This is a genomic window from Flavobacterium sp. GW821-FHT12A05 (assembly GCF_058807735.1).
The window spans coordinates 1-57671 of record NZ_JBXAQY010000010.1; the positions used below are offsets into that span (position 1 = coordinate 1).

General features: G+C 33.7%; 48 protein-coding genes and 1 other RNA gene (1 of these 49 running past the window's edge). 27 read left to right on the top strand and 22 right to left on the bottom strand.

Annotated elements, in window-relative coordinates:
* Both AC1RRQ_RS20940 and AC1RRQ_RS20945 read left to right on the top strand, forming a co-directional pair.
* Positions 1 to 311, top strand: a 311-nt coding sequence (locus tag AC1RRQ_RS20940) for a hypothetical protein (RefSeq protein ID WP_493024911.1), incomplete at its 5' end; no start/stop codon positions are given.
* A gap of 110 nt (positions 312 to 421) precedes the next feature.
* Positions 422 to 1243, top strand: coding sequence for a phospholipase A (locus AC1RRQ_RS20945; RefSeq protein WP_493024912.1), 822 nt, complete (start codon positions 422 to 424; stop codon positions 1241 to 1243).
* A gap of 4 nt (positions 1244 to 1247) precedes the next feature.
* On the opposite strand, the gene AC1RRQ_RS20950 is transcribed toward AC1RRQ_RS20945, so the two are convergent.
* Entirely contained in the window at positions 1248 to 2039 is a 792-nt protein-coding gene (locus tag AC1RRQ_RS20950) for a ThuA domain-containing protein (RefSeq protein WP_493024913.1), read from the bottom strand.
* Positions 2040 to 2055: 16 nt separating this feature from the next.
* Positions 2056 to 3831, bottom strand: coding sequence for a glycoside hydrolase family 9 protein (locus AC1RRQ_RS20955; protein WP_493024914.1), 1776 nt, complete (start codon positions 3829 to 3831; stop codon positions 2056 to 2058).
* 400 nt (positions 3832 to 4231) lie between these two features.
* On the opposite strand from AC1RRQ_RS20955, the gene AC1RRQ_RS20960 reads away from it, so the two are divergent.
* Both AC1RRQ_RS20960 and AC1RRQ_RS20965 read left to right on the top strand, forming a co-directional pair.
* The gene (locus AC1RRQ_RS20960) at positions 4232 to 5335 is read left to right on the top strand and encodes a fatty acid desaturase family protein (protein ID WP_493024915.1); all 1104 of its coding nucleotides are present in this window, start codon (positions 4232 to 4234) and stop codon (positions 5333 to 5335) included.
* A 58-nt stretch (positions 5336 to 5393) separates the two neighbouring features.
* Positions 5394 to 6059 carry a M15 family metallopeptidase gene (locus AC1RRQ_RS20965; RefSeq protein WP_493024916.1) on the top strand — a complete coding sequence of 222 codons (666 nt, stop codon included), beginning with the start codon at positions 5394 to 5396 and terminating at the stop codon, positions 6057 to 6059.
* Position 6060: 1 nt separating this feature from the next.
* On the opposite strand, the gene AC1RRQ_RS20970 is transcribed toward AC1RRQ_RS20965, so the two are convergent.
* From AC1RRQ_RS20970 to tsaD, 8 genes are all read right to left on the bottom strand, one after another.
* Entirely contained in the window at positions 6061 to 6627 is a 567-nt protein-coding gene (locus tag AC1RRQ_RS20970; protein ID WP_493024917.1) for a hypothetical protein, read from the bottom strand.
* A gap of 2 nt (positions 6628 to 6629) precedes the next feature.
* Positions 6630 to 7811, bottom strand: coding sequence for a THUMP-like domain-containing protein (locus AC1RRQ_RS20975; RefSeq protein ID WP_493024918.1), 1182 nt, complete (start codon positions 7809 to 7811; stop codon positions 6630 to 6632).
* 2 nt (positions 7812 to 7813) lie between these two features.
* Entirely contained in the window at positions 7814 to 8905 is a 1092-nt protein-coding gene (locus AC1RRQ_RS20980; RefSeq protein WP_493024919.1) for an AI-2E family transporter, read from the bottom strand.
* A gap of 123 nt (positions 8906 to 9028) precedes the next feature.
* Positions 9029 to 9982 carry a zinc metalloprotease gene (locus tag AC1RRQ_RS20985; protein WP_493024920.1) on the bottom strand — a complete coding sequence of 318 codons (954 nt, stop codon included), beginning with the start codon at positions 9980 to 9982 and terminating at the stop codon, positions 9029 to 9031.
* A 308-nt stretch (positions 9983 to 10290) separates the two neighbouring features.
* Positions 10291 to 10788, bottom strand: a complete 498-nt coding sequence (locus AC1RRQ_RS20990; protein WP_493024921.1) for a TrmH family RNA methyltransferase — start codon at positions 10786 to 10788, stop codon at positions 10291 to 10293.
* Between the two features lie 11 nt (positions 10789 to 10799).
* Entirely contained in the window at positions 10800 to 11438 is a 639-nt protein-coding gene (locus tag AC1RRQ_RS20995) for a DUF4159 domain-containing protein (protein WP_493024922.1), read from the bottom strand.
* 64 nt (positions 11439 to 11502) lie between these two features.
* The gene (locus AC1RRQ_RS21000) at positions 11503 to 12210 is read right to left on the bottom strand and encodes a 16S rRNA (uracil(1498)-N(3))-methyltransferase (RefSeq protein ID WP_493024923.1); all 708 of its coding nucleotides are present in this window, start codon (positions 12208 to 12210) and stop codon (positions 11503 to 11505) included.
* 2 nt (positions 12211 to 12212) lie between these two features.
* Positions 12213 to 13235, bottom strand: a complete 1023-nt coding sequence (gene tsaD, locus AC1RRQ_RS21005; protein ID WP_493024924.1) for a tRNA (adenosine(37)-N6)-threonylcarbamoyltransferase complex transferase subunit TsaD — start codon at positions 13233 to 13235, stop codon at positions 12213 to 12215.
* 204 nt (positions 13236 to 13439) lie between these two features.
* Here tsaD and AC1RRQ_RS21010 point away from each other — a divergent pair, with 204 nt between their 5' ends.
* From AC1RRQ_RS21010 to AC1RRQ_RS21035, 6 genes are all read left to right on the top strand, one after another.
* Positions 13440 to 17927: a translocation/assembly module TamB domain-containing protein gene (locus AC1RRQ_RS21010; protein WP_493024925.1), complete on the top strand. Its 4488-nt coding sequence runs from the start codon at positions 13440 to 13442 to the stop codon at positions 17925 to 17927.
* A 312-nt stretch (positions 17928 to 18239) separates the two neighbouring features.
* A complete protein-coding gene (pfkA, locus tag AC1RRQ_RS21015) occupies positions 18240 to 19226 on the top strand; it encodes a 6-phosphofructokinase (RefSeq protein WP_493024926.1) in 987 nt (328 codons plus the stop codon).
* A gap of 95 nt (positions 19227 to 19321) precedes the next feature.
* Complete coding sequence (gene gap / locus AC1RRQ_RS21020) at positions 19322 to 20326, top strand: type I glyceraldehyde-3-phosphate dehydrogenase (RefSeq protein WP_071638773.1); 1005 nt, start codon at positions 19322 to 19324, stop codon at positions 20324 to 20326.
* 125 nt (positions 20327 to 20451) lie between these two features.
* Positions 20452 to 21303 carry an N-acetylglucosamine kinase gene (locus AC1RRQ_RS21025; RefSeq protein WP_493024927.1) on the top strand — a complete coding sequence of 284 codons (852 nt, stop codon included), beginning with the start codon at positions 20452 to 20454 and terminating at the stop codon, positions 21301 to 21303.
* An 8-nt stretch (positions 21304 to 21311) separates the two neighbouring features.
* Positions 21312 to 21686, top strand: a complete 375-nt coding sequence (locus AC1RRQ_RS21030) for a methylglyoxal synthase (protein WP_493024928.1) — start codon at positions 21312 to 21314, stop codon at positions 21684 to 21686.
* Positions 21687 to 21890: 204 nt separating this feature from the next.
* Positions 21891 to 22265, top strand: coding sequence for a methylglyoxal synthase (locus AC1RRQ_RS21035; protein ID WP_493025060.1), 375 nt, complete (start codon positions 21891 to 21893; stop codon positions 22263 to 22265).
* Here the strand turns inward: AC1RRQ_RS21035 and AC1RRQ_RS21040 are convergent.
* Both AC1RRQ_RS21040 and AC1RRQ_RS21045 read right to left on the bottom strand, forming a co-directional pair.
* Complete coding sequence (locus AC1RRQ_RS21040) at positions 22246 to 22626, bottom strand: Rid family detoxifying hydrolase (protein ID WP_493024929.1); 381 nt, start codon at positions 22624 to 22626, stop codon at positions 22246 to 22248. The genes AC1RRQ_RS21035 and AC1RRQ_RS21040 overlap by 20 nt on opposite strands.
* Positions 22627 to 22649: 23 nt before the next feature.
* Positions 22650 to 25427, bottom strand: a complete 2778-nt coding sequence (locus AC1RRQ_RS21045) for a putative LPS assembly protein LptD (RefSeq protein WP_493024930.1) — start codon at positions 25425 to 25427, stop codon at positions 22650 to 22652.
* A gap of 49 nt (positions 25428 to 25476) precedes the next feature.
* On the opposite strand from AC1RRQ_RS21045, the gene AC1RRQ_RS21050 reads away from it, so the two are divergent.
* From AC1RRQ_RS21050 to AC1RRQ_RS21080, 7 genes are all read left to right on the top strand, one after another.
* The gene (locus tag AC1RRQ_RS21050; protein ID WP_493024931.1) at positions 25477 to 26592 is read left to right on the top strand and encodes an N-acetylmuramoyl-L-alanine amidase family protein; all 1116 of its coding nucleotides are present in this window, start codon (positions 25477 to 25479) and stop codon (positions 26590 to 26592) included.
* 50 nt (positions 26593 to 26642) lie between these two features.
* Positions 26643 to 27608 carry an MlaD family protein gene (locus tag AC1RRQ_RS21055; RefSeq protein ID WP_493024932.1) on the top strand — a complete coding sequence of 322 codons (966 nt, stop codon included), beginning with the start codon at positions 26643 to 26645 and terminating at the stop codon, positions 27606 to 27608.
* Between the two features lie 5 nt (positions 27609 to 27613).
* A complete protein-coding gene (locus AC1RRQ_RS21060) occupies positions 27614 to 28951 on the top strand; it encodes a 4Fe-4S dicluster domain-containing protein (RefSeq protein WP_493024933.1) in 1338 nt (445 codons plus the stop codon).
* Between the two features lie 129 nt (positions 28952 to 29080).
* A complete protein-coding gene (locus AC1RRQ_RS21065) occupies positions 29081 to 29872 on the top strand; it encodes a (Fe-S)-binding protein (protein ID WP_493024934.1) in 792 nt (263 codons plus the stop codon).
* 97 nt (positions 29873 to 29969) lie between these two features.
* Entirely contained in the window at positions 29970 to 30452 is a 483-nt protein-coding gene (locus AC1RRQ_RS21070; protein ID WP_253791233.1) for an ABC transporter ATPase, read from the top strand.
* Positions 30453 to 30890: 438 nt separating this feature from the next.
* The gene (gene bshA, locus AC1RRQ_RS21075; protein ID WP_493024935.1) at positions 30891 to 32027 is read left to right on the top strand and encodes an N-acetyl-alpha-D-glucosaminyl L-malate synthase BshA; all 1137 of its coding nucleotides are present in this window, start codon (positions 30891 to 30893) and stop codon (positions 32025 to 32027) included.
* A 28-nt stretch (positions 32028 to 32055) separates the two neighbouring features.
* Positions 32056 to 32478 (top strand): protease complex subunit PrcB family protein, encoded by a 423-nt coding sequence (locus tag AC1RRQ_RS21080; RefSeq protein WP_493024936.1) that lies wholly within the window; start codon positions 32056 to 32058, stop codon positions 32476 to 32478.
* A gap of 205 nt (positions 32479 to 32683) precedes the next feature.
* On the opposite strand, the gene AC1RRQ_RS21085 is transcribed toward AC1RRQ_RS21080, so the two are convergent.
* Both AC1RRQ_RS21085 and AC1RRQ_RS21090 read right to left on the bottom strand, forming a co-directional pair.
* Complete coding sequence (locus tag AC1RRQ_RS21085) at positions 32684 to 33181, bottom strand: hypothetical protein (RefSeq protein WP_493024937.1); 498 nt, start codon at positions 33179 to 33181, stop codon at positions 32684 to 32686.
* Between the two features lie 156 nt (positions 33182 to 33337).
* Positions 33338 to 34162 carry a UDP-2,3-diacylglucosamine diphosphatase gene (locus tag AC1RRQ_RS21090; protein WP_493024938.1) on the bottom strand — a complete coding sequence of 275 codons (825 nt, stop codon included), beginning with the start codon at positions 34160 to 34162 and terminating at the stop codon, positions 33338 to 33340.
* A gap of 188 nt (positions 34163 to 34350) precedes the next feature.
* Between AC1RRQ_RS21090 and aroC the strand changes: the two genes are divergently transcribed.
* From aroC to AC1RRQ_RS21105, 3 genes are all read left to right on the top strand, one after another.
* Complete coding sequence (gene aroC / locus AC1RRQ_RS21095; protein WP_071638761.1) at positions 34351 to 35409, top strand: chorismate synthase; 1059 nt, start codon at positions 34351 to 34353, stop codon at positions 35407 to 35409.
* A gap of 51 nt (positions 35410 to 35460) precedes the next feature.
* The gene (locus tag AC1RRQ_RS21100; RefSeq protein WP_493024939.1) at positions 35461 to 36741 is read left to right on the top strand and encodes a dicarboxylate/amino acid:cation symporter; all 1281 of its coding nucleotides are present in this window, start codon (positions 35461 to 35463) and stop codon (positions 36739 to 36741) included.
* Between the two features lie 112 nt (positions 36742 to 36853).
* Positions 36854 to 39043 (top strand): response regulator, encoded by a 2190-nt coding sequence (locus tag AC1RRQ_RS21105; RefSeq protein WP_493024940.1) that lies wholly within the window; start codon positions 36854 to 36856, stop codon positions 39041 to 39043.
* On the opposite strand, the gene AC1RRQ_RS21110 is transcribed toward AC1RRQ_RS21105, so the two are convergent.
* Positions 39040 to 40287: a DEAD/DEAH box helicase gene (locus AC1RRQ_RS21110; RefSeq protein ID WP_493024941.1), complete on the bottom strand. Its 1248-nt coding sequence runs from the start codon at positions 40285 to 40287 to the stop codon at positions 39040 to 39042. The two genes, AC1RRQ_RS21105 and AC1RRQ_RS21110, sit on opposite strands and share 4 nt — an antisense overlap.
* Positions 40288 to 40411: 124 nt before the next feature.
* Positions 40412 to 41458, bottom strand: a complete 1047-nt coding sequence (locus tag AC1RRQ_RS21115; RefSeq protein ID WP_493024942.1) for a formimidoylglutamase — start codon at positions 41456 to 41458, stop codon at positions 40412 to 40414.
* A 97-nt stretch (positions 41459 to 41555) separates the two neighbouring features.
* Between AC1RRQ_RS21115 and AC1RRQ_RS21120 the strand changes: the two genes are divergently transcribed.
* On the top strand, positions 41556 to 42437 hold the full coding sequence (locus tag AC1RRQ_RS21120; protein ID WP_493024943.1) for a DUF8428 domain-containing protein: 882 nt from the start codon (positions 41556 to 41558) through the stop codon (positions 42435 to 42437).
* A gap of 272 nt (positions 42438 to 42709) precedes the next feature.
* On the opposite strand, the gene hutI is transcribed toward AC1RRQ_RS21120, so the two are convergent.
* Positions 42710 to 43945 (bottom strand): imidazolonepropionase, encoded by a 1236-nt coding sequence (gene hutI, locus AC1RRQ_RS21125; protein ID WP_493024944.1) that lies wholly within the window; start codon positions 43943 to 43945, stop codon positions 42710 to 42712.
* 102 nt (positions 43946 to 44047) lie between these two features.
* The gene (locus AC1RRQ_RS21130) at positions 44048 to 45097 is read right to left on the bottom strand and encodes a glutaminyl-peptide cyclotransferase (protein WP_493024945.1); all 1050 of its coding nucleotides are present in this window, start codon (positions 45095 to 45097) and stop codon (positions 44048 to 44050) included.
* Positions 45098 to 45185: 88 nt separating this feature from the next.
* Here AC1RRQ_RS21130 and ffs point away from each other — a divergent pair.
* Positions 45186 to 45283, top strand: an RNA gene (gene ffs / locus AC1RRQ_RS21135) — signal recognition particle sRNA small type.
* 311 nt (positions 45284 to 45594) lie between these two features.
* A complete protein-coding gene (locus AC1RRQ_RS21140; RefSeq protein WP_493024946.1) occupies positions 45595 to 46398 on the top strand; it encodes an SDR family oxidoreductase in 804 nt (267 codons plus the stop codon).
* 27 nt (positions 46399 to 46425) lie between these two features.
* Here the strand turns inward: AC1RRQ_RS21140 and AC1RRQ_RS21145 are convergent, their stop codons facing one another.
* Positions 46426 to 47742 (bottom strand): GAF domain-containing sensor histidine kinase, encoded by a 1317-nt coding sequence (locus AC1RRQ_RS21145; RefSeq protein ID WP_493024947.1) that lies wholly within the window; start codon positions 47740 to 47742, stop codon positions 46426 to 46428.
* Between the two features lie 268 nt (positions 47743 to 48010).
* On the opposite strand from AC1RRQ_RS21145, the gene fsa reads away from it, so the two are divergent.
* Together fsa and AC1RRQ_RS21155 are read left to right on the top strand one after the other, a co-directional pair.
* On the top strand, positions 48011 to 48667 hold the full coding sequence (fsa, locus tag AC1RRQ_RS21150) for a fructose-6-phosphate aldolase (protein ID WP_154784194.1): 657 nt from the start codon (positions 48011 to 48013) through the stop codon (positions 48665 to 48667).
* 90 nt (positions 48668 to 48757) lie between these two features.
* Positions 48758 to 49255 (top strand): hypothetical protein, encoded by a 498-nt coding sequence (locus AC1RRQ_RS21155; RefSeq protein ID WP_493024948.1) that lies wholly within the window; start codon positions 48758 to 48760, stop codon positions 49253 to 49255.
* A gap of 157 nt (positions 49256 to 49412) precedes the next feature.
* Here the strand turns inward: AC1RRQ_RS21155 and AC1RRQ_RS21160 are convergent, their stop codons facing one another.
* The 3 genes from AC1RRQ_RS21160 to AC1RRQ_RS21170 all read right to left on the bottom strand — a co-directional run bounded on the left by AC1RRQ_RS21160 (position 49413) and on the right by AC1RRQ_RS21170 (position 52791).
* The gene (locus tag AC1RRQ_RS21160) at positions 49413 to 50879 is read right to left on the bottom strand and encodes an MFS transporter (RefSeq protein WP_493024950.1); all 1467 of its coding nucleotides are present in this window, start codon (positions 50877 to 50879) and stop codon (positions 49413 to 49415) included.
* Positions 50880 to 51047: 168 nt separating this feature from the next.
* Positions 51048 to 51749, bottom strand: coding sequence for a LytR/AlgR family response regulator transcription factor (locus AC1RRQ_RS21165; RefSeq protein ID WP_071638748.1), 702 nt, complete (start codon positions 51747 to 51749; stop codon positions 51048 to 51050).
* Positions 51739 to 52791, bottom strand: coding sequence for a sensor histidine kinase (locus AC1RRQ_RS21170; protein ID WP_493024951.1), 1053 nt, complete (start codon positions 52789 to 52791; stop codon positions 51739 to 51741). The genes AC1RRQ_RS21165 and AC1RRQ_RS21170 overlap by 11 nt, the downstream gene beginning before the upstream one ends.
* A 271-nt stretch (positions 52792 to 53062) precedes the next feature.
* Here AC1RRQ_RS21170 and AC1RRQ_RS21175 point away from each other — a divergent pair, with 271 nt between their 5' ends.
* Both AC1RRQ_RS21175 and AC1RRQ_RS21180 read left to right on the top strand, forming a co-directional pair.
* Positions 53063 to 56248 carry a SusC/RagA family TonB-linked outer membrane protein gene (locus AC1RRQ_RS21175; protein WP_493024952.1) on the top strand — a complete coding sequence of 1062 codons (3186 nt, stop codon included), beginning with the start codon at positions 53063 to 53065 and terminating at the stop codon, positions 56246 to 56248.
* 11 nt (positions 56249 to 56259) lie between these two features.
* Positions 56260 to 57671: the 5' portion of a SusD/RagB family nutrient-binding outer membrane lipoprotein gene (locus tag AC1RRQ_RS21180; RefSeq protein WP_493024953.1), read on the top strand. It continues 112 nt past the right edge of the window; the window shows 1412 of its 1524 coding nt (coding positions 1-1412); the start codon lies at positions 56260 to 56262; its stop codon lies beyond the right edge, outside the window.

Here is a 57671-nt window from a genome sequence, read left to right on the forward strand (position 1 = left end):
GCCCGCCTGCGCAGATGGTACTGCAGTATTGTGGGAGAGTATGTCGTCGCCTTTCTTTTAAGAATCCTCATCATTTATTTGATGAGGATTTTTTGTTTTATAACTGTTTTGAGAAATTAATGCTTACAATCAGAGGATTAAAAAGTTCTTTTGATCCGGATGCGTTAGGGATGGGACCTTTTGTTTTTTTCTTTAAAAAACAAAAGATTAAGCGGACAGCCCGGCCCGCCGCGGCGGGAAACGCCATAATTATTCTGGTGATTTCAGAAATATTAAAGCAGAAGTCTTTTATTTCAAAAATTATGGACTAAAAATTCTTGTATTTATTGGGTTATTCTTATTTTTTTTGAGTTAATATGATTCATTAGAATGGCGTAAATTTATTTTGATAAAAAATAACCTTTAATTTACTGCCTAATAAATGCACATAAAATACCTACTGACTTGTTTCATTTTGTTTTCAATTACATCAAATTCGCAGATTGTAGAGGAAAAAAAGAATTTTCGAGCCGCAGATTCACTGCTTAAGGAACATAGTTTTTCTGTTCACCGAGATAATTATTTTTTAACTGGCGTACCAATAAATACAGATATTACCCGAAACACTGCTGATGTAAAATACCAAATAAGTTTTAAACTCAGATTAACATCAAAACCTTGGCTTGGTGGATTTTTTCCATACTTAATGTATACACAAAAGGCTTTTTGGGATATTTATGCAAGTTCAAAACCATTTTCTGAAATTAATTTTAATCCAGGTATTGCTGTTGTTCGTCCGTTTTATTTAAAAGGAGGAAGGCTTACGTATGGGACAATCTCGCTTGAACATGAATCAAACGGCAGGGATTCTATTTATTCCAGAACTTGGAATATGATTGCTTTTTCGTTAAAATCTCAGGTTTCTCCCAGATGGACTATTGGATTGAGAGGATGGATTCCGATTGTGGATAAGGAAGATAATCCCGGACTTACTAAATATGTGGGTTATGGAGAAGCGAGCGCAACTTATCAAATTAAGCCTGGAAGATGGAGTGCTGATGTCCTTTTTAGAAAAGGAAGCGGACTTATTAATTACGGATCTTTACAAACTCAGGTTAATTGGAAACCTTATAAAAATGAAAACTACTATCTCACGCTTCAATGGTTTGTGGGGTATACGGAAAGTCTAATTGATTATCAGGAGCATAAAAGTATGGTGCGATTGGGGTTTACAATCAAACCTGAAAATATGGGGATTTTTTAAATTTTTAGGATTTATTTTTTTGCTTTTTACCAGCAGCCCAAAAAATCGAATTTCTAAGAAGTGTTGTGTAAGCTTCGTTTTCGAATAATTCAGGTGCATGTCCCATAAATATATAAATGTTTCGAGCTTTAAAATGTTCATTTGTCCAAATAACAGGATGATCACCCATTTTTATTTTTGAATCGGGAGTATAAGTAGACTCATCTACAGAAGCTAATACACGAACATTTTGGCGTGGGCTTTTATTGTAAGTATACCATTCTTCTTTTTCTACAAAAAAGCTAGAAGGAACTCCTTTCATTACAGGATGAGATTTATCTTCAACGTTTACCTGAGCTTTTGCAAAAGTGGGAATATAATTTTCAAATTGTATTCCTCCCATAAAATCAGAAAACCATTGCCACATTGGATAACCGTCGAACTCGCCTAATAAAGTTGCATGATGCAGTCCTACCCAGCTTCCTTTGCCTTCATTGATATATTTTTGGAAGGCTTTCATAGATTCTTCGCTCCAGGTATAAGGAGGATAATCCAGCTGAATAAAAACCTGGTATTGCTTTAAAAGAGTTTCGTTTATTGTTTTTGTATTTTCAATATAATCAATCGTAAAACAGCTGTCAATTGCTAATTTATTTAGCCAAGGCTTAGCTACAGTTGTAAAAGGTAAATGATGTCCGCCATTTTCGTATAGGACTAAGGCTTTGAATTTTGATTTTTTTGATGTTTGCGCAATACAACTTCCTTGAGAGAAGCTGTACGCTATTAATAAGCAGATTAGTATTTGTAATTTTTTCATTATATCAATTGATTTTTTATTTTGCTGCCATTGCCGTAATTGCTTGTAAAAACCATGCTGAATGCGGAATCCACTGTTCTGTCCAGCGCCATTCGTCATTTCCCTCTATATCCATTTTAAAATCTATACCAGATCCGTCTCCATTTCCTTCTTTACCAGTAATTCCATTTGAAATACCACCCTTCTCGGAGCCATGTCCATAATTAGAATGCATGTAAGGCACGTTATTTTGTCCAAATTGGTACATAAAGCATATGGAGTAAGGATTACATCCTAATATCCAGGATAGTTGCTGTTCTGCATACAAATTAAGAGATTTTTTTGCAGTGTCATTTTTTTGTGGATATATAATTTTTCCGCCTTCGATAGCTGCAGTGGCCAGCGATGCCAATCTTGCATTTTCGCCCTGCCACCACCAGCCGGTTTCGTTGTCATGCGGAATAAAAAAACCGTCTTTTACTTTGTTATTATACAAAAAGCTTTGTCGGGCATAACCAAACGGATTTTCAACATTATTGGTTATAGTAATATTGTAATCTAATGCTTTTTTTATCACGCTTACAGCTTTGTTTTTTTCGTTGTTATCGGTTTCCTTTTTCAAATATCTTGTTAGGGCAACAACAGGTAAACCTGCATCGGCGGCGTGCCAAAAAGGACGATTTCCGTCATTACTTCTAAACCAGCCGTTGTCTGTTATTCGGTTTTCAAGATTGTGAGCCCATTTTCTGGCTTCCTCTTTATAGAAAGTACTATCAGTGGCAATCCATAATTCAGTTGCTGCCATTAGGGCGCAATAATCGTCTATAATGTTTTCTTTTCCGTCATCATCATATTTTGTATTATTAAGTAAAAGATGTGCATAAGCTCTTTTAGCTCCGTCAAGATATTGTTTTGATGTAAAATCTCCGTTTTTATTCCATTTCGAAATTCGGGCAAGAGAAGCGATTGCCATTCCGGCTCCTTCTCTAAAAGCAGCTTGATATTCGTCTGTAGTGACACTGTTGGCTTTAAGACCTACAATTCTTCTTGCAGCAGGATCTTTATCAAAATAACTAAAAACAATCATATAGAAATAATCTTCATCAGAAAGACAACGCATTAAATAATCTGCTCCCCAGAGTGCCTCATTGTCTAATGAATCTTTTATTTTCCATTCATTTAGTTGTTTTGAAAGTGTTTCAGATGTATTAATAAGCGACCAGGTAACTAAAGGTGTCTGTTGTGGTGATACAAAATTTGCATAGGCTAAATGCGAAAGATACTTGCTGACATCACCAGAAGCATCACACCATCCGCCATGTACATCTACTCTTTTTGTACTGCTAAATAAGAGCATGTTTTTATCCGCATTAAGTTCTTCGGGAGTATTTGCTCTTTGTTTGTTGTAATAATGAACAATTGAAGAAATAGTACGTTTGGCTAATATATTTTCTTCAATCGCAAAATTGGGTGAACTGTATGTTACGCCGTCGATGCTTACAGTAATTTTAAAATTTCCATTTTTTTGAAAGGAAGAAAAATCAGCTCTATAGAATAATTGTCCAAGTTTCCATTCGTCGACACTTTGCGATTTTCCAACAGCTTCTGTAAATACTATTTTACCAGAGGCAATTTCAACAATATTAAAAGATGTTTTTGACTCTAAATTATGTTCAACTCCAATTACTGCAATTTTGGGACTTTTTGTATCAAAGCCAATTTGATTTACATAAATAATGGGTTTACTATAAGAAGCAAAAGAAAGAAATAATGTGATTATGAAACAGACTGATTGTGTACAGAATTTTAGCATAGTTTAATTTTTCTATTGAATTGATTATAATTTTTTCTAACTGGCAAATTACGAAAAAGTAAAATTTTCTTGTTTCTTTATTTCTCTTTGAAAAATAGATGTTTGATGAGCTTTTAAACTCTGTATTACCAGCAGGAATTAGCTTTTTTAGCTGTAAAAAGAGAAGAAGCTGATGTGTATTTGATGTGCTTTTTATAATTAAACAAACTACGATAACTTAAAATATTAGCAAAAACAGCGATGATTTAAAGGATTATCTTTTTGAGAGAAGTTTAGAATTAGGATTTTGTATTTAAAGGAGATTAAAACTTAAAATGTCTTTTTAATTGTAAGAAATTGTTTCTTAGGGTTTTAATAATTTTTATTAAATTTGTTGTAAGAATTTCTAGCAATATCTCTTATGGAAAAATTAAAACGCCCGGTTTATCTTAAAGCGGGTACTGATGATTTTTTTAAAAAGTTACGCACAGAAGTGAACGAAACTGTTTTGCAAAACTCATCATTGTACCTTTTAAATGTTGTAAAATCTTTAGGTCTTTTGGTTCTGTTTTTTTTGTTTTATGGCTGTATCTTATTGTTTGGAAACAGCACCCCATTATTATTTCTCTTTTATATTTTATGTGGTTTTACCATGATTGTACTTTTTATAAATGCATTTCATGACGCCGCGCATGGGGCCTTATTTAAAAAAGCAAAACATAACGAATGGTTCTTGTATGTTTTAGAGCTCTTTGGCAGCAATCATTGGCTCTGGATGCGCCGCCACATTAATCTTCATCACGCTTATCCTAATGTTCCTGATTGGGATATTGATATAAAACAAAGCGACATTATTCGTATTTTTCCAAATAGTCCTTTGTTTGAGTATCATAAATACCAGCATATTTATATGTGGTTAATTTATCCGCTTTACAGTTTAAATTGGATTTATATCCGCGATTTTAAAGATTTTTTTGGAACAAGAAATAACTACGTAAAAAAAGTCGTAGAAAAAATTCCGACTAAACAGATTTTTATATTGTTTGCGGCAAAAATTATCAATCTGTTTTATTTACTTTTTATTCCGATGTTTCTTTTAAAACAACCTTGGTATTTAGTTTTGGGAGCTTGGTTTGCTATGCATTTATTTGGAAGTGTTTTGGGTGTAATAGCCCTTGTTTCGACACATGTCGATGAAGATGCTCATTTTCCCGGAACTGATGAAGAAGGAAATTTGTCGGCTACCTGGGCTATGCATCAAATGATTGTAACAAAAGATTTTAGCACCAATAGCAAACTGGCTAATTTTTTATATGGAGGTTTTACACATCATGTCGCGCATCATCTTTTTCCGGGAGTTGGACATACCTATTATCCTTACATTACGCCTATTATAATGCGTTATGCTGAAGAATATGATCTTCCATATACTTCGTATCCTTTTTATCATGCCGTGCGTTCGCATTTTAGAATGTTGAAAAATAAAGGTGTCAAAGAGAATATTTTTGTGACTGGTGAAATCTAAAAAGTATTACTTCGGTTGTTTTTATTTATATTTACTGTTTACAAATAAACTCTTCCGAATGAAAAAAAACAGCAATCTATATTTTAAGGCACTTGTATTTCTTGGATTTTTTTCGGGTATTTTTTCGGCTTTTGCCCAAAATGAATCTTATGCAGAACCTGTAGAAAATAAAATTGAAGATACCGTATTTGTAAACCTAAAAGATTACAGCAAAGATTTTGTGTATGATATGAAGTATGCAACAGATGATAATTTCTTAAAAGCTAAAGTTTATGATTGTGCCGAATGTTTTCTGCGATACAAAACTGTTAAGGCTTTAATTGCGGCAAATCATGATTTTATAAAAAAAGGATTTAAAATCAAGCTTTATGATTGTTACAGACCTTTGTCGATTCAGCAAAAGATGTGGGAGATAGTATCGAATCCAAAATATGTGGCAGATCCAAAAAAAGGCTCCATCCATAATAGAGGAGGAGCCGTAGATATTTCGTTAGTTGATGTTAACGGAAAAGAAGTTGAAATGGGAACTGCTTTTGACTTTTTTGGTCCGGAAGCCGGTCACAATTATACTAAGTTTTCTAAAGAAGTTTTAGCAAACCGAAAATTCTTAAAAAAAATAATGATACAAAACGGTTTCAATTCATTTGATTCTGAATGGTGGCATTATAACTTAAAAGCGGGTTTAAAAGATAATGTTTCTAATCAGAAATGGAATTGTAATTAAATTATTCAACACACCTAATATTCTGCATTAAATAATTGCTGGGCTGAAAAGTTTTTCCGTTCAATTCAGAAACCAATTCGTTTTTAACGATATAATCTTCAATATTGGTTAAGTATTTAATTCGCATAATAGATACGGGAGATTTTTTAAGCTCTTCGTAATTATCTTTCATAAACATAAAAATTCCTGTGTTTACACGATTATCAAAACCTTTATCATCTCGAATTAAAGTACCGCATCTTTCGCTGTCAATATGAATTAAAGTAACAATTTTACCATTTTCAAGCTGAAGAAATACTTTTGAATTTTTATCAAAACAATTTGCCTTAATAAAATCTTTACTTTTTTGAATCAGCTGTAAGTTTAAGGTTGGCAAACCATCTGTCTGCGCAAGCGAAAAGAAAATATAACTAAAGGTGCCGCCAAAGTTTTTCTCGTTAATTAAATACTCATTTGTTACTTTATAAGTTCCAATAGAGTCAGTTACGTTGGCGCTGTATTCGCAGGGTTTTTGGGCAAATGCGGTAAAGGTTAATAAAAAAAGAGTTAGTGTAATTAGTTGTTTCATTTTTAGTTTATTTTTCTGCAAATTAAGACTATTTTATTATCATTTTTATCAGTTGTAAAAAAACAATATTTATTTCCTCCATTTTTTATTTTCCACTTTTTTCGAATATTTTCTACTGTTTCAGGAAAATTACGGGTTGTAACATTTGCCTGCTGATTTAAAAGTGCTGTTTTCATCTCATTTTTGTTGTATGAAATTACTTTTTCGATCTCAAAGCTTCTGCCTGGAAAATCTATTAAATCTTCTGAAGTATATAAATGGGAGTGTTTATGCAGTTTGTTTACTTTAAAAAAGGAACTTACTTCATCAAATCCGCCTGATTTCATGATGGCAGAATTGGGTTCGTAAAGATATTTTTGAGGAAGATGATACGATGGAAATTCAGTTTCATCGCCTAGAATAAATTCAAACGTCTCAATTTTATCCTTTAGGATATTGGCTGTTTTTAAAGTTATTGAACCAGAATAGTTTTTATGAATTTCAAAAAGCAATTCTTTAACTTCATTTTCGAGCGCTATAATATGTATGTTTTTTACGTATTTCAATTCAGATAAACCTGCCGAAATATCCAGTAAAGGAGCCGTTTTAATTAAAATGGAATTCGTTTTTTCGAAATAAAGATCCAGCGATTCCGGTACATTAGGAAGACAGTCCTTCAGCATAAAAACCTTTCCTTTTGCATCGTTTCTTCTGGAAGGATCAATATAAATCCAATCCCATTTAAGATTTACATCATTTAAAACATTTGCAGAATCAGCAGCATAAAAACTGCAGTTTTCGACTTGTAATTGTTTAAAGTTGTGTTTTACAATTGCCGAAAGTGCTTCGTTTATTTCGCAATGCGTAACAGACTTGAAGTTTTTAGCAAAATAATAATCATCAACACCAAAACCTCCAGTAAGATCAATTAAGTTTTCTCCTTCTATTAAAGAAGCTTTGTAAGCTGCCGTTTTTTCAGAAGAAGTCTGCTCAACCGAAATTTTACTTGGATAAATAATATTTTCGGTCGAAAACCAGGTTGGTAATTTGTCTTTAGCCTTTGCTTTGGCTTCAATTTGATTTAAAATTAAAATCCAGTCGACATCAGGAAATGGATTTTTTTGAAGTGCCAGTTTAGTAATTGATTCACTGCTATTCAGCGTAATAAATTCTTGAATATCCTGGCGCAAAATAGAAGTGTTCAATGCTAAATTCTTTCGGTTAAAACAGATATGATTTTATTATCAGGAAAAAATTCTTTTAAAATTACTTTTATCATGGTGAAAAGCGGGACAGCGATAATCATACCCACAATTCCAAAAGTAATACCACTTATTAAAGTGATAAGAAATATTTCCAGCGGATGCGAATTTACACTTTTTGATGAAATTATAGGCTGGCTGATATTATTATCAATTGCCTGAACTAATAAAAAACCAATAACAACATAGATCGTTGTTGGAAGAATTTCGGATCTAAAATCTTGTCCAATTAAACTAATCATAGTTAAAAGAGCCGCTAAAATAGTTCCAATAATGGGCCCTATGTATGGGATAATATTTAAAACGGCACATAAAAAGGCGATTACAAAAGCATTTTTATTTCCGAAAATGACTAAAACAATAAGATAAAGAATAAAAACAACTGTTAATTGAAGTAAAAGCCCAATAAAATATCGAGTCAGTAAATGGTTTATTTTTGTGATTGAATTTAAAATTTTGTCTTCGTTTGTATCCGGAAGAATTTTTCTGGCTGTAGATTTAAAATTATCCTGATCTTTAATAAAGAAAAAAGTAATAAAAAACACCGAAACTAACCCCATTCCCATATTGGCCATAAAGTTCAAAATCGAATTTATAAAGCCCGTAAAATAGCTGAAATCCAGCATTGAAGTAACTTTAGAATCTTTCAGCATTTTGTTTAAATCAACATGCTGAATGTTAAAATAAGTTTCAATACTGCGTTCTGTTTCTATAAATTGTGCCTGCAGCTGATTCGTATCAAGCAGTGATAAATTATTTGCCTGAGATATTATTAAAGGAACAAACAAAAAGATAAAACCAGTAAGCATTAAAACAAAAACTACTATTGTGGTGGTTGCTGCAAACGAATTGCTGAATTTTAATTTTTGTTTTAAAAATAAAACCAACGGGTTGGAGATTAAGCACAATAGTAAAGAGATACACAGGTAAACAATTACGGTTTGTATTTCATATAAAAAGTATAAAACGATACCAATTACTAAGATTGTTGCTAATGCTCGTAAGATTCCGTTAGAAATAGTTTTTGAAGTTACCATATTTAAATTTTAGATTATAAATATAGGAAAAAGCTTTTATAATTCTAATGTTTGGGTCGTTCTAAAATAATTAGCAAAAAAAAAGCGAGATGATTTCATCTCGCCTTTAATTGGATTTTTTTATTAAGGTTGTGCAAAAGAATTTCTTGCTCCACCGCTTGCAAAGATTGCCGAAATTCTATTTTTCTGACCTGTTGAGAACATGTACATTGCATTGTCATCAACATAATCCATGTAGTTCATTGTCATCTCTACAGGAGTACCAGAACAAGTACTATAGTGAGGATAAGCAGGAACTCCATAATTTGCATCGTTGTGAGTTGGAGTGTCAGCAACTAAATCGCTTCCACAAGTTGCATCTCCCCAAATGTGGCGTAAGTTCATCCAGTGACCCACTTCGTGAGTTGCAGTTCTACCTAAGTTAAATGGTGCATTTGCAGCTCCAGATAAACCAAAGTATTTTGGATCAATTACAACACCATCTGTAGACGATGCTCCTCCAGGAAATTGTGCATATCCTAAAATTCCGCCACCAATAGTACAAGACCACATATTAAGTTTTGTTGTTGGCGAAGTAGGTGCAATACCTCCTTGAGCTGTTTTTTTCATGGCGTCGTTTGTACCCCATGAGGTTTTTGTTGTTGATTTTCTAATAATTTGGTCTAAAACGAATGTAATTCCAATATTCGCTTTTACACCAGAAAATAATGCAGGAACACTGTTGTAGTCACTGTTCAAAGCATTAAAATCTTTGTTTAATACATCAATTTGAGTTTGAATTTGTGCAGCCGAGATGTTTTCTGCAGTCGTTCTATACAGAACGTTTACTACAACAGGAATCTCGATTTTACCGTTTACTAAACGGCCACTCAGGATTTTTTCATTTGTAATTGCCTCAATTTCATTCATTCTAAGAGCCAATGATGGATCGGCTTTTAATTGGGCTTCTAAAACATCCTGTGTTGCACAAGCACGACGGCTTGCCACTGCTGCTTCTGCGTTTGCAGATTCAGATGACTCATTTTGACATGAAAACAGCACTAATGCTGTAATTGCGGTAATAATAACTTTTTTCATAAAATCTTGGGGTTTTTGTTATAAAAAATTAGTTTTGGTTAACCAGGTCGCAATTTTATAACAAAATCATTTTGTAGCCAAATTTTTATATGAATTTATTTGTGAGAATTTTACAATCCCTTATATAGTCTAGTTCTTACAAAAATGTTAAAATTATTTTTAAGATGTTTTTTCTTACTTATTGTTTTTTAAACGTGTTTTAACGTTATTATTTGCTTTTTATCGAAGTTTTAAATGTTTCTGTTAAAAAAAGGCTCAGAAATCGGTTCAAGTTTTAGTTAATTGTTTGGTAAATTTTAACAAAAAAATCAGAAAGAAGTAAGCTCATACAAAGCAATACTTGCAGCTTGTACAACATTCATGCTTGAATTTTTGCCAAACATATTGATGTGAACAATTTGATTGGATATTTTTAAAAGTTCGTCAGAGATTCCGTTAATCTCACTTCCAATCAAAAGTGCTATTTTTTTATTTGAAGGAATAACAACTTCTTTCAGCGTTTTGCTGTTACTTGCAATTTCTAATGCAATGATTTCGAAGTTATTGTTTTGAAGGTATTCAGTTAATTCAGCCGTCTCCTCGATGATTTGATGTGCTACGTGAAGATGTGTACTGCGAGAAGTTTTGTTGATTTTTCTTGGCGTAAGCGGAATATCTTTACCTAAAAATATAATATTTTCTACGCCAAAAGCCTCAGAAATTCTAAAAAGTGAACCAATATTCTGCTGAAAATAAATATGATCGCAAACTAAAGTGATCGGAAATGTTTTTCTCTCAAATTGGTTTTCTTCGTGAGTAAGCTGCACTTTTTTAAAATTTAGTTGGTAAAAATATAGTTGATGATATTCGCGCCCATTTTTAAAGCTTTGTCACGAACATTTGCAGGATCATTATGTACTTCTGGATCTTCCCAGCCGTCGCCTAAGTCGCATTCGTAAGTATATAATAAAACTAATTTGCTATCTACGAAAATTCCAAAAGCCTGCGGACGAGTTCCGTCATGTTCATGAATTTTAGGTAATCCGTTTGGGAAAGGAAATGGTTTTTGAAAAATAGGGTGACTCGCCGGAATTTCAACTAAATTATTATTCGGGAATATTTTTTTAATTTCTTTTCGAATGTATTGATCCATTCCGTAATTATCATCAATATGAAGAAAACCGCCTCCGTTTAGATAATTTCTAAGATTCGCAACATCAGAATCGCTAAAAACCACATTTCCGTGTCCCGTCATGTGCACAAAAGGATACGAAAGCAAGTCTGGATTACTTGGTTCAACTGTCGATGGTTTTGCTTTTATTCGGGTATTGATAGTCGAATTACAAAAACGAATTAAATTAGGCAGCGATGTTGGATTTGCATACCAATCGCCTCCGCCGCTATATTTTAGCAAAGCAATTTCTTGCGAAAATGAAGAGATTGAAAAAAGCAAAAGCAAGTAAAATATTTTTTTCATGTAACTTTTAATTATTGGTCTGTGATTGCTTCGTTCCTCGCAATGACAAAGCGCTCAGATTATATTAAACTTCATTAAAAAAAACAACGCTGTGACAAGCTACAACTGCTGCAGTTTCTGTACGCAAACGTGTATTTCCTAACGTAACCGGCTGATATTTATTTTCGATAGCCAATGCAATTTCTTTTTCTGAGAAATCTCCTTCGGGGCCAATTAATAAAGTTACGTTTTCGTTTGGTTTTAAAGTTTCTTTCAAGGATTTTTTATCTGTTTCCTCGCAATGTGCTATAAAAAGCAAGCCTTCGTTTTTTTGTTTCATGAAATCTTTAAACGAAACAGCATCATTCAGTTTTGGGAAATAAGTTTCATTAGATTGCTTCATTGCCGAAAGAATGATTTTTTCAAAACGGTCTAAATTAATCACTTTTCTTTCAGAACGATCACATATAATAGGCGTAATTTCCTGAATGCCAATTTCTGTTGCTTTTTCCAGAAACCATTCAAAACGATCATTCATTTTGGTTGGCGCTACTGCTAAATGCAGACGAAATTTTGGCTCCGGAGATTTTTGTATAGATCGAACACTTACAATACATTTAGTATCAGATGCTAATGTAATTTCGGTTTCAAATAATAAACCTAAACCATTTGTAACATGCAGAATATCTGAATCTTTTTTGCGAAGAACTTTTATAATGTGTTTGCTTTCTTCTTTATCAAAAGAAAAACTTTCGGTTGTTTCGTCTATATCAGGATTGTAAAATAACTGCATAATTAAAATTGAATTCGTGCTTTTGAAACAACTGCCGAAGTTTCGAAACGTTTTGATAAATATTTTTGATAGCCGACAATTCCAATCATTGCAGCATTATCTGTCGTGTATTCAAACTTCGGAACAAAAGTTTTCCAGCCGTATTTGCCTTCACTTTCTTTCAATCGGGTTCTAATTCCTGAATTTGCCGAAACTCCTCCGCCAATAGCGATTTGTTTAATTCCGGTTTCTTTTACAGCCAGTTTCAGTTTATCCATTAAAATTTCGATAATCGTATATTGAATAGAAGCACAAATATCGTTTAGGTTTTCTTCGATAAAATTTGGATTCTCTTGTTTATTCTTCTGAATAAAATATAGAATTGCGGTTTTTAATCCGGAGAAACTAAAATCCAATCCCGGAACTTTTGGTTTTGTAAACGTAAAAGCCTTCGGATTTCCTTCTTTTGCATATTTATCGATCAAAGGACCGCCTGGATAAGGAAGTCCAAGAATTTTTGCACTCTTATCAAAAGCTTCTCCAACGGCATCATCAGTAGTTTCACCAATGATTTCCATATCAAAAAAACCGTTTACTTTTACAATTTGTGTATGTCCGCCGCTAATGGTTAAAGCCAAAAAAGGAAATTCGGGTTTGTCAAATCCCTCTTCATCAATAAAATGCGCTAAAATATGCGCATGCATGTGGTTTACAGCTATTAACGGAATATTTAATGCTAAGGATAACGATTTACTGAAAGAACTTCCAACCAATAGAGATCCCATTAAGCCAGGACCTTGTGTAAAGGCAATGGCAGTTAATTGTTCTTTTTGTACATTTGCTTTACGAAGTGCTGCATCGATTACGGGAACGATGTTTTGCTGATGGGCTCTTGAAGCTAATTCTGGAACAACACCGCCGTATTGATTGTGAATTAACTGGTTGGCCACAACATTTGAGAGTACTTTGTCGTTATGTAAAACCGCGGCGGCAGTATCATCGCATGAACTTTCGATGGCAAGAATAAAAACCTCTGAATTTTGCATATAAAGGCACGAATTTTGAATTATATTTGACAAATCAAATAATGAATTTCTTTGATTGAAGTAAAAGCCAAAATTAAAGAATTTTTATCAAAACAGCCGTCCTTTGTCTGTTCAAAATAAATTTATACAAAAACAAAAATAAAAGCAGTTATCAAAAGAGTTAAGAAAATAGTATCCAGAACCCTGATTGGCTTAATTTTACTTTTGCTGATACTTGCTATCACCTTGTCTCTTCCTGTAGTACAAACAAAAATTGCAAAGTACATTACCGAAACGCTAAATACGGACTTTAAAACCAATATTAGTATTGATAAAGCGGCTATAAATATTTTTGGCGGCGTAAAACTTAAAAAAGTCCTGATTTTAGACCATCACAAAAAGACTTTAATCTATTCTGATATTATAAATACCGATATTTTAAGTATCAAAAGATTAATAGACGGCGATTTAATTTTTGGCGATATTCGTTTAACGGGTTTGATTTTTAATCTTAAAACCTATAAAAACGAAAACGAAAACAATATTAATAAGTTTATTAAATTGTTTGAAACCGGAAAGAAAACACCAAAATCAGATAAACATTTTCTTCTAACAGCACGAAACGCTTACATCTCTAACGGAAATTTTTCGGTTGTAGATGAAAATAAAAATACGCCTGTATTTTTAGATTTTAAAAAGCTGAATGCTTACATCAGCGATTTTAAATTGTACGGACCGGATGTAAATACCATAATCCATCGATTTTCATTTTTAGATCATCGTGGTTTGTATGTTTCGAACTTTGCCGGGAAATTCAGTTATACCAAAAAACAGATTAAAGTCGAAAATTTGGCCATAAAAACCAAGAGATCCTGGATTTATGGAAAAGCGATTTTAAATTATAAAATAGAAGATTTCTTAGATTTTACAGATAAAGTTCAGTTTAATGTAGCCTTAGATTCGTCTTCTATCGCTTCAAATGATATTCGCTTTTTTTATGACGGATTGGGGAAAAACCAGCATTTTAAAGTTAGAACGAAAATAAAAGGAACTTTAAATAATTTGAACTTAAACCATCTGAGGCTAAGTGATGCAAACGGTTCGAAAATTTTTGGAACAATCAATTTTAAAAATCTTGTAGGTTCAAAAGAACAAAAGTTTTCTATGGACGGAAAGTTTGATAAACTGCTTTCCAGCTACGATAATCTGGTTGTTATACTTCCAGGCGTTTTAGGTAAAAAACTTCCAAAGGAACTAAAAAGAATTGGAAAGTTTAATATTATAGGAAAAGCAAAAGTCTCGGTTACAGAATTAGAAACCAATTTTAAAATAGCAACTGATTTAGGAAACGGAAAAGTCGATCTTCATATGAATAGTATGGATTTTATCGATAAGGCTTCTTATTCAGGAAATATTGTGTTGGATAATTTTAATATTGGTGCTTTACTCGGCCGAAAAGACCTTGGAAAAACCACCTTAAATTTAGATGTAGACGGAGTTGGTTTTACCGAGAAATATTTAAATACCATTATAAAAGGTGATATTGCCAAACTGGACTATAATAAATACAGTTACAGCAATATTGTGGTGAATGGTAATTTTAAGCTTCCTTATTATAAAGGACAGATTTCTGTAAACGATCCAAATTTAAATTTGACATTTGATGGTTTGGTCGATTTGAGCAAAAGAGAAAGCCGTTACGATTTTCATATCAATATTGAAAATTCAGATTTACGAAAACTGAAATTTATCAACGATTCAATCTCTCATTTTAAAGGAGACGCTGTTGTTCAGGTTACCGGAAATTCTATCGAAAATCTTCAGGGAGAAATTTTTATTAAAGATGCCGCTTATCAAAATCCAAAAGAAACATATGTTTTTGACGATGTTACGATAAGTTCCAATTTTGATGCGGATAAACTTCGAACGATAACCATTAATTCATCTGATATTGTTGAAGGGAAAATTGTGGGGAAATTCCAATTTGGACAATTAGATAAATTGGTTATGAATTCTGTTGGAAGTTTGTATACCAATTACAAACCTTATAAAGTTAAAAAAGGACAGTTTTTGCGTTTCAATTTTCATGTATATAATAAGGTAGTCGAAATGCTGTATCCGGAAATGAAAATTGATTCGAGTACAGTTGTCCGCGGAAAAATAGATTCTGACTTGCAGGAATTTAAATTCGGATTCAGATCGAAGCAAATCAGCGCAGCCAAAAATACATTTGATAATATCCGAATCAGCGTTGATAATAAAAATCCGCTTTATAATGCCTTTGTCGAATTAGACAGTATTAAAACGCCGTATTATAAAATCCGCGATTTTAACTTAATCAATGTAACTTCAAAAGATACTTTGTTTGTACGTTCAGAGTTTAAAGGAGGCGATAAAGGGCAGGATTATTTCAATCTCGATTTGTTTCATACTATTGATAAAAACAAAAACAATATCGTTGGTATAAAGAAATCCGAAATGAAATTTAAGGATTATCTATGGTATTTGAATGAAGATGCCTCAAAAGACAATCAGATTGTTTTCGATCAGTTCTTTAAAAACTTTTCGATTGATAACATTGTTTTATCGCATGAAAATCAAAAAATTGATTTAAACGGAGTCATTAAGGGTAAAGATTATAAAGATCTAGTCCTCAATTTTGAAGATGTAGATATAAATAAAATTACACCGCTGACATCCAAGTTTGTCTTTAATGGTAATTTAAACGGAAAGATAAATTATAAACAGAATAAAGATGTTTATCAGCCCACGGCGACTATTGTTATCGATCATCTTAACTTGAATAAAGTCGATCTCGGAACTTTAAATTTTGATATTTCGGGAGATGAAAGCTTTAGAAAATTCACAATGAATTCGTCGATTGTAAATGGTTTTGCCGAATCGTTTAAGGCAGAAGGAACTTTTGCGATCGAAAACAAAGAGACAATCTTAGATTTACGTTTAAAGCTAGATGGATTTAATCTGGCAACGTTAGGAACCGTTGGCGGCGATGTTTTATCGAATGTTAGAGGTTCTGTTTCCGGAAATGCTGCTGTGGTAGGTAATTTGAAAAAACCGGAAATAAACGGTCGATTGTATGTAGAAAAAGCCGGAATGACAATTCCGTATCTGAATACAGATTATGAATTAAGCGACAGAACGGTAATCGATTTAACCGATGAAAAGTTCTTGTTTAGAAATAATCAGCTGACTGATACTAAGTTTAAAACAAAAGGTTTACTGAACGGAACAATCGAACATCATAATTTTGGAGATTGGAAACTGGATTTAACCATAACTTCTAAACGATTACTGGCGCTGGATACAAAAGACAGCGAAGATGCAGCTTATTTTGGAACAGCATTTATAAACGGAACGGCAAGTATAAAAGGGCCAACCGAAAATTTATTTATAAAAGTTGATGCCAAATCTGAAAAAGGAACTGAAGTTAAAATTCCAATTAATAACGTACAAAGTGTCGGCGAAAGCAGCTGGATTCATTTTGTAACACCAAAAGAAAAATACAATCTGGCCAATGGTATTATAGAAAAAACGAGAAATTATAACGGTCTTGAGTTAGAATTTGATTTTGATATTACGCCAGATGCAGAGGTTGAAGTTATCTTAGATAGGAATTCCGGTCATGGTATGAAAGGAAAAGGATATGGATCGTTATTGTTTAAAATCAATACGCTTGGTAAATTTAATATGTGGGGAGATTTCCAGGCATACGAGGGAACCTATAACTTTAAGTACGGAGGTTTAATTGATAAAAAATTCTCGGTTAAAAAAGGAGGATCTATTATTTGGGAAGGAAACCCGATGAAAGCTCAATTGAATCTGGAAGCTGTTTATAAAACATCAGCAAATCCGGCTGTATTATTAGATAACACTTCTTCATTCAATAAAAAAGTACCTGTAGAAGTTGTTATTGGTTTAAGAGGAGATTTAACAAGCCCGGAACCCAATTTTGATATTCAGTTTCCATCTGTAAGCAATGTTTTAAAATCAGAGATACAATATAAGTTAGACGATAAAGATATTCGCCAGACACAAGCACTTTATTTATTGTCTACTGGTTCGTTCATGAGTACAGACGGGTTCAGTCAGGGTGATTTATCAGGAACATTAACCGAAACAGCTTCTAGTTTATTAGGCGGCATTATTAAGTCTGATAATGATAAAGTAAATATCGACTTAAATTATATTTCTGCAGATAGAAGAATAGGGCAGGAAGCCGATGGACAATTCGTGGCCAATATTTCATCGCAGATTAATGAAAGAATTACCATAAACGGAAAAGTAGGAGTTCCGGTAGGAGGAGTAAATGAATCGGCCATTGTGGGTGATATTGAAATTCTGTATCGTATGAACGACGACGGATCGATGAACCTTCGATTGTTTAATAAAGAAAATGACATTAATTATATAGGACAAGGAATTGGTTATACTCAAGGTGTGGGTATTTCTTATGAAGTCGATTTTGATACTTTCAGCGAACTGGTAAATAAGTTGTTTAAGAACCATAAACTCGAAAGAGCGATAAAAAATTCTGATGATTACCAGGATTCTAATTTAAATCCGGATTTTGTCAATTTCAAATCTAAAAAAGAGACTGATAAAGAGAAGAAGAAACCTGAAAAACAAGAAGAGAAAAAACCGAAGCCTCAAAACAATAATGAAGGCCTGATTCCGGATAACGACGATTTTTGATAAATTGTGTTAAAAAGACTATAAAAAAACCATTCGCAGCAACGAATGGTTTTTTTATGCTTAAATTTAGTGCCTTTTGATGAGTTTGGGCTAAAACGCTAAATCTAAGATTTTTATAACACTTCATTTAGGTATTGTTAATTTTAAAGAATTAATTAAAAAACAGGGTATTTATTATTTTAAATGAAATTTTTGGTATCAAAAAACTTATTAACGAAAACGTTTGAATTTAACATATTTTATTAATTTATGATAAACATCACCGGAAAAGTGGCGGATGTTTGCTAAATTTACAACTTTAATACTTAAATAATGTCAAAAACAATAAAAAAAGTAGGTGTTCTAACCTCAGGAGGAGACTCACCAGGAATGAATGCTGCAATACGATCAGTTGTTCGAACATGTGCTTATCATAATATAGAATGCATAGGAATTTATAGAGGGTATCAAGGAATGATCGAAGGTGATTTTAAAGAAATGGGCCCTCGAAGCGTTAATAATATTGTAAACAAAGGAGGAACGATCTTAAAATCGGCTCGTTCTGTTGAGTTTAGAACACCGGAAGGTAGAAAAAAAGCACACGAAAACCTTTTAAAAGCCGGAGTTGATGCTTTGGTAGTAATTGGTGGAGACGGAAGTTTTACCGGAGGTTTAATCTTCAATTCTGAATATGGTTTTCCTGTAATGGGAATTCCGGGGACAATCGACAATGATATTTTTGGCACAAGTTTTACTTTAGGTTATGATACTGCTTTAAATACTGTTGTAGACTGTATTGATAAAATTAGAGATACTGCAAGTTCACACAACCGTTTATTCTTCGTAGAGGTTATGGGTAGAGATGCAGGTCATATTGCTCTTAATGCCGGTATTGGTGCCGGTGCCGAAGAAATTCTTATTCCTGAAGAAGATTTAGGTTTAGAGCGTCTTTTAGATTCACTTCAAAAAAGTAAAGCATCAGGAAAATCTTCAAGTATAGTTGTTATTGCAGAAGGAGATAAAATTGGTAAAAATGTATTCGAATTAAAAGACTACGTTGAGGCAAATCTTCCAGAGTACGATGTAAGAGTTTCTGTTTTAGGACACATGCAGCGTGGTGGTTCTCCGTCTTGTTTTGACCGTGTTTTGGCAAGCCGTTTAGGTGTTAAAGCAGTAGAATCTTTAATCGAAGGAAAATCTAACTATATGGTTGGACTTCGTGAAGATAAAGTAATCTTAACACCATTGGAACAGGCGATCAAAGGAAAATCAGAAATTGATAGAGAATTATTGAGAGTGTCAGACATCATGTCTACATAATTATATAAGATAAAAGTTTAAAAGAGAAGAAGTTTATTGTGAGGAAATTAGACTTTGAATTAGTATAATAAAAACAAAAGCAAAAATTTAGTAAAATGTCAAAAGTAAAATTAGGAATAAACGGATTTGGACGTATCGGAAGAATCGTTTTTAGAGAGTCTTTCAATAGAGATAATGTAGAAGTAGTAGCGATCAACGATTTATTAGATGTAGATCACTTAGCTTACTTATTAAAATATGATTCAGTTCACGGTCGTTTCAACGGAACTGTAGAAGTTAAAGAAGGAAAACTTTATGTAAACGGAAGAAACATCCGTATCACTGCAGAAAGAAATCCAGCTGACTTAAAATGGAATGAAGTTGATGTTGATGTTGTTGCAGAATGTACTGGTATCTTCACAACTATCGAAACTGCAAGCGAACACTTAAAAGGTGGTGCTAAGAAAGTTATTATTTCTGCTCCATCTGCTGATGCTCCAATGTTTGTAATGGGAGTAAACCACGAAACTGCAAAAGCTTCTGACTTAGTTGTTTCTAACGCTTCTTGTACTACAAACTGTTTAGCTCCTTTAGCTAAAGTAATTCACGATAATTTCGAAATTGTTGAAGGTTTAATGACAACTGTTCACGCAACTACTTCAACTCAAATGACTGCTGACGGACCTTCTAGAAAAGACTGGAGAGGTGGACGTGCTGCTGCAATTAATATCATTCCTTCTTCAACAGGTGCTGCAAAAGCGGTTGGTAAAGTTATCCCTTCTTTGAATGGAAAATTAACTGGAATGTCTTTCCGTGTACCTACTGCTGACGTTTCTGTAGTAGATTTAACTGTAAAAGTTGCTAAAGAAACTACTTACGAAGAAATCTTAGCGGTATTGAAAAAAGCTTCAGAAAACGAAATGAAAGGTATCTTAGGATATACTGAAGATGCAGTGGTTTCTCAGGATTTCATCTCTGATAAAAGAACTTCTATCATCGATGCTGGTGCAGGAATTGGTTTAAATTCAACTTTCTTCAAATTAGTATCTTGGTATGATAATGAGTACGGATATTCAAGCAAATTGATTGATTTATCTGTTCATATCGCAGGTTTAAAATAATATTATATATTTTTGCAAAATCCCGTTATCACCAAATAACGGGATTTTCTTATCTTGTTATGTCTTTAATTAATGTAAAAAAAATACACGTATTGAGGAAAAACTAATCCAAAAACTAAAATAAAATGAAATTAATAGTTGATAGTGGATCTACTAAAGCCGATTGGATTGCAATTGATGATAATGGAAAAGTATTATTCACCACACAAACATTAGGATTAAATCCTGAAATTCTTGACGGACCAGAAATCGTTACCAGATTAAATGACCGTTTTGATATTTTACAAAATAAAAAAAATGCAACACATTTGTTCTTTTACGGAGCAGGTTGTGGAACAGACAGAATGAAAGAAACTCTTAAACAAGTCTTTCAAGAGTATTTTTCAAACGCTATTGTTGATGTTCAGGAAGATACTTATGCGGCTGTTTATGCTACAACTCCAAAAGGAGAACAAGCAATTGTATCTATCTTAGGAACGGGTTCTAACTGCAGTTTTTTTGATGGAAAAGTATTGCACCAAAAAGTTCAGTCATTAGGTTACATTGTAATGGATGATTGCAGCGGAAATGTTTTTGGAAAAGAATTAATTAGAAAATATTATTTTAATAAAATGCCTAAAGAATTGGCTGTTGAACTTGAAAAAGAATACAACGTTGATCCTGATTTTATTAAAAACAAACTATATAAAGAGCCAAATCCAAATGCTTACCTGGCAACTTTTGCAAAGTTTTTAATTAAACATAAAGACACGGAATTCTGCAGAAAAATTATTTTCAAAGGAATGAAATCTTTCGTTAAAAACTACATTAAACAGTTTGATAACTGTAAAGAAGTTCCAGTACATTTTGTAGGCTCTATTGCATTTTATTTGAAAGATGAATTGCAGGAAACTTTCGATAAATACGAGCTTAAATTAGGAAATGTATTAAGAAGACCTATCGATGGTTTAATTGCTTACCACGTTGCTAATCAATAATTAAATTTATGGAAATAGCTATAATAGCGCATGACGGAAAGAAAGCCGATATGGTTCAGTTTTTAAATAAAAACAAAACCTTACTTCTTTCAGAAAAAATTAAACTTATCGCAACAGGAACTACCGGAAGTAAAGCTGTAAATGCTGGTTTTAAAGTACGTAGAATGCTTTCCGGGCCTATGGGAGGTGATGCTCAAATTGCTGCAAGGGTAGCCGAAGGGAAAACGCAATTGGTTTTCTTTTTTAAAGACCCGCTGGCAAGTCATGCTCATGAAGTCGATATTAATATGTTAATTCGTGTTTGCGATGTTCATAATGTGCCTTTAGCGACAAATGAAGCCTCGGCACAATTACTGCTAAACGCAGTCGCTTTGCAATTATAGAAAAATTTTCTTTTTGATATAAAACAAGAAACCGCTGTATAAGATACTGCGGTTTTTTTATGCAATAAATTTAAATTTTAGTTTTAAATCAGTTTATTTTGAATTTTTTATTGTAAAGTCTTGATTTTGATGAATTTAATGTGAGAATTATCTTTTTTTATTTAAATTTGGTACTAATTTTATTATAAATTCATGAAAAAAATCATTGAAATAGCGATTATAGCTCATGATAATAAAAAAGCCGATATGGTTCAGTTTTTAATTAAAAACAGAATTATTTTGGAAAATGAGAGATTGAAACTTGTTGCGACTGGTTTGTTGGGCAGGAGTGCGGAGAATTCAGGCTTTAAAGTAGTAAAATTATTGCCGTGTTCTATGGGAGGTGATGCTCAGATAGCAGCGAGAGTAGCAGAAAGTAAAATTAAGGTGGTACTCTTTTTTAAAGATCCGCTTGCGAGTCATGCACATGGAGTTGACATCAGTATGCTGGTTCGAATTTGTGATGTACATAATGTGCCGCTGGCAACCAATGAAGCAACGGCACAATTATTAGTTAATGCTATTTCACAGCAATTATAGAGATTTCTACATTTACATTTTTTGGAAGACATGCTACTTGTACCGTTTCGCGGGCTGGAGCTGTTTTTTCGTCAAAATAAGAACCATAAATTGTATTTATTGCACCAAAGTTATTCATGTCCATAATGAAAATTGTAGCTTTTACAACATTTTCAAAAGTCATATCTGCTGCTTCTAAAATAGCTGCAACATTCTCCATAACCTGAGTAGTTTCGTCATTGATATTATCCGTTATAAGCTCGCCAGAAGCCGGGTTAATAGCAATCTGCCCTGAAGCATAAAGCGTGTTGCCTGATAATACTGCCTGATTATAAGGACCAATAGGAGCTGGAGCCTTTTCTGTAAAGATTATTTTTTTCATAATAAATTATTTAAGTCGATGAATTATCGAGTTGAAGTGCTTCGTTTGTTCCATTTAATGTCACTTAACATACCGGATTTAATTCCAATGAAGAAGTTCCAGTTTGAATTTGTTCCCATTGGCTGCCAGTTAAATGCCATTCTCCAGCTTAACAAATCTCTCTCAAAACGGAATTGAGTAAAAGTAACTCCTTTTTGTACAAAATCGTAACCCGTAGAAATCCCGCCTTTCCATTTTGGTGTAATATCTGTATTAACCGAAATCATCAGGGAGTTACCGCTTATTTTGTTTTCTCTGTTTACGTTGGTATAAGTCAGTGAGTATGCCATCGTCATATCCCACGGTATTTTTGAACTAAAAAATTCAGTAATTACATTCTCTCCATCGTCTTTTTCGTTTGCAAACTGACTGTTTCGAGGATCGTTCAAGTCGGTATTTGTTCCAAACAAATCATCATTACGTCCACCGTTTCGCTGACTTTGGCTGTTTTTTTCTTTTCCGCTTCCTTTATTCGAAAAAGAATAATTCATAGTAAGATTGGCACTTGTCATTCTAAACAAACTTCCACCATTATCTATGTTATAAACGTTCATTACATGTCCGGCATTATCGATAGCATAAGGATTTAAAACAGCTCCAAAATTGACATTCATTTTATTGTCAAAAAACTGCGTTCCACCGCTTACTACAACCGGCTGCCATGCTAAAGTTTCTTTTCCGTTTGCATTGAAGTTATAACTTGTGCTGAAATTTAAATTGTTCAGCAGCATTATTTTTTTAGGTTCTGTTTTAGTACTGTCACTGTCTCTTACCTTAGCTTCAAAAGTATTGCTTAATGAGAAACCTACAATATTAGAATTTTCTCTGCCAGGAGCGCCGTAAATACCATTTTCGAACCTTGTGTACTCATCTGTAGAAATTCTTCCTGCAGCATCAACGGTATAATGATCGTAATATCTGTCGAAACTTGGTGTATAAGCATAAGTTATACTTGGTCTCATGACGTGACGAATAGATTGAATCTTTTTATCGGCTCCAAAATTAAATGTACCGTAAATTGTAGTTCCTAAGTTCGTGCTGAAATTATAAGTTCTATAAGAATCAAAACCATTTACAGGAGTAGTTGCTACGTCGCCTTTGCTTGGGTCATAATTTTTAGTAACCGTTTTGGTAACCCAAGTTTCCTGATAGTTTGTTGATGCCCCGGCACTGAAATATTTAAATATTTTAAAATTCGTACTGATAGGAATACTGTGCTGCATACCAACTTGTGCGTCTCTAAACATTTGAGGTTTAAAGAATAATGAATCGGTTGTCTTAAAGTTGTTTTTACCCGTTACGTTATATTGTAAGTTGATGTTTTTAAAGAAACCTTTTTTAACTCCGTCTTTACCAACAAAAGGGTATACACGATCAATACTTCCCTGGAAATTAGGAAGCGTCATTAAAATTTCCTCTGTTTGCGTATTTTGCTGATGCGTTGCAGAAAGCGATATACGCGATCCCGGAATCGTATTGAAAGTCTTATTGTATGAAATAGAAGAACTTAATGTGTTATTTAAATTAGAACCAATATTGGCCTGATTAATCGATCGCTTAAAGTATTTACTACTACCCATGTTCACAGACGCAGAGAATGTCGAATTTGGATTCGATTTTGTGTCTTTAGAGTGCGACCACTGAATGTTGTAAATATTTTGTTTGGAGTAATCCGGATAACCTCTTTCGCTGTTTATCAGGTTTTCAAAACGAACGTTGATATTTCCCCGATATTTGTACCGCGTAGCATAAGCAGATTCAAACCGCATGGCGTAACTCCCATTGGTATAATAATCTCCCAAAACAGTCAAATCGTAATTATCGCTTAATGCAAAATAATATCCTCCATTTTGTAATGAGAATCCTCTTGTGTTTGAATCATTATAACTAGGAATAATAATTCCTGAAACACTTTTTTCTTTGCTCAATGGGAAAAATCCATAAGGAAGTGCAAGCGGAGTAGGAACATCGGCAATTACCATTTGAGTTAAACCTGCCACAATCTTTTTTCCGGGTACAAATTTAATTCTGCTGGTTTGAAAGTAGTATTCAGGATTGTCAATATCCTCAGCAGTTGTAATACGTGCGCCTTTTAAAAAGTAAACAGAGTCGTTTTCTTTTTTAGTTACCGAAGCTTTAATATTTAATTCTCCTTGTTTTGTTCTTGAATTGTAAATTAAAGCCTTTTTCGTTTTAAAGTTAAAACGAATAGAATCGGGTTGTACTTCGTTTGAGCCTTGTTTAAAATTTGGATACTGAACTAAAACGCCGGCAGAATCTTTAATTCGTCCTGCGTAAACTTCATCTTTATCAAGATTTAAAATAATAATACCAGATTTCAGCTCTACATCTTTATAATATAACTCAGCTTCATTATATAAAGTAAGCGTTTTGTTTTTCTTATCGTATTTTGCGTAATCTTTAGCTTTGTATTTTGTTGGAGCGTCGAGAAAAGCCTTTTTTGGTTTAATACTGTCAACTTTTATTGTATCAACAGTAACTGCAGGAGTAACAGGAGTTCCGGCAGCAGAAGCGGTTGGCTTAACTGATGGCTTATCTGTTTGTTTTACAGTAGGTAAAGATTTTTTTTTAGGTTTTATCTCTTGCGAATATGATTTACCACATCCTATAGTCAGGAAAAATGATATTAAAACGATATTAAATAAGTTTGTATGCAAAGGTTTAAATACTATTTTTGTAAAATTATGGCTTGTTTTTTGACACGTCAAACTTACATATAATTTTTTGGCAAAAATAATCAATTGTAAAAATTATAACAGCCGCATTTATTAAAATTAACTTTTGAATTCTATGAATAGATTACATAAAATTAAAGTAATAACTACTTTTTTTCTAACAATATTGTCCTTTTGTGCTTATAGTCAATCAAATGTTTTTAAAGTAACACTTGATGCCGGGCACGGAGACCATGATTTTGGTGCAGTATACAGCGGCCGGATTGAAAAAAATATTGCTTTGGCTATTGTATTAAAGGTTGGAAAAATTCTAGAAAGCAGCCCAAATGTTAATGTAATTTATACTCGTAAAACGGATGTTTTTATCGATTTGGTCGAAAGAGCCAATATTGCCAATAGAGCAAATTCGAATATTTTTGTGTCTATACACTGTAATGCAAATAAAAATACAGCTGCAGATGGTACTGAAACGTATGTAATGGGTTTAAGTAAAGTAGCATCGAATCTTGAAGCGGCGAAAAAAGAGAACTCGGTAATTACTTTAGAGAAAGATTATAAGCGTAAGTACGAAGGTTTTGATCCAAATTCGCCGGAATCAATGATTGGAATGACATTAATGCAGGAAGAATACTTAGATAACAGTATTTCGCTTGCCAGTAAAATTGAAGATAACTTTGAGAAACTTGGAAAAAAAATCAGACAAGGCGGTGTAAAGCAAGCGCCATTTATGGTGCTGCATAAAGCTTACATGCCAAGAGTTTTAGTAGAAACAGGTTTTATTTCTAATCCAACCGAAGGGAATATTTTAAATTCAGAAGAAGGACAAGATGATGTTGCAAAAGCAATCGCAGAAGCAATTTTAAGTTATAAAAGAGAATATTTTGGTTCTGGAACTTCAGAAGCGATAGAAGCTAAGCCGGTAAAAGATACTTCGACTCCAAAAAAAGTTGTAACAACGCCAAGTCCAAGCGCTCCAAAAGGGACATTCTTTAAAGTTCAATTAATAGCAAGTATTAAAAAAACACCTTTGGAACCTAAAAATTTTAAAGGTTTGAAAAATGTAACTATGATATACGAAAACAATATTTATAAATATTTCTATCAGGAAACACCTAATTATGAAACTGCCAAAAAATATCTCGAAGAGGCTAAAGATAAAGGATATGGCGCTTCCTTTTTAGTTGCAACAAAAGACGGAGAAAAGATCAGTATTCAGGACGCGATCAAATAATCGTCACAAGTTCGAATATTTATATTAATTTTGTAACAAACACTAGAATTTTGAAAATAACAAGAGAAATTAAAACGGCTATTTTAGTCATCGCGTCAATTTTACTATTTATTTGGGGCTACAGTTTTTTAAAAGGCAGAGATCTTTTTACAAATTATAAAACATTATATGTTGAATATGATAATGTTGAAGAACTTTCGCAGTCAGCACCCGTTACCATAAACGGACTTGTTGTTGGTAAAGTAAATAAAATTACTATCAATGAAAATACAGGAAGATTATTAGTTGAACTTCAATTAAAAACTGATTTTCCTATTTCTAAAACAAGTAAAGCATCGTTATATTCATCTGGCTTAATTGGAGGAAAACAAATTGCGATTATTCCAAATTTAGCTGATAAAACGCTTATAGAAGATGGAGAAACACTTCCGTCTGACGTTAAACTGGGATTAACAGAATCTTTAGGAGGCAAAATCGAACCAATTACACAAAAGCTGGATAAAATGCTTTTGAATATTGATAATCTGGTTACGGGATTAAACAATGTTTTAGATCAAAAAACACAGCAGGATTTAAAGAAGACTTTAGCTGAATTGAGCCAGACAATGGAGCAGTTTCACAGAGCTTCAGGAAGTCTTAATACTATCTTAGATACAAACAAAGGCCAGATAAACGGAGTGGTGACAAACTTTAATAAAATGTCAAGCAACTTCAATAAAATATCAGATTCTTTAAACAAAGCCGATTTAGGAAAAACAGTACGTAACCTAAACCAGACTTTAGCAAAAGTAGATGGTATTATGGCTAATTTAAATTCTGGAAAAGGAACTGCAGGTAAATTATTAAACGACGATGCTCTTTATAATAACCTGTCGAAAACTTCAAAAGAACTTGAATTGTTATTGCAAGATGTTCGTTTGTACCCAACACGTTACGTAAATGTTTCTCTTTTTGGAAAGAAAAACAAACCTTATGTAGCTCCGGCAGAAGATGCTAATTCAACTGATAAAAAATAATTGTAATGAGTTATTTAGATAATATTTTGTTCGCCATACTTCTTATAGTTGGTTTCGGCTTTTTTACAGCGAGCGTAAAAAAAATCATCCGAAACATAAACTTAGGAGTAGATGTAAATCGAAAGGATAATTCTAAAGCGCGCTGGAAAAACATGGCTTTGATTGCTCTTGGGCAGTCAAAAATGGTGAGACGCCCTGTAGCAGGAATACTGCATATTTTTTTATATGTAGGTTTCGTAATTATTAATATCGAATTGCTTGAAATTATTATAGATGGGTTATTTGGAACTCATAGAATTTTTGCGCCTTATTTAGGTGTAGTCTATGACGGTTTAATTGCTTCATTTGAAATATTGGCAATACTTGTCATTTTTGCAGTAGTTGTTTTCTGGATCAGAAGAAACGTTATCAAATTGAAGCGTTTTATCAATCCGGATTTAAATGGTTTTCCTAAAAGCGATGCAAATTATATTTTGTATTTCGAAACCGTTTTGATGATTTTGTTCTTGTTAATGAATGCTTCTGATTTGCATTTGCAAAATGTTCCAGGAGGATTTTCTCATTTTCATAAAGCAGGAAGTTTTCCTGTAAGTCAATTTATTGCACCAATGTTTAACGGAATGTCAAACGAATTGGTTGCCATATTGTTTGAAGCTTTTTGGTGGCTGCATATTGCGGGTATTTTAGTTTTTATGAACTATTTATACTTCTCAAAACATTTACATATTCTTTTAGCTTTCCCAAATACATACTTTGCTAATTTAAATCCGGAAGGTCAGTTTGATAATCTGGCTTCGGTTACAAAAGAAGTGAAGTTAATGATGGATCCAAACGCAGATCCGTTTGCTGCGGCTCCGGTTGATGAAAACGCGGTTCCGAGTAAATTTGGAGCAAGCGATGTTCAGGATTTAAACTGGGTTCAGTTGTTAAATGCTTATACTTGTACAGAATGCGGTCGTTGTACGTCTTCTTGTCCGGCAAACCAAACAGGTAAAAAATTGTCTCCACGTAAAATTATGATGGATACAAGAGACCGTTTGCAGGAAGTAGGTAAAAATATTGATGCTAATAAAGGTGTTTTTGTTCCGGATAATAAAACATTATTAAACGATTACATTACGCCGGAAGAATTATGGGCTTGTACTTCGTGTAATGCCTGTGTAGAAGAATGTCCGGTAAATATTAGTCCGTTGTCTATTATTATGGATATGCGTCGTTATTTAGTGATGGAGCAGAGTGCTGCGCCAATGTCATTAAATGCTATGATGACAAATATCGAAAATAATGGTGCGCCGTGGCAGTACAGCCAGCAGGACCGATTGAATTGGAAAAACGAAAATTAAGATTTATTGTTTAAACGGTTAATTGTTTAACTGTTTAATCGATTTTAAAATATTTGAGGTTTTTAGTGGGTTATAGTAAAGAGTGCGATTAACCAAATAAACGATTAACCGATTTAACAACAAAAGAAGATGTCAGAAAGTTTAGTAGTACCAACAATGGCAGAAATGCTGGCCGAAGGAAAACAACCAGAAGTTTTGTTTTGGGTAGGTTGCGCAGGAAGTTTTGATGATAGAGCAAAAAAAATTACAAAAGCATTTGTACGTATTTTAAATCGTACCAATGTTTCGTTTGCAGTATTAGGTACAGAAGAAAGCTGTACGGGTGATCCTGCAAAGAGAGCCGGAAATGAATTTTTGTTTCAAATGCAGGCCATGATGAATATCGAGGTATTGAATGCATACGAAGCAAAGAAAATTGTTACCGCTTGTCCGCATTGTTTTAATACTTTAAAAAATGAGTATCCGGAATTAGGCGGAAACTACGAAGTTATTCATCATACAGAATTCCTGAAATCATTATTGGATGATGGAAGGCTTACTATTGAAGGCGGACATTTTAAAGGAAAGAAAATTACTTTTCACGATCCTTGTTATTTAGGAAGAGCCAATAAAGTTTACGAAGCACCGAGAGATTTAATTGAAAAATTAGATGTAGAATTAGTCGAAATGAAACGTTCTAAAGCAAATGGATTATGCTGTGGAGCCGGTGGCGCGCAAATGTTTAAAGATGCTGAACCTGGAAACAAAGAAGTTAATGTATTGCGTACAGAAGATGCGTTAGAAGTAAAACCGGATATTATTGCGGCAGGATGTCCGTTTTGTAATACGATGTTAACTGATGGGATTAAACATCAGGAAAAAGAAGGACAGGTAAAAGTCCTAGATATTGCGGAGTTAATTGCGAATGCGCAGGATTTGTAAAAAAGGGGCTAAGGGACTGAGACGCTAAGCTGCTAAGTTTTTTAACCTGAAACTTTTTCAAATCTAAAATCTAAAATCAACAATCTAAAATTTAAAAATGTATATACCTTTTGAAAATTTACCTGGTGAATCAAGAGTTTGGATTTACCAATCGAACAGAAAATTTTCTGAGGAAGAGTTTTCTGAAATCGAAACCGATTTAAAAGCTTTTGTAGAAGAATGGGCCGCTCACGGAACAAGTCTTGAAGCATCATTTTTGCTTAAATACAATCGTTTTATAATATTAGCTGTAAATCAGGATGTGCAGGCTGCTACAGGCTGTTCTATTGATAGTTCGGTAGAATTTATTCAAAGTTTAGAGAAAAAGTACAACGTCGATTTACTAGATAAAATGAACGTTACTTTTAAAAATGGCGAACATATTGCACATAAACCATTAATTGACTTCAAGAAAATGGTAAAAGATAAATCAGTTTCTGAGAATACTATTGTTTTCAATAATTTGGTAAACAATATCGAAGAATTCAATGAATCTTGGGAAGTTCCTGCAGCTGACAGTTGGCACAGCAGATTTTTCTAAAAGAAATTTATAATATTTAAAAAGGCATGAAACCTAAGTTTTGTGCCTTTTTTTTGTTTTTAATACGTTCTGAATTAAACCCGACAGGTTTTTAAAACCTGTCGGGTTTGGCTGCGTAATCTTTATGTATAGAGAACTTTGTCAAAGTTTAAAACTTTGCCAAAGCTGCGAAGAAAAGTTCTTCAAAAAACAAAAACGTTTATTATAGCCCCGATGGAAGCGATATCCTTTTTTGCCGGGGTTCGGCAGAAAAGATATAGCGGACAGCGGGACAACTGGTCTTTTGGAAAAATAATTTTTCTGCTCCTGATAAAATTTATCGATTAAAAACTCTAACGTTCTAATAATCTGATAAATCTAAGATTCACAAAAATCTAACAATTGAAATACTCAATTAAAGGTGATTTTTGAGTATTTTCGTAGAATTAAATTTAATACATGAAAATAGCAATAGTTTGTTATCCGACATTTGGCGGTAGTGGTGTAGTTGCTACAGAACTAGGCCTCGAATTAGCCAGACGCGGACACGAAATACATTTTATAACTTACAGTCAGCCTGTAAGATTAGCACTTTTGAATCCTAATGTTCATTATCACGAAGTAAACGTTCCTGAATATCCTTTATTTCACTATCAGCCGTACGAATTGGCTTTGTCAAGCAAATTGGTCGATATGGTGAAATTGTATAAAATAGAAGTTCTTCATGTGCATTATGCTATTCCGCACGCTTATGCGGGGTATATGGCGAAACAAATGCTGAAGAACGAAGGAATTAATCTTCCGATGATTACAACGCTTCACGGAACAGATATTACGCTGGTAGGAAACCATCCTTTTTATAAACCTGCCGTAACTTTTAGTATCAATAAGTCAGATTATGTGACTTCGGTTTCGCAGAGTTTGAAAGATGATACGTTAAAATTATTCAAAATCAAGAATAAAATTAAGGTGATCCCGAATTTTATCGAATTGGATAAAGTGGTTAAAGACCCTGGTGCACCTTGTCATCGTTATGTGATGGCAAAGGAAAATGAACGTATTATTACACATATCAGTAACTTTAGAAAGGTAAAACGTATTCCGGATATTATTAAAATTTTCTATAATATCCAGAAAGAAATGCCTGCTAAATTAATGATGGTAGGTGATGGTCCTGAAAAAGAAAAAGCAGAGGTTTTATGTATGGAACTAGGAATTTACGATAAAGTAATTTTCTTTGGTAACAGTAACGAAATCGATAAGATTTTATGCATGACTGATTTGTTTTTGCTTCCATCAGAAACAGAAAGTTTTGGTTTGGCGGCTTTAGAAGCTATGGCTTGCGGTGTTCCGGTTATATCAAGTAATTCGGGCGGTTTGCCTGAGGTTAATTTTGATGGTATTTCGGGCTATTTAAGTGATGTTGGAAATGTAGACGAAATGGCAGCAAATGCGATTAAAATCTTAAAAGACGATGCTACTTTGAATGAGTTTAAGAAAAACGCTCTGGAAGTGGCCAGAAAATTTGATATTAAAAACATCCTGCCTAAGTATGAGGCTTTGTACCAAAAAGCAATTGACGATTATAAAGAATAGAAACAATAATTTTAAAAATTTGAATGTAATGAAAAAAGTAATTTCGGTTTTGGTAATTTTTGTTTTAGCTTCTTGTGCAACAAAAAAAGCAACTAGTTCGACGGCATTGTATGAAGTTCTAACGGAGCAGACGAATGGCGGCGGTAATATCAAGTTTTTTGAAATCCTGACAGAACCTAACGAAATTAAAATGCTTGAAAATGATCCGCTTTTGGCAGACAAAATGAAGCAGGCTGATATTAGCAATTCGAATTATGTTATTCTGAATATGGGTGAGAAAAACACCAGCGGCTATTCTATTGGTATTGAAAATGTGGAAGAAACAGATAAAAATATCATTATAACCATCAAAGAAAATGCTCCTGCTCAGGATGCAATGGTGATGCAGGTAATCTCTTATCCTTATACGGTTGTGAAAATACATTCTAAAAAAGAGATTATTATTAAGTAAGTTATTAGTTATTAGTTATTAGTTATTAGTAATTAGTTATTAGTGAAGAGTTATAGGCTGAATGTCAGGCTGAGCGAAGTCGAAGCCATCGTTACATAATTGGGCTTCGACTTCGCTCAGCCTGACACATTTTATTTTAAAACATAAAAAAAACCTGTCGCATTACAACGACAGGTTTCTTCTTACAATTATTTTTTATCTTTATTTAGAATCTGAATTTAACACCGAAACCAACGTCAAATCCAAAATTGTCATCGTCATAATATCCAGAACCAATTTCAGGTCTTGCATCTAATGACAGTGTGATTGGCACTTCTGAAAATCTGTATTCGATACCAATATCTCCGGCCGCAAAAACATAAGTTCCGCTGTCGTTATATCTGTAATTGTTATTGTAGTAATCGTGGTCCCAAGCAGCTAAACCACCCCCAACACCAGCGTACCAGTTAAATCCTCCGTCGATGTTCCAAACCCATTGGTAAAGAGCAACTCCTTTTATGGCATCAACATCGCTGCTGTTTCTCCAGCCTAAATCAAATTCAAGTCTGTTTTTTTGGTTTAATCCTAATTGGTAGGATACCTCTCCTCCAAATCCGTTATTGTCTCCTAAACGAATTCCAAGAGCGTTTTTTGAAATTTCTTGCGATTGAGCTGTAAATGCTAATCCCAAAAGCATAATGGCAGATAATATGATCTTCTTCATAAAATGGTTAATTAATTTTTGTCAAATTTAGATTTCCTTGTTTATGAAGAACGTATATTATTTTTAGAAATTGTTATATAATTCACATTTTTAGAAATTTTAAGACCTTCAAAAGTTAATAAAACACTTCTACAGGTCTTAAAACGCTGATTAAGACTATTTTTTCAAAATAATGTTAGATAACATTTGAGAAGTTAAAATATCTTCCATTTCAAATAAATTTTCTTCTTCGGTAAAGTTGGTATGTGTATAGGAATATAATTTCCAGCGCTTTTTATGGTATTCAAGAGCTGTTAGATTTTCGACCCAATCTCCTGAATTTAAATATAAAGTAGAACCGTGTTTGTTTTCTTTGGTTAATATTTTTGGCTCATGAATATGGCCGCAAATTACATAATCGTAATTTTTTTCGATTGCAAGATCAGTTGCTGTAGTTTCAAAATCCGAAATGAATTTCACTGCTTTTTTTACGCTTGCTTTTATTTTTTTAGAAAAAGAATACGGTTCACGGCCTAATTTTGCCAAACACCAGTTCGCAAAACGATTCGTAAGGATTAAATAATCGTAACCTAAACCACCTAATTTTGCAATCCATTTAGAATGCTGTACAGAGGCATCGAAAACATCTCCGTGAAAAATCCAGGCTTTTTTGTCGTCTAATTCTAAAACTAATTTATCGACCAGCGAAAAATTCCCCATATTCATATCGCTGAATTTTCGAAGAATTTCATCGTGATTTCCAGTTATGTAATATACTTTCGTTCCTTTTGAGGCCATTCCAATTATACGTTGGATAACTCGCAAATGCGCTTTTGGGAAGTAAGATTTTCTAAACTGCCACGCATCAATTATATCGCCGTTTAAGACAAGTGTTTTTGGTTTAATGGTTGATAGGTAGTTGTTTAGCTCTTTTGCGTGACTTCCGTAAGTTCCCAAATGGACATCAGAAATAATGACCAATTCGACATTTCGTTTTTTCAATTTTTCTTATTTTGAAGTTCTACAAATGAATGAATATCCGGCCGGATTTATTTTATCAAAAGGTTACTAATTTGAGGTCAATTTTAATAAATTGTGATTTTTAATCTGTTTAATCTTTAATTAATATTACCAATTTTTAATTTTTTAATTTAATTCATAAAACTTACATTTGCTCAAAACTAATTACAATGGCAGGAAATAGCTACGGCACCCTATATAAAGTTACCACGTTTGGAGAATCTCATGGTGAAGCTTTAGGCGGTATTATAGACGGTTGTCCATCAGGAATAGAACTTGATCTAGAAGCAATTGAAGTTGAAATGTCTCGCAGAAAGCCAGGACAGTCGGCAATCGTAACACAAAGAAAAGAACCAGACAGCGTTCAGTTTTTATCTGGAATATTTGAAGGTAAAACTACTGGAACTCCAATTGGTTTTATTATTCCAAATACCAATCAAAAATCAGACGATTACTCTCATATAAAAGACAATTACAGACCAAGTCATGCTGATTATGTGTATGACCAAAAATATGGTTTTCGTGATTATCGCGGAGGCGGAAGAAGTTCTGCACGCGAAACAGCCAGCAGAGTAGTAGCAGGGGCAATTGCAAAACAAATGCTTCCTGAAATTAAAATTAATGCATACGTTTCGTCAGTTGGGCCAATTCATTTAGATACACCGTATCAGGATTTAGATTTTTCTAAAATAGAAAGTAATCCGGTTCGTTGTCCAGATGAAAAATCGGCAGCAATTATGGAAGAATATATTCGCGATATCCGCAAACAGGGAGATACTGTTGGTGGTGTTGTTTCTTGTGTAATTCAAAATGTTCCGGTTGGTTTAGGCGAACCTGTTTTTGATAAATTACATGCAGAATTGGGTAAAGCAATGCTTTCTATTAATGCCGTAAAAGGTTTTGAATACGGAAGCGGTTTCTCTGGTTCTGAAATGAAAGGAAGCGAGCATAACGATTTATACAATCCTGACGGAACTACAAAAACAAATCTTTCGGGAGGAATCCAAGGGGGAATTAGTAACGGAATGGATATTTATTTTAGAGTAGCTTTTAAACCTGTTGCGACTATCATGCAGACTCAGGACTCTCTGGATAATAAAGGAAATATTACACCAATGACAGGAAAAGGACGTCATGATCCGTGTGTTGTACCTCGTGCAGTACCAATCGTTGAGGCGATGGCTGCAATTGTTTTGGCAGATTTTTATTTAATCAACAAAACATATTAAAAAAGTTAAGACAGTGAGGGTCTTATATTTTAATAACCAAAAAGTAAATTAATGCAAGTTACAGAAAACAAAAAGAAATCATTTTTTTCAGGATTAACCGGGCAGATTATTATTGCGATGGTGCTTGGAGCAGCCTTAGGAATTATTATTCATAATTCAATTTCGCAGGAAGCAGCAGTATCATTCAGCAACAAAATAAAAATGCTTGCAACGATCTTCATCAGATTAGTGCAAATGATTATTGCTCCTTTGGTTTTTACCACTTTAGTAGTAGGAATTGCAAAATTGGGTGATATAAAAACCGTTGGAAGAGTTGGAGGAAAAGCACTTGGATGGTTCTTTACCGCTTCTTTTATATCCTTGTTAATTGGATTATTCTTTGTAAACGTTTTAAAACCCGGAGTAGGCTTAAAATTAGATCATGTTGATATGAGTGCTGCTACTGAGGTAACGGCAAAAACAAAAATATTATCGGTTGAGAACTTTGTGGAGCATATTGTTCCTAAAAGTATTTTTGAGGCATTGGCAACCAACGAAATTTTACAAATTGTAATATTCTCTATCTTTTTTGGATTAGCAGCAGCTTCATTAGGAGCTACAGTAAAACCAATTATAAATGCCTTTGATAAAGCTTCGCATATCGTTTTAAAAATGGTAAACTATGTAATGAAATTTGCTCCAATTGGAGTTTTTGGTGCCATTGCAGGAGTATTTGCTATTAGAGATGCCGAGGAATTAATCATTACGTATTTTAAATTTTTTGGATCATTTTTAATAGGGATCAGTACTTTATGGGTTGTTTTAATTGTAGTAGGTTATATTTTCTTAAAAGGAAGAATGACAGAATTATTAAGACGTATTGTTGGGCCATTAGCTATTGCTTTTGGAACAACCAGCAGTGAAGCTGTTTTTCCTAAATTAACAGAAGAATTAGAAAGTTTTGGTGTAAAAGATAAAATTGTAGCCTTCATGTTACCGCTTGGATATTCGTTTAACCTTGACGGAAGTATGATGTACATGACTTTTGCCAGTATTTTTATTGCTCAGTTTTATGGTGTGCACTTAGATTTAGGAACGCAAATGGCGATGCTTTTGGTTTTAATGTTAACCAGTAAAGGTATTGCGGGTGTACCAAGAGCGAGTTTAGTAATTGTTGCGGCTACTTGCGGCATGTTTAAAATTCCGGTTGAAGGTATTGCCTTGATTTTACCAATTGATCATTTCTGTGATATGTTTAGAAGTGCAACCAATGTACTTGGAAATGCCTTAGCAACTTCGGTTGTTGGAAAATGGGAAGGAAATCACGATTCTGATACAGTAGTGGAGAATTAATTGCTTTTGTAAGAAAAGCAATAACAGATAGCTAAAAAGAAAAGCTGTATTTTTATAGGAAATACAGCTTTTTTTTATTTTTAAGTGTATATTTGATAAAACTAGCCGATTGATGCCCCACATACGGATTTTTTTACTTGCACTGCTATTCCTGAATTGTTTCAGTAATCTAGCTATAGGTCAATCTGAACCAGTTTCAGAAGCCCGGATCAATAAACTCGTTAAACAAGCCTGGGACGATTTTAAAGATTCTAATTTCGAGAAGTCCCTCATTACCTCACGTGTTGCATTAAATTATGCTACGGCCGCTAAGAATAATGTTCTAATAGCCAAATCCTACAAAGTTATTGCCGGCAATTATAATGAACTTTCAGAGTTTGATAAAGCCATCTTCTTCTACAATAAAGGCTTATACTACGTCAATAAAACCGATAACGATTCTTTAAAATACAGTCTTAATAATAATATTGGCAACATTTATTGTTTTGAAAAAAAGCAATTTGATAAAGGAATCAATTATTATAAAAAATCAATTGCTTACAGTTTAAAAACCAATGATATCAGTCAGGTTTATTTTACCAATGTAAATATTGCCTGGGCTTATTTTGATATTGGAAGATTTAAGGAAGGATATCCGTACTTGAAATTTGTCGGGAATAATATTGAAAAATACGGCGACGAGTCGACTGAAATTGTAGTTTATATGCTAAATGGCATGTATTCTAATTTTATCAATGCCAATGATGCAGCAAATGCGTACTTTTTAAAAGCGATAACAGCGGGGAAAAACAGCAGTGAACAATCTGATTTATCTTATGCGCATTTAGAATATTCGAAATTCTTAACCAAAATAAAGAATTACAAAGAAGCCTACAAACATCTTATTTTGTATAATGAAATTACCGAAGAACTGTACAATCAGGAAAAGCTTAAAAAAGCCTCAATCGCCGGTTTTAATTTAGAGCTGGACGAATACAAAAGACAGATTGATAAAATTGAAAACGAAAAGACCTCTCAATCTCAAAGTTTAAAAAAATCCCGAATTATCGTTATACTTTTTATTCTAATTTCTCTTATTCTGCTTTTTTTAATTGTAACCTTAATCAAGAATATCGGATTTAAGAAAAAACACAATTTAGAGCTTTTAGAAGCAAAAGAAATTGCAGAAGAAGCCTCTGTACTCAAAACGCAATTTATTTCGACTATAAGCCATGAATTACGTACACCGCTGTATGGTGTAGTGGGAATAACCAACATGCTTCTCGAGGAACATAAAGAATTATCGCAGAGCCAGCATTTAAGTGCTTTAAAATTTTCTGCCAGATATTTGCTTTCGCTGGTAAATGATATACTCCAGATTAATAAAATTGAAGAGAATAAAGTAGTGCTGGAAAGCTTGACATTTAATATTTCTGATGAAATTACGATGATTAAAAACTCGCTTTCCTTTTTGTCTCAAAAAAACAACAATAAAATTAATGTAGAAATAGACCAGCATATTCCGGAATATTTAATTGGAGATAAACTGCGTCTGGCTCAGATTTTAATGAACCTTGTTAGTAACGCATTAAAATTTACCAAAGACGGAGAAGTTGAAATTATTGTAAAACTGAACAGAATAGAGGGAAAATACTATTATCTGGATTTTTTAATTAAAGATAATGGAGTAGGTATTGCGGCCGTCGATCAAAATAAAATATTCGAAAAATTTGTTCAGGTAGGAAGAAAAGATGAAGATTACCAAGGAACCGGACTCGGACTTAGTATTGTAAAACGCTTACTGGGACTTTTTGGAAGTACCATTACTTTAGAAAGTGATCTTGGCGCCGGAACTTCATTTTCGTTTGTAATTCCGTTTGAACATGATCCTTTAAAAACCCAAAAAATTATTGAAGATATCGAAGTCGATTTAACATCCAGTGAAATTTATAAAATCCTGATTGTCGAAGATAATCTCATCAATCAGTTAGTGACCAAGAAAATTATTGAAAAGAATAATTTTATCTGTAAGGTTGTTGATGATGGTTTTGGAGCACTTTCTATATTAGAAAAAGAAGGATTTGATCTTATTTTAATGGATATCAACATGCCATTAATGAACGGATTTGAAACGACTAAAAGAATTCGTTTACTAGGAATAAAAACACCAATTGTGGCGCTTACGGCTTTTGATAAAGATGAAATTACAGACGAAGCGCTTTCATCCGGAATGAATGATATTATTGTAAAACCGTTTGAACCGGTAAAATTATTTAAGATCCTGAATTACTTAATAACAGAAGCGAAAAACGCTGGTATTTAATACCAGCGTTTTTTATTTTGTTTTGAAGCACTTGATTTTCTCGATTTATGAGCACCGCCGCTTCTATTAGAATTTTTAGGTTTTTCGCCAGCTTCCGGACTTCCGGCATGCCAAGGATAAGGATGATCTGTAATAATTTTTACATCAACCTTTATTAATTTCTTAATGTCTTTCCAGTAAGGTTCTTCATCTTTACCGCAAAACGAAATCGCAATGCCGCCATTTCCTGCACGTCCGGTACGACCAATTCGGTGTACGTAAGTTTCAGGAATATTAGGTAAATCAAAATTGATAACATAAGGCAATTGCTCAATATCAATTCCTCTTGCAGCAATATCAGTAGCAACCAAAACACCAACTTCTTTGTTTTTGAAAGCATCCAGAACACGCTGTCTTGCATTTTGAGATTTGTCTCCGTGAATTGCTTCGGCAGGAATGTCTTTTTTGCGAAGTGCTTTTACAACATTATCTGCACCATGCTTAGTTCTTGAAAACACCAATACATTTGATAAATTTTCTTCCTTAATTAAACGATAAAGCAAGTTTCTTTTTTCTGTTTTGTCAACAAAATAAATACGCTGCTCCACATTTTCGGCAGTTGATGAAACTGGAGAAACTTCTACTTTTTCAGGATCCTGCAAAAACATTTCAGCCAATTCGCGAATAGCAAGCGGCATAGTAGCCGAGAATAATAAAGTTTGTCTGTTTTTAGGAGTAAGCTTTACGATCTTTTTTACATCGTTTATAAAACCCATATCCAGCATCTGATCGGCTTCGTCTAAAACTAAAGTGTGCAGATGATTTAAATCCAGAAAACCTTGTTTTTGTAAATCCAATAATCGGCCTGGAGTTGCCACCAAAACATCTACGCCATTTTTTAAAGCGTCGACCTGCGGATTTTGAGAAACCCCGCCAAAAATGGTCAATTGCGTTAAATTGGTATATTTAGAATAAGTGTCAAAACTTTGTCCAATCTGAACCGCTAATTCACGCGTAGGCGTTACAATAAGCGCACGAATTTGTTTTGCTTTTTTTGATGAGCCTACAATTCGGTGCAGTTGGTGTATAATTGGAATTGCAAATGCCGCAGTTTTTCCGGTACCGGTTTGCGCACAGCCAATCAAATCTCGTCCAGCTAAAACAATCGGAATAGATTTTTCCTGAATTGGAGTGGGGTTAAGGTAGCCTTCTTCAAATACGGCTTTTTGTATACTTTTTGAAAGTGATAAATCTTCGAATAACATATCTTACTAATTAAGAATTTTAGTTTTAAGTACTAAATTCTCTGCAAAGATAGGTTTATTCGGTCAATCGTTTATTTGAATCTTGTATTATTTGGAAAATGTGTGGTTTTAAGCCGGTTGACCTTCATTGTGATTTTTCTTTTTCGTTATTCGCTTTCACAAAATCCGTTACCAAATAACCAATTAATTTTCCAATTAAATTATTATTTGGAGAATCGGCTAAATCTGGTGCGCCTTCGCAGATATGTAAATAAGCCGCATTTCTATGTTGTCCGAAAAATGAAATAAACTGTCTTAATTCTTCTACCGAAAAGCCGCTGATTGTCATAGCACTGCTGGCAATGTTAGGAATTGCGTCTAAATCAATTTCAATTCCAAACGGATCTGTTTTTATAAACTCAAGAGCAAGCGCCATTTCCCTGTCGAAATCTTTTTCTTTGCGAATATTAACGCTGTCGTACGTATTATAACGAACGCGGTCTTCGAGTTTTTTTATAATATCTAATACACTTTTAGAAGTATAGTTTTCGTGAAGTCCAAAAATGAAATATTTTTTAAGGAATCCTTCTTCATACGCATACGAAAATCCGTTGCCGCTGTGGCGCCCTTCCAGAATTCTAAAATCAGAATGAGCATCAAAATTGATGGCATTGATTGGTTTTCCTTTGGCTAAAGCCGAACCTTTAATATTCCCGTAAGCATTGTTATGACCGCCTCCAATAATAATAGGTGTCTTTCCGGCTTTTATAATTGTGAAAATTATATGAGAAACCTCTTTGTCTATTTTTTCTACTAACTGACTTAATTTTGAACGATCGTCAATGTCGTTAAAATCTAGATTTTCGACATCACGCATTTCCTGAGCCACGTCTAATTGTCCTAAAACAATGATCTGGCTTCCTTTAGAAAAACGATTATGTTGAATGTTGGCAATACTTTTAATAGCATTTTCCCAAGCCGAGGCTGCGCCGGGTCTTCCGTAATTGGCACGAACACCAATATCTTCGGGTATTCCTAAAAGTACATACTTTGCCTCTGATTCTTGTAAAAACTTGATTTTGTCTACTTCTTTTGGAAGTACAATCATTTTTTCTCCGAATTTTATTTCACCACTACGATGATTTGTAACTTTTGCCAAATCATTGACAGTAAAAGGAATTAATTTTTCCATGAAAAAAATTTATTTTCCAAAAATAATATAATTGTAACAACTTACGTTATTAACTTATATTAATTCTTAAATTTGTTATTAAAGAAAATTATTAAATATGGAAAACCCAAAGAACAACAACAATTCAAGTCTAAAAGCGGTAATAGCGGTTTTAGCAGTCCTACTGATTGGTAGCTTAGTGTATATTTTTAAATTATCTTCTGATACTGATGTAGTTAAGACAGAACTTACTACTACAATGACAGAAAAAGAATCTGTTATGAAAGATCTTCAGGAATTAAAAGCAACGTACGATGCTGCAATTGCTGAAAATACATCAATGTCTGACGAATTAATTCAGGAAAGAGATAAAGTTGTCGCTTTAATGGATGATTTAAATAAATCTAAAGGTGATGTTTCTAAATACAGATCTCAAGTTCAGGCAATGCAGGGTAAAATGAAAACTTTGGTTGCTGAGAATGACGAATTGAAAAAACAAAATGGTGCTTTAACAGTTCAAAGAGATAGTACAATTGTAGTATTAGGAGAGTCTAAAAAATACAACGAAGTACTTGTAGGACAAAATGAAGAGCTTGCAAAAACAGTTGAAAAAGGTTCTAAATTATCAGTTTTGAACACTAAAACTTCTGCTTACAAATTAAGAAGCTCAGGAAAACAAATTGAAACAGATAAAGCAAGCCGTGCTGATATCTTAAAAGTAAGTTTTACAATTGCTGAAAACCAAATTGCAAAATCTGGAGATAAAACATATTATGTTCAGGTTATTGATGCAAAAAACAATGTTTTAGGCGAGAAAAAAACTGAAAGCTTTGGAGAAAACTCTTTAACATACAGCTTCAAAACTACTGTAAAGTATGAGAACAAATCTGTAAATGTTACAGAAGATCTTCCTGGAAAAGATTTTGCTAAAGGAACTTATTTTATCAATGTTTTTGATAATGACGAACTAGTTTCTAAAACAAGTTTCAGCTTAAGATAATCGTGCCAAAGAAGTAAATACCACTTTGATATTAAAGGTCTGTGATTTCACAGACCTTTTTTTATGGGGTAAATTTTTTAAATGTTATGTCTGCAATGTATCCCGTGGTTGAAACCACGGGCTATGAATGAAAGGTTTTGAAAATGTTGTTTTACAATATAGGCAGCGGTTTTAACCGCTGCAGAGCAAAATTGGTAATAGGTATAATAAAAATAACCCGCAGTTTTGGCCGCGGGTCATGTTTAAATAATTTAGAAAAGCATTAAATTTTATTATATAATTTCCCCTTCAATTAAAACGTCTTCAATTAAATTGCTTCCAAAAGCGTAAGGAATTTGATAGTAAGATGAAATAGGTTTTGTTATAATTAAATTGGCTTTTTTGCCTTTTGTAATACTGCCATGTGTTTCTGAAAGCCCCATTGCATAAGCGCCGTTTATTGTTGCGGCATTTATGGCTTCTTCGGGAGTCATTTTCATTTTGATACAAGCTGTTGCCACCACGAAATTCATGTTTCCGGATGGAGTAGAGCCAGGATTAAAATCGGTTGCTAAGGCAACTGGCAGTCCTGCTTTTATCATTTCTCTTGCCGGCGTATACGGAATGCTTAAAAAATAAGAACAAGAAGGCAGTGCAACCGGCATTGTTTCGGTGCCTTTTAAAGCCTTAATATCTTCCGGATTCATTATTTCTAAATGATCGACAGAAAGCGCGTTAAATTTAACGCCAGACTGAATCCCGCCAATAGAATTAAATTGGTTAACGTGAATTTTTGGCTTTAAGCCGAATTCAATTCCGGCCTGCATGATTTTTTCGGTTTCTTCAACAGAAAAATAACCGCTTTCGCAGAAAACATCCACATAATCGGCCAATTTGTTTTGGGCAATTTCCGGAAGCATTTTTGTTATAATCTCGTCAATATAACCCGCTTTGTTTTCTTTGTAATGAGTAGGGAAAGCGTGTGCTCCTAAAAAAGTAGCTTTAATGGAAATTGGATAATTTTCGGCCAGTTTTTTAATAACACGAAGCATTTTTAATTCGCCTTCGATAGTTAATCCGTAGCCTGATTTTATTTCAACAGCTCCGGTTCCTAAATGCATTACTTCTTCTAAACGTACTTTCGACTGCTCGTAGATTTCTTCCTCAGAAGTTTCATTTAATTTTTTAGCCGAATTTAAAATACCGCCGCCACGATTTGCGATTTCTTCATAAGTAAAACCGTTAATACGGTCTACAAATTCCTGTTCGCGATTTCCTGCGTATACAATATGAGTATGACTGTCACACCAGGTTGGAAGAACAACTCGTCCGGATGCGTTGATAATTTTATCGGCTTTGATTTCAGGAAGATTTTCCATCGAACCAAAATCGGCAATAAGATTATCTTTTATAAGTAAGAACGCATTTTTAATGGTAGGAAGTGATGCCATTTCTGATCCGGAAACTTTAGCAATTGAAGTTTCACGAACCTGTAGCAGTTCTTGTATGTTTTTTATTAATGTTGTCATTGTTGGTATTGTTATAAAACACAAATTTCACGAATTAATCCGTGAAATTTGTATCTAAATATTAGAATTTGGAATTTTAAAAATTTGAATATTGTTTCGATGTTATTCAGAAACCGTTATTTCAAACAATTTATCCCAGTATTTACCTGTAACAAAAATGGTTTTGGTTTGCGGATTGTATGCAATTCCGTTTAAAACTTCTGCATTCTTAGATTTAACTGATTTGCGTAAACCAGAAAGGTCTAATATTCCTTCGACAGCGCCAGAAGTTGGGTTTACAACCGCAATAGCATCTTTCTGCCAAACATTTACATAGAATTTTCCGTTGATTAATTCTAACTCGTTGATAGATTTAATTTTTGAAGAACCAGAATAAACGTTGATATAATCAATTAGTTTTTGTGTGTCTGGATCCATTTTCCAGATTTTCTCCGTTCCGTCTGAGTGATAAATGTATTTGCCATCATTTGTCATTCCCCAGCCTTCAATATCTTTATCGTATTTGAATGTTTTTTCTAACTTGAAAGTTTTAGCATCATAAATGAAACCTGTTTTTTCCTGCCAGCTTAATTGATAGATTTTTCCATTGATAAAAGTAATTCCTTCACCAAAATATTCTTTAGGAAGATCAACCTGTTTGATTACTTTTCCGGTTTTATAATCTACAGATCTAAAGTATGAGTCTTCTTTTTGACCTGTACTTTCAAATAAAACACCGTCATGAAATTCTAATCCTTCTGTAAAAGCAGTAGTATCGTGAGGGAATGTATTTACGACTTTATACTTTAATAATTTTGGTTCAACATTCGAAACGATTTCAATTCGTTTTGTGGCATCAGATGAATCTCCTCCAAAATAAGCAGTAGCTTTTAAATATTGGTAACCCAATTTTTGATCTTTTAATTCAAATTTAAGTTTTTCTGCTCCTTTTTGACTTCCCACTTTTTTGTCGTTAATAAAGTAAACAACGCTGTCGATTTCTTTCGAATTTGGGTTTAAAATTCCAATTGAAACCGCTTCTTGAGGTAAAAAATGGGCAGGAAAAGCAGAATCATCGATGGTAAACAAAGAATTTTCACCTTTTTTTGTGCCTTTGCATCCAATTAATGTGATTCCTAATAAAATGACAGTTAGGAAGTTATATTTTTTCATAGTTAAAAATTTGAATAAGCCAATATACGACGTTATTTTTATAGCAGCAAAGCTCTTGCAAAAATATAAAAAGATTGTATATTTGCACCGGCAAGTCCTACACGACCAGCTCCTGCAGACTCCCCCAGGATGGGAACATAGCAAGGGTACGTGGTTGAGCGGTGCGATGTAGGTCGCTTGCCATTTTTTATTTTTTAGAATTTGTATAAAAGTAGTCTTCCTTCGGGAGGATTTTTTTATTTTTGGTGCTTTGTAAATTAAAAGTTATTGGAGTAATTCTAAAAACTGTGGAGGGATGAAAAAGTTAACCGCAAAGAACGCTAAGTTTTTTTACTCTTAGTTTTTTGTGAAAAGGCAAAGTTCGCAAAGCTTTGTGGGCTTAGATTGTGTAAACGCAACTTAGAACTTGGTGAACTCTGTGAAAAGTCTTTGTGGGCTCTGTGGTAAAAAATAGTGATCTCTCATAACTTATAACTCAAAACTCATAACTTTTCAAAATGAATAAAGTCGTTTTAATTACCGGAGGATCATCAGGAATTGGAAAATCTATTGGAGAATTTTTACATGCAAAAGGTTTCGTAGTGTATGGAACAAGCCGAAATCCTGAAAAAGTATTAAATTCAGTTTTTCCTTTGGTGGCTTTAGATGTTCGAAATGCGGAATCAATTCAAACAGCGGTTGCTAAAATTATTCAGACTTCAGGAAGATTAGATATTGTAATTAATAATGCCGGAGTTGGAATTACCGGACCTTTGGAAGAAATTCCGATGGAGGAAATTAAAAACAATTTCGAAACCAATTTCTTTGGACCAATCGAAGTAATGAAAGCTGTTTTACCGCAAATGCGCGAACAAAAATCAGGTTTGATTATCAATATTACTTCAATTGCTGCATATATGGGACTGCCTTATAGAAGTGTTTATTCGGCATCTAAAGGAGCTTTGGAATTGATTACAGAGGCTTTACGTATGGAAGTAAAACAATTTGGGGTTGAAATTACCAATGTTGCTCCAGGCGATTTTGCTACTAATATTGCTTCTGGACGTTATCATGCGCCGGTTGTAAAAGGATCTGCTTATGAAAAAGTTTACGGAGATACGCTTGCTACAATGAATGAACATGTAGATGCAGGAAGCAACCCAAACGAAATGGCGGAAGCTATCTATAAAATTATACAGACTCCAAAGCCAAAAGTGCATTATAAAGTAGGGGTATTCATGCAGAAATTTTCGATTGTACTAAAACTTGCACTTCCGGATAAAGTGTATGAAAAAATGCTGATGAATCATTACAAACTATAATAAATTATTCTGGAGCAAAATTTGAGATTATGCTATAGGTATGAAAATTTCAAATTTTGCTCCTTGATTTTTAACGCCTTCTGCTTTAATAAAACCATTGTGATTTTCTACAATTCGTTTTACAATGGTAAGTCCAATTCCGGTACTGTTTAACGATTTGGTTTGCAATACCTGGAATAATCCAAAAATCTTGTCGCTGTAAGCCTGATCAAATCCAAGTCCGTTGTCTGAAATGGTAATCAATTTATATTTCTGATTCGGGAGAAGCTGATCGTTATTTAATTCCTGTTTGTTTCCTGTCTTAGAAGTTATGCTTATAACGAGTTTTTTATCGGGATTTGAGAACTTTAAAGAATTACTGATGAGGTTATACATCAATTGTCTGAACTGAAATTCGATGACATTTAAACTTCCAAGACCTTCTATTTCGAATATTACATTTTTGTTTTCTGTTTCTTCGCTAAAATCTTCAATAACATTATTTAAGATTGTGTTGAGGTCTTTTAATTCAAATTTTCTTTCGTCGAATTTTGTTTTAGAATAGGTAAGAAGATCGTTGATTAAATTCTGCATTCTAAAGGCCGAACTTCTAATTTTCTGAAAGGCCGCTTTTGCTTTTTCAGATAGTTTGTTTTCTTCTTCGCGCTGAATTAGATCTGTATAAAGCTGAATTTTTCGTAAAGGTTCCTGAAGATCATGACTCGAAATATAATTAAAGGCTTCAAGTTCGGTATTCATTTTTTTAAGCGAATTGTTTTTCTCGATTAGCTTTTTTTCTGCTTCGGATATTATTTTTTCAGTTTCTTTCTTTTCGACTTCATTTTTCTTTAAAAGAGTATTCTTTTCGCTTAAAAGTGTTTTGTCTGCCTGAGCTTGTTCTACAGCAGTTAAGTGAAACGCAATCAATTCAGCAAAAAGATTAAACATTTCGCTGACTTTAAAATCTTTTAATTTATTTGGTTTAGGATCGATAGCGCATAAAGTGCCAAAAAAACTTCCGTCCTGACGTATAATGGGTACAGAAATATAACTCTGCAGATTGTACATAATTGGGGTATGATGATTATGGTACTCAGAATCTTCGCTTACGTTGTCAATAATTACGGCTTTGGGATTTTGCCTGATTTCGTCGCAGATTGTTGTTTTTACTTGTAATTCGTCTCCTGGTTTTAACCCAAACTCCAAATTATCTAAGGCACTGCATGTTATCCATCGATCTTCAGTAACTCTGGCAATGGCGGCAAAACCCATTCCTGTGGTTTGGCATATAACATTGAGTAAATTAGGAACAATTGAAATTTTTTCAATGTTGATGATATCTTGTTTGAAATTTTCTTCGAGCACTGGCGTAGTTGTTTTAATTTTTTAAAAATACGATATTATTATGGTTTGTATCAAATTATTGAGGCGGATAGTTATAATTATTTCTTAGTTTTTAATCTTTGAAAAATTATAAATCGTAATTTTGCAGCTGAATTTGCGTGAGGGATAGAAGCGGCATCCTTTTGTGAAGTGAAACGAAACAAAAGATATAGCGGAGAGCCCTCCCGATAGTTATCGGGATTGGGGCACGCCCAAAATAGGAACACAATTAAATTTAAATATATAGATTATGAAATTTTTTATTGATACAGCTAATTTAGCTCAAATTAAAGAAGCACAAGCTTTAGGTGTTTTAGATGGTGTAACAACTAACCCGTCGTTAATGGCGAAAGAAGGAATTACAGGAAAAAACAACATCTTAAAGCATTATGTTGATATCTGCGATCTTGTAGAAGGTGATGTAAGTGCTGAGGTTAATGCTCTTGATTATGACGGAATGATTAAAGAAGGTGAGGAGCTGGCTGAATTGCATGACCAAATCGTGGTAAAACTGCCTATGACAAAAGAAGGTGTTATGGCTGCAAAATATTTTTCGGATAAAGGAATTAAAACTAACGTAACTCTTGTTTTTTCTGTAGGACAAGCGCTTTTGGCTGCTAAAGCCGGAGCTACTTATGTTTCTCCGTTTATTGGTCGTTTAGACGATGTTTCGACAGATGGTTTAAACTTAATTCAGGAAATTAGAGAAGTTTACGATAACTACGGTTACGAAACTCAAATCTTAGCTGCGTCTGTACGTCACACTATGCATATTGTAAATTGTGCTAAAATTGGTGCTGATGTTATGACTGGACCTCTTTCTGCAATTTACGGATTGTTGAAACACCCGTTAACAGATATTGGTTTAGCTCAGTTTGTTGCTGACTTTGAAAAAGGAAACAAGTAATCCTTAGATACTTATGAAATTAAAATCGTCTTTTTTCTAACGAGAAAAGGCGATTTTTTTTACTTTTATATGAAACTTAAATGATTGAATATGAAAGTACTGCTTATAATGTTGTCGTTTTTTGCTGTAAATGTGTCGATATATGCGCAAACAGCTAAAGTTCTAAAAAGTGTGAATGATGCCGGCGATGTGGCAACATTTGAGCTTGATTGTTCGGTTAAGTTTCAGACTTTGGCCAAAGGACTTCGTTATAATATTACGCGTCATGAGTTTAAAGGTCCTGAGATGAAAAACAGCTATAGATTAATGTTGGTTATGGACGGATTTTATTCTAAAACCTTAAATAATGAAATGACAATTTCGGCAGTTTTAAGCGATGGAACGATTATTGAAGCCAAAAAGATTATTGAGTCGGATGGATTTTTTGATGGTGCGTGTACTTTAAAAATAAAAGACCCGGAAGCGCTTTTAAAAGCGAATATAGATAAAGTTATTGTTCATGCTGATAAAGAGGTGGTTTATCCGTTATCGGCTCAGAATAAGGCGATTTTTAAGAAGAATCTCGCTAATGTAATTAATGCTAAGTAAAGGGGCTAAGGTTCTGAGATGCTGAGGTGTTAATAAAGTCTCTAAGATGCTGAGGTTCTGAGGGACTAAGGTTTTTTATTTTATGGATAAAAAAATCCAAATTCTTATTTGTAATTGGAATTTGGATTTTTTTTTATATTGATATTTTATAAGTTTCTTAGTGACCTCCGCCTCCGCCTTCAACGTGGCTGATTCCTTGTCTTTTTAATATTTTAGGGCAGTAGAAACCGTAGAATCCTAAATATGCAAAACCAAGAAGTGGTACTATATAAGAGAAATGTGTCCAGGTGATACCAAAAATTCCTTCTGGTTTTGTTAAGTCAAAATCGCAGATACTTCCTTGAATTAATGGGATAACTCCTCCTCCAAGAATCATCATGATTAAGAATGAAGATGCTTTTCCTGTGTTTTTTCCTAAACCTGCGATCGCTAAATCGAAGATAGAAGGCCACATGATAGATAAGAATAATCCACCTGAGATGAAGAAGAATTTAGCAATTGAAGGATCTGGCCAAACTAATCCGGCAACCATCATTAATAAACCTGATATTCCGAAAAGCATTAATGTTTTTCCAGCATTTTTTCCTCCAACAAAACTTACCGCAATGAATAATAAAATCCAGATTGGGTAAATATAGAATGCAGAAACATCATGAGCTGCAAAAATGTTAGCTCCAATAATTACTCCAAATGCAACTGCAGGAACAATGAATTTTAAAGCTGTATTAACTAAGTTTGAAGTATTGAAAACGTTTACACCACCATTCCAGCGGCCAATCATTAAACTTCCCCAGTAAAGGGCGATAAATGGCGCGATGGCATCTTCTAGTACATTTCCGAATTCGGCAGTATGTAATAAAGCAGGTAAATTACTGATGATCGTAACCTCAGTTCCAACATAAATGAAGATTCCTAACATTCCTAAATACAATTGCGGGTAATCAAGAATATTGAATTTTTCGTGTGCTGTTTTAACCACTTCTTCCTCTTTTTCAGGATCTTCGATTTTAGAGAAGTTCATGAAAATAGCGACTGCGATAAAAGCAAGACCAAGGATGATGAATGGTAATTTGATATCTTCTAAAGAAAGAGAGGTGTTTTTGTTGTCTCCCATTCCAAATAAAGCGATACCTAATAAGATAGCTCCAATTGTTGTTCCGAATGAGTTGATACCTCCTGCTAATGTTAAACGGTGTGCCCCTGTGGCTGGACTTCCCATTTTAATTGCTAAAGGATTTGCTACAATTTGCTGAATTGAAAAACCTAAACCAACAGTAAACAAAGCGGTTAAGAAGAAAGGGAAACTTTCCATGGTTGCAGCTGGAACGAATAAAAACGATCCAACAGCAGAAAGAAGTAAACCAGCCGAAAGTGTTTTCTTGTAACCGAATTTTTGCAGTACGTCTAATTTTAAAGAAACTAAAAAGAAGATTATCGATCCTACAAAATACGCAGCATAAAATGCCCAAGCTACTAATTGTGATTGAACTTGAGATAAAGTAAATACTTTTTTGAATACTGGAATCAGGATGTCATTGGCCGAACCAACAAAACCCCAAAAGAAGAAGACGATTATCAATGAGATAAACTGTCCCCATTTGGTTTGAACATTTTCTGAACTCATAATTGTAATAAGGTTAATTTTTTAATAAACTGTTTTTTGAAGACCGTAAATATATTTGTTACATGAATCAAAAAAAAATTATTGATTGAAAATAATGTTAAATTTAAACGAACAGCATCATTTATTCAACAATGTGTTAATTTATTGAGAGTTAGAAATGTTAAAGTTTTATTCCAGAATTCGGTTTTTTACATCTTTACTGTAATTTCTGCCTATAGGAATGGTATAAGACTGAATTTGAATGCGGTTTCCTTCAATAGATTTTACTTTATTTAAAGCAATTACATACGATTTATGGATGCGCAGGAAGCGGTCTCCAGGCAATTCTTCAGATAATGAAGTTAAGGATTTGTGGGTAATATAGGTTTTATCTGCAGTGACAACTTTTATATATTCTTTCATTCCTTCGATAAAAAGAATTTCTTCAATATTAATTTTCATCATCTTTTTATCCACTTTAATAAAAATATGCGAATCACCTTTTGTGGTGTCGATTTTAATATTGTTTTTTAAATTGTATTCGGTTGTAATTTTATTGATGCATTTAATGAATCTTGGCAGCGGAATTGGTTTTACCAAATAATCTAAAACATCGAGATCATAGCTTTCTGCAGCAAACTCTCTAAAGGCGGTTGTAATGATAACTTTAGTTTTGTTTTCGATTAAACTAATTAACTCGAAACCGGTCATCATGGGCATATTGATGTCTAAAAATACGGCATCTACCGAAGTGCTGTTTATAAAATCCAGCGCTTCCAAAGAATTATTGAATGTGCCAATAACTTCAAAGTCTGTAAAATTGTTAAAATAATTTTGCAGCACTTTAATAGCTAAAGGCTCATCATCGATCAATACACATTTAATCTTCATTCTGAATAGGTATTTGCAAACGGATTATATAGTAATTTAGTTTTGTTGTGTCTTTTAAACTGAAATGATTCTTGTAAATTAACTTTAATCTTTTCTTCGTGTTAACGAGACCAATGCCGCCTTTTGACTTAAGATTTTGTGAATTTACAAAATTATTTAAGATTTCAAAGTCTAACATTTTATTGTCGGTAACTTTACAATTGATTTTAATTTTTAGGTTATTATTGTTGATTCCCCCATGTTTAAAGGCATTTTCGACCAATGAAATAAAGATAAGCGGCGGCACTACAATGTCCTCAATATTCGATTCTAAATTAATGGTAACCTCCACGTTTTCAAAGCGCAGTTTTTCGATTTCAATATAATTCTGAATATAATCTATTTCCTTAATAAGCGGGACAAACTTAGTTCCTTTTACATCATATAAAACATATTCCATCAAATTAGAAAGCTTGATAATTACGTCCGGAACCTTATCTGAAGATTCCAGCGATAATGCATATAAATTATTTAAGGTGTTGAAAAAGAAATGCGGCTGGATTTGATTTTCGAGATATTTCAGTTTGATTTTAAATTGATTTTCTCTTAAAGATCTGTTTCTTTCTCTTTCGCGAAGCCAGGTTAAAGTAAGATAAACAGAAGATGCCATCGCCAAAACGTATAACTCTCCTATACAAACGGCCAGAATGTGATTAATATCAAAAGGATGGTACTCTCTATTAGCCTCCGGCCATATATTTTCGGATATAATATAATAGGTCAAAGCTGTTTTTAACAGATAAATTCCAAAAAGACTGGTTAGTAAGGCGAGGGTATAGGTAATATATTTTTGTTTAAGCACATATTTTGGGACTAAAACAAAAAGGTTAAAATAGACAAGCGGGATATGCAGAGAGAACTCAATAAGATTCGATTTAAATGAATAAGGGTAATCATTAAAGTAAGCTCCCCAGCGTAAAAAGTTGAGGGTGAAATAACTCCCCCAAAACCAAATATGATTTTGAAGCTTTATGTCAAATTTTAATTTTTGAATATCGCTCAACTTTTTTTTAACGTTTTATTATTATTTGTTTGGGACTTGTAATTATTGTGCAACTTTAAACAATTACGGGCTAAAACACAATTTTTTTGAATAAAATTTTATAAAAAATGACAATTAATATTTTATTTTAAGGGGATATCGTTTTCGTATAACATAATGTTGAATGTTTTGTGTCGTTTGTTTAAAAAATTTAGCTGTTTGTATAAAATATTTTTTTTAACAGTACCTTAACAATAAATTTATCACTTAACTAATCAAAAACATGATAAAAATGAAACAAATTATGTTAATCTTTATGATTGTCTTTACAACGCAGGCCTCCCTTGCTCAAGTAAAAACAATTAAAGGTTTGGTAAGCGATCAAAACGGATTGCCGCTGCCGGGAGTGAGTATTATAATTCAAGGTACAAAAACCGCAGGCCAAACGGATTATGACGGAGTGTATACGATTCAAGCATCTGCAGGAGATGTTCTTGTATTTTCGTATATCGGTATTAAAACTAAAACAGTAACAGTTGGTTCTTCTCCAACCATTAATGTTGTGCTTCAGGAAGATGCACAAAATTTGAATGAAGTAGTTGTTACGGCTTTAGGTATTAAAAGACAGAAAAAAGAATTGGGTTACGCCGTTCAGGATGTTAAAGGCGACCAATTGAACAAGGTAATTACTACCAATGTTACCACGGCATTATCAGGTAGAGTTGCGGGTGTTGATGTTTCTATACCAGCTACTGGTGTTGCAGGAAGCACGAGAGTTATTATTAGAGGTATATCGAGTATAGGCGAGAGTAACCAGCCGCTTTATATTGTTGATGGTGTTCCTATTGATAACTCAGGATTGTCTAACGATCAGGCAGCTACCAGCAAATGGTTTGACGGACGTGATAACGGAGACGGTATTTCGGGTATCAACCCAAACAACATCGAAAGTTTAACAGTTCTAAAAGGTGCGGCCGCAGCTGCATTATATGGCTCAAGAGCGTTAAACGGTGTTATCTTAATTACAACCAAAAAAGGTAACAAAGGAAAAATTCAAGTCGAGTTAACCAGCGGCGTGAGTTTTGACCGAGTTGATGCGAAGTACTCTGATTTTCAAACAGAATATGGTACAGGTGCCAATGGCGTATTGCCGGATCCATCAAAAGCTCCAACAGAACTTTATACCTCTACTACAAATGCATGGGGACCTAAATTTTCTGAGAGTGTAGGACAGCAGGTAAAAATATTCGACGGATCGATGAGACCGTATGCTAAAGTTGATAATAACATTCAGGATTTTTTTAGAACTGGTTTTACCACTACAAACGGAATCGCAATTTCTGGAGGAGCTGAGAATGCTTTTGTACGTTTTGGTTTTAATAACTTAAAAAACGATGACGTAATTCCACAATCAGGACTGGAAAGAAACGATGCAACTTTGAATGCTACCTTAAGATCAGAAAAATTTACGTTAGATGCTAATGTGAATTATATTGCTGAAAACACAAAAAACAGACCTGGATTGGGAGATTCTCCTAATAACGTTGGGTATTCTTTAAGCGGACTTGCTCCTAATATTGATCAGGCTTGGTTGAAAAACTACAAAAATCAGGAAACAGGAGAAATTTATCCTTGGAACAACAATATTTACTTATTGAATCCATATTTTACTACACAAGAAAATCATAACTCATCTGTAAAAAATCGTTTTATTGGTAATGTTACAGGAACATATCAATTAAAAAAATGGATTGCATTGACTTTTAGAACAGGTCTTGATAGTTACGGGTTTAGTGCTAAAGATTTTATGGCAGCCGGAAGTACTTGGCCAGGAAGAGACGAAGGATATTTGGGTTTAAATAATATCAATGTATCAGAGATGAATACAGATTTTATTGCCACTTTAAGCAATATTAAATTAGCAACTGATTTTACTTTCTCTGGAATTTTAGGAGCGAGCAGAAGAGATTTTAAAAGAGAACAAGATTCTAGATTTGGAACAAAAATCATTGAACCGGGAACAGAATATATAAGCAATTTTGTAAACCAGACAGAAAATGCTCCGGTAGTAACAAAAACAAGAACAAACTCAGTTTATGGATCGGCTAAGTTTGATTACAAAGAATATTTATATGCTGAGTTTACAGGAAGAAATGACTGGTTTAGTGTAATTAACAAAGATGCATTTTATCCTGCAGCTTCGTTAGGTTTTGTATTCTCTGATGCATTTGGTCTTAAAGGAGATGCTTTTTCTTATGGTAAATTCAGAGCGTCTTGGGCACAGGTTTCTAATGCGCCGGGAGCTTACAAAAATGCGTTGAACTATACTACTTTTGCTTCTTATAACGGGCAGAGTGTTGTAAATATCAAAAATACATCGGCACCTAATCCAGATTTAACGTACCAATCTAAAACAGGAGTTGAGTTTGGATTTGAAACAGCTTTCTTCAAAAACAGATTAAGAGCTGATATTACACTTTACCGCGAAGATACATCAGATCAAACACTTGATTTACCATCTTCTGCAACATCTGGATATGAGTTTGTTTCTGTAAATGCCGGAAAACTTCGTAATGAAGGTATCGAGATTTTCTTATCTGGTACACCAATAAAAACAGATAGTTTTGAGTGGGGAATCGATTTGAACTTCTCAAAAAACAAAAACTCTATTGTTTCTTTGCATCCAGACATTAATACTTATACGATTTCTGAGGCTCGTTGGGCTGGAGCTGCAATTGTTGCTCAGGTTGGCGGACAATACGGAACTATTATGGGTAGAGATTTCTTAAGAAACGAAGCTGGAGAAAAAATAGTAAGCGCTAATGGATTGCCATTATTTACAGATGAAAAAGTAAAATTAGGAAAAGGACTTCCGGACTGGGCTGCTGGTTTAACTAATAGATTTTCTTATAAAGGAATTACGCTTCAATTCTTAATTGATATGAAATTTGGAATGGATGTTTATTCTATGACGAATTCAGTTGCGGCATCAAAAGGACTTTTGGATGTAACTACAGAAGGAAGAGATGAGTACAATCACGCAAGAGCGGCCGCTGCTGCCCTTCCTGGTTTCGATCCTGCAACTTGGGTTCCAACAGCGGGTTATGTTGCCGAAGGTGTTGTAAATACAGGAACAGCTCAAAATCCAATTTATGTAAAAAACACGACACCGGTTAATCCTCAAAGCTACTGGAATACTGTTTTCAACAATACTCCGGCACCATTTATTTATGATGCTTCTTATGTGAAATTGAGAGAAATCAGTTTAGGTTATACAATACCAAAAAGTGTTTTTGAAGGAGCAAAAATCAATTCAATCTATATTTCGGCATTTGCCAGAAATTTATTGACTTTTAATAAAGATCTTCCAAACGTTGACCCGGAATCAATGTATACTTCTGGAAACGGACAAGGTTTCGAATATGGTTCATTACCATTTAGACAATCGTATGGTTTTAATATTAAAGTTGCATTCTAAAAAAAGAAATTATGAAATTTAAACAAGTAATAATAGCCATACTCACGTTGTTTACTGCAGTAGGCTGTACCGAAAATTTTGACGAACTGGAAAAAGATCCGGTAGCAATGTCAGCAAATCCAGCCGGACAACTTACGTTTACGCAGTTGGCAATGTCGGGTGACGGGTTTTACCAATGGAGAGCCAACTTAATTTATTCAGGAGGTTTTGTGCAGCACTATGCCGGAGCATGGAACGTAACTGAATTTGGAAGTAAATTCAAAAAAGACGACGGATATGCAACTGCTCTTTGGAGAAATGGCTACCAAAACGAATTAAAGAATGTGGTCGATATGCTTGAAAAAACAGGAGGAGATCCTGGAGCTGCCAACATGAATGCCGTTTCTAAAATCATGAGAGTGATGGTAGCACATCGTATTACAGATCTTTATGGCGATATGCCTTATTCTGAAGCTGGATTGGGTTTCTCTAAAGGAATTGTAACACCTAAATATGATAAACAGGAAGATATTTATGCTTCGTTTTTTAAAGATTTAGAAGATGCAAATAATCAGTTAAACACAAGTGGAGGTCTTATAAAAGGTGATTTATTCTACAAAGGAGATATTACGAAATGGAAAAAACTAGCCAATACACTAAGATTACGTTTGGGAATGAGAATTTCTGAAGTAAAACCTGCCGAAGCAGAAAAACAAGTTAAAGCAGCTTTACAAGCAGGAGTTTTTACAAGCAACGACGACAATTGTATCATGAACCATTTAGATGCTACTTTTAACGATGATCCTGCATCAATTGATTTTAGAGGTAACGGATTAGCGTATGCACTTAACGGAAATGAAAACGGAGATCACTTTAGTACTTTGGTTATTGATTTTCTAAAAAACAACGGCGATCCAAGATTAACGATGTACGCAACTCCTAAAACAACAAGCGGAATAGTATCTGGAGGACCAATACAACCAGGAGAATCATTGTATGTGGGGGTTAAACCAGGATTATTTCAATGGGAAGTTCCAACAGGAGCGACTTCAACCTCTGGAATACAAGCTTATTTTAAGAAAAAAACAACACCCTTCTTACACGTAAGTTATTCAGAAAGTCAATTGTTGCTTGCAGAAGCGGCATTTAGAGGCTGGGTTCCGGGATCTGCAGCAGATTACTATAAAAAAGGAGTAGAAGCGGGTATCAAACAATTAGAAATTTATGGAGCAACGCCGGCAACTCAGGCAAGTATTGATGCTTATTTAGCGGCTAAACCTTTAGTTGCAGGACAAGAAAAAGTACAAATTGCAACACAGCTTTGGATAACGTATATTTTTAATAGTATTGAAGCGTATTCAAACTGGAGAAGAACTGGATATCCGGTATTAGTGCCAATTACAAATGCTGACTCTGAAACAGGAGGTGTTACGCCAAAACGTTT

Bases quoted from the DNA above. Each gene is read 5' to 3' on its own strand.
- AC1RRQ_RS20955 (WP_493024914.1), bottom strand. From the start codon at position 3,831: ATGCTAAAATTCTGTACACAATCAGTCTGTTTCATAATCACATTATTT.
- AC1RRQ_RS21080 (WP_493024936.1), top strand. From the start codon at position 32,056: ATGAAAAAAGTAATTTCGGTTTTGGTAATTTTTGTTTTAGCTTCTTGT.
- AC1RRQ_RS21175 (WP_493024952.1), top strand. From the start codon at position 53,063: ATGAAACAAATTATGTTAATCTTTATGATTGTCTTTACAACGCAGGCC.
- AC1RRQ_RS21130 (WP_493024945.1), bottom strand. From the start codon at position 45,097: ATGAAAAAATATAACTTCCTAACTGTCATTTTATTAGGAATCACATTA.
- AC1RRQ_RS21065 (WP_493024934.1), top strand. From the start codon at position 29,081: ATGTCAGAAAGTTTAGTAGTACCAACAATGGCAGAAATGCTGGCCGAA.
- AC1RRQ_RS21060 (WP_493024933.1), top strand. From the start codon at position 27,614: ATGAGTTATTTAGATAATATTTTGTTCGCCATACTTCTTATAGTTGGT.
- pfkA (WP_493024926.1), top strand. From the start codon at position 18,240: ATGTCAAAAACAATAAAAAAAGTAGGTGTTCTAACCTCAGGAGGAGAC.
- AC1RRQ_RS21160 (WP_493024950.1), bottom strand. From the start codon at position 50,879: ATGAGTTCAGAAAATGTTCAAACCAAATGGGGACAGTTTATCTCATTG.
- AC1RRQ_RS21140 (WP_493024946.1), top strand. From the start codon at position 45,595: ATGAATAAAGTCGTTTTAATTACCGGAGGATCATCAGGAATTGGAAAA.
- AC1RRQ_RS21155 (WP_493024948.1), top strand. From the start codon at position 48,758: ATGAAAGTACTGCTTATAATGTTGTCGTTTTTTGCTGTAAATGTGTCG.
- AC1RRQ_RS20960 (WP_493024915.1), top strand. From the start codon at position 4,232: ATGGAAAAATTAAAACGCCCGGTTTATCTTAAAGCGGGTACTGATGAT.
- AC1RRQ_RS21040 (WP_493024929.1), bottom strand. From the start codon at position 22,626: ATGAAAAAAATAATCTTTACAGAAAAGGCTCCAGCTCCTATTGGTCCT.
- AC1RRQ_RS21000 (WP_493024923.1), bottom strand. From the start codon at position 12,210: ATGCAGTTATTTTACAATCCTGATATAGACGAAACAACCGAAAGTTTT.
- AC1RRQ_RS21025 (WP_493024927.1), top strand. From the start codon at position 20,452: ATGAAATTAATAGTTGATAGTGGATCTACTAAAGCCGATTGGATTGCA.
- bshA (WP_493024935.1), top strand. From the start codon at position 30,891: ATGAAAATAGCAATAGTTTGTTATCCGACATTTGGCGGTAGTGGTGTA.
- aroC (WP_071638761.1), top strand. From the start codon at position 34,351: ATGGCAGGAAATAGCTACGGCACCCTATATAAAGTTACCACGTTTGGA.
- AC1RRQ_RS20950 (WP_493024913.1), bottom strand. From the start codon at position 2,039: ATGAAAAAATTACAAATACTAATCTGCTTATTAATAGCGTACAGCTTC.
- AC1RRQ_RS21165 (WP_071638748.1), bottom strand. From the start codon at position 51,749: ATGAAGATTAAATGTGTATTGATCGATGATGAGCCTTTAGCTATTAAA.
- AC1RRQ_RS21105 (WP_493024940.1), top strand. From the start codon at position 36,854: ATGCCCCACATACGGATTTTTTTACTTGCACTGCTATTCCTGAATTGT.
- AC1RRQ_RS20985 (WP_493024920.1), bottom strand. From the start codon at position 9,982: ATGAAAAAAGTTATTATTACCGCAATTACAGCATTAGTGCTGTTTTCA.
- AC1RRQ_RS21030 (WP_493024928.1), top strand. From the start codon at position 21,312: ATGGAAATAGCTATAATAGCGCATGACGGAAAGAAAGCCGATATGGTT.
- hutI (WP_493024944.1), bottom strand. From the start codon at position 43,945: ATGACAACATTAATAAAAAACATACAAGAACTGCTACAGGTTCGTGAA.
- AC1RRQ_RS21100 (WP_493024939.1), top strand. From the start codon at position 35,461: ATGCAAGTTACAGAAAACAAAAAGAAATCATTTTTTTCAGGATTAACC.
- AC1RRQ_RS21070 (WP_253791233.1), top strand. From the start codon at position 29,970: ATGTATATACCTTTTGAAAATTTACCTGGTGAATCAAGAGTTTGGATT.
- fsa (WP_154784194.1), top strand. From the start codon at position 48,011: ATGAAATTTTTTATTGATACAGCTAATTTAGCTCAAATTAAAGAAGCA.
- AC1RRQ_RS21050 (WP_493024931.1), top strand. From the start codon at position 25,477: ATGAATAGATTACATAAAATTAAAGTAATAACTACTTTTTTTCTAACA.
- gap (WP_071638773.1), top strand. From the start codon at position 19,322: ATGTCAAAAGTAAAATTAGGAATAAACGGATTTGGACGTATCGGAAGA.
- tsaD (WP_493024924.1), bottom strand. From the start codon at position 13,235: ATGCAAAATTCAGAGGTTTTTATTCTTGCCATCGAAAGTTCATGCGAT.
- AC1RRQ_RS20945 (WP_493024912.1), top strand. From the start codon at position 422: ATGCACATAAAATACCTACTGACTTGTTTCATTTTGTTTTCAATTACA.
- AC1RRQ_RS21110 (WP_493024941.1), bottom strand. From the start codon at position 40,287: ATGTTATTCGAAGATTTATCACTTTCAAAAAGTATACAAAAAGCCGTA.
- AC1RRQ_RS21115 (WP_493024942.1), bottom strand. From the start codon at position 41,458: ATGGAAAAATTAATTCCTTTTACTGTCAATGATTTGGCAAAAGTTACA.
- AC1RRQ_RS20965 (WP_493024916.1), top strand. From the start codon at position 5,394: ATGAAAAAAAACAGCAATCTATATTTTAAGGCACTTGTATTTCTTGGA.
- AC1RRQ_RS20995 (WP_493024922.1), bottom strand. From the start codon at position 11,438: ATGAAAAAAATATTTTACTTGCTTTTGCTTTTTTCAATCTCTTCATTT.
- AC1RRQ_RS21120 (WP_493024943.1), top strand. From the start codon at position 41,556: ATGGAAAACCCAAAGAACAACAACAATTCAAGTCTAAAAGCGGTAATA.
- AC1RRQ_RS20980 (WP_493024919.1), bottom strand. From the start codon at position 8,905: ATGGTAACTTCAAAAACTATTTCTAACGGAATCTTACGAGCATTAGCA.
- AC1RRQ_RS20970 (WP_493024917.1), bottom strand. From the start codon at position 6,627: ATGAAACAACTAATTACACTAACTCTTTTTTTATTAACCTTTACCGCA.
- AC1RRQ_RS21085 (WP_493024937.1), bottom strand. From the start codon at position 33,181: ATGAAGAAGATCATATTATCTGCCATTATGCTTTTGGGATTAGCATTT.